Annotated in this window: 58 protein-coding genes (2 of these 58 running past the window's edge); 28 read left to right on the forward strand and 30 right to left on the reverse strand. The window is 66.9% G+C overall.

The genetic code is table 11. The features are described from left to right. Together QRN16_RS19525 and QRN16_RS19530 are read right to left on the reverse strand one after the other, a co-directional pair. Nucleotides 1-368 carry the 5' portion of an ABC transporter permease gene (locus QRN16_RS19525; protein WP_285189226.1) on the reverse strand. It extends 598 nt beyond the left edge of the window, so 368 of the gene's 966 nt are visible here — the first part of the coding sequence; it begins with the start codon at nt 366-368; its stop codon lies beyond the left edge, outside the window. Continuing rightward, nucleotides 358-1,317, reverse strand: coding sequence for a siderophore ABC transporter substrate-binding protein (locus tag QRN16_RS19530; RefSeq protein ID WP_285189227.1), 960 nt, complete (start codon nt 1,315-1,317; stop codon nt 358-360). The genes QRN16_RS19525 and QRN16_RS19530 overlap by 11 nt, the downstream gene beginning before the upstream one ends. Nucleotides 1,318-1,733: 416 nt before the next feature. Here QRN16_RS19530 and QRN16_RS19535 point away from each other — a divergent pair, with 416 nt between their 5' ends. Next, nucleotides 1,734-2,621, forward strand: coding sequence for a sugar phosphate isomerase/epimerase family protein (locus QRN16_RS19535; protein ID WP_285189228.1), 888 nt, complete (start codon nt 1,734-1,736; stop codon nt 2,619-2,621). A gap of 27 nt (nt 2,622-2,648) precedes the next feature. Here QRN16_RS19535 and QRN16_RS19540 read toward each other — a convergent pair whose 3' ends face one another. From QRN16_RS19540 to QRN16_RS19550, 3 genes are read right to left on the reverse strand one after another with little or no spacing between them, the layout of a single operon-like run. Beyond that, a complete protein-coding gene (locus QRN16_RS19540) occupies nt 2,649-3,368 on the reverse strand; it encodes a dihydrofolate reductase family protein (protein ID WP_285189229.1) in 720 nt (239 codons plus the stop codon). A gap of 24 nt (nt 3,369-3,392) precedes the next feature. Beyond that, entirely contained in the window at nt 3,393-4,958 is a 1,566-nt protein-coding gene (locus QRN16_RS19545; protein ID WP_285189330.1) for a carboxylesterase/lipase family protein, read from the reverse strand. Nucleotides 4,959-4,996: 38 nt separating this feature from the next. Continuing rightward, the gene (locus QRN16_RS19550) at nt 4,997-5,587 is read right to left on the reverse strand and encodes a TetR/AcrR family transcriptional regulator (RefSeq protein ID WP_222647842.1); all 591 of its coding nucleotides are present in this window, start codon (nt 5,585-5,587) and stop codon (nt 4,997-4,999) included. Between the two features lie 251 nt (nt 5,588-5,838). Between QRN16_RS19550 and QRN16_RS19555 the strand changes: the two genes are divergently transcribed. Further along, complete coding sequence (locus QRN16_RS19555) at nt 5,839-6,480, forward strand: GPP34 family phosphoprotein (RefSeq protein WP_285189232.1); 642 nt, start codon at nt 5,839-5,841, stop codon at nt 6,478-6,480. A 71-nt stretch (nt 6,481-6,551) separates the two neighbouring features. Beyond that, nucleotides 6,552-6,788 carry an ANTAR domain-containing protein gene (locus QRN16_RS19560; protein WP_285189234.1) on the forward strand — a complete coding sequence of 79 codons (237 nt, stop codon included), beginning with the start codon at nt 6,552-6,554 and terminating at the stop codon, nt 6,786-6,788. A 22-nt stretch (nt 6,789-6,810) separates the two neighbouring features. Here the strand turns inward: QRN16_RS19560 and QRN16_RS19565 are convergent, their stop codons facing one another. From QRN16_RS19565 to QRN16_RS19580, 4 genes are read right to left on the reverse strand one after another with little or no spacing between them, the layout of a single operon-like run. After that, complete coding sequence (locus QRN16_RS19565) at nt 6,811-7,956, reverse strand: N(5)-(carboxyethyl)ornithine synthase (protein ID WP_222647845.1); 1,146 nt, start codon at nt 7,954-7,956, stop codon at nt 6,811-6,813. A 50-nt stretch (nt 7,957-8,006) separates the two neighbouring features. Continuing rightward, entirely contained in the window at nt 8,007-8,483 is a 477-nt protein-coding gene (locus QRN16_RS19570; RefSeq protein WP_285189236.1) for an ATP-binding protein, read from the reverse strand. A 17-nt stretch (nt 8,484-8,500) separates the two neighbouring features. Then, complete coding sequence (locus QRN16_RS19575) at nt 8,501-8,893, reverse strand: STAS domain-containing protein (protein WP_285189238.1); 393 nt, start codon at nt 8,891-8,893, stop codon at nt 8,501-8,503. Then, nucleotides 8,890-9,747 (reverse strand): GAF and ANTAR domain-containing protein, encoded by an 858-nt coding sequence (locus tag QRN16_RS19580; RefSeq protein WP_222650874.1) that lies wholly within the window; start codon nt 9,745-9,747, stop codon nt 8,890-8,892. Before QRN16_RS19580 ends, QRN16_RS19575 begins: the two co-directional genes overlap by 4 nt. 349 nt (nt 9,748-10,096) lie before the next feature. Here QRN16_RS19580 and QRN16_RS19585 point away from each other — a divergent pair, with 349 nt between their 5' ends. The 9 genes from QRN16_RS19585 to QRN16_RS19625 all read left to right on the forward strand — a co-directional run bounded on the left by QRN16_RS19585 (nt 10,097) and on the right by QRN16_RS19625 (nt 17,956). Continuing rightward, on the forward strand, nt 10,097-10,897 hold the full coding sequence (locus QRN16_RS19585; RefSeq protein WP_285189241.1) for an enoyl-CoA hydratase-related protein: 801 nt from the start codon (nt 10,097-10,099) through the stop codon (nt 10,895-10,897). Between the two features lie 282 nt (nt 10,898-11,179). Then, nucleotides 11,180-12,451 (forward strand): molybdopterin-dependent oxidoreductase, encoded by a 1,272-nt coding sequence (locus tag QRN16_RS19590; protein WP_502944024.1) that lies wholly within the window; start codon nt 11,180-11,182, stop codon nt 12,449-12,451. After that, nucleotides 12,448-12,942, forward strand: a complete 495-nt coding sequence (locus QRN16_RS19595) for a hypothetical protein (RefSeq protein WP_285189244.1) — start codon at nt 12,448-12,450, stop codon at nt 12,940-12,942. The genes QRN16_RS19590 and QRN16_RS19595 overlap by 4 nt, the downstream gene beginning before the upstream one ends. Nucleotides 12,943-13,038: 96 nt before the next feature. Next, the gene (locus QRN16_RS19600) at nt 13,039-13,740 is read left to right on the forward strand and encodes a methyltransferase domain-containing protein (RefSeq protein ID WP_285189246.1); all 702 of its coding nucleotides are present in this window, start codon (nt 13,039-13,041) and stop codon (nt 13,738-13,740) included. Next, the gene (locus QRN16_RS19605; RefSeq protein WP_502944025.1) at nt 13,737-15,116 is read left to right on the forward strand and encodes a hypothetical protein; all 1,380 of its coding nucleotides are present in this window, start codon (nt 13,737-13,739) and stop codon (nt 15,114-15,116) included. Before QRN16_RS19600 ends, QRN16_RS19605 begins: the two co-directional genes overlap by 4 nt. Nucleotides 15,117-15,154: 38 nt before the next feature. Continuing rightward, entirely contained in the window at nt 15,155-16,216 is a 1,062-nt protein-coding gene (locus QRN16_RS19610; RefSeq protein ID WP_285189248.1) for an NAD-dependent epimerase/dehydratase family protein, read from the forward strand. Nucleotides 16,217-16,218: 2 nt separating this feature from the next. Beyond that, the gene (locus tag QRN16_RS19615) at nt 16,219-16,875 is read left to right on the forward strand and encodes a glycosyltransferase family 2 protein (protein ID WP_285189249.1); all 657 of its coding nucleotides are present in this window, start codon (nt 16,219-16,221) and stop codon (nt 16,873-16,875) included. Beyond that, on the forward strand, nt 16,872-17,552 hold the full coding sequence (locus tag QRN16_RS19620) for a TIGR04282 family arsenosugar biosynthesis glycosyltransferase (protein ID WP_285189251.1): 681 nt from the start codon (nt 16,872-16,874) through the stop codon (nt 17,550-17,552). Before QRN16_RS19615 ends, QRN16_RS19620 begins: the two co-directional genes overlap by 4 nt. A 23-nt stretch (nt 17,553-17,575) precedes the next feature. Continuing rightward, on the forward strand, nt 17,576-17,956 hold the full coding sequence (locus QRN16_RS19625) for a GtrA family protein (RefSeq protein WP_285189253.1): 381 nt from the start codon (nt 17,576-17,578) through the stop codon (nt 17,954-17,956). 18 nt (nt 17,957-17,974) lie between these two features. Here QRN16_RS19625 and QRN16_RS19630 read toward each other — a convergent pair whose 3' ends face one another. Continuing rightward, the gene (locus QRN16_RS19630; RefSeq protein WP_285189255.1) at nt 17,975-19,000 is read right to left on the reverse strand and encodes a YncE family protein; all 1,026 of its coding nucleotides are present in this window, start codon (nt 18,998-19,000) and stop codon (nt 17,975-17,977) included. A 192-nt stretch (nt 19,001-19,192) separates the two neighbouring features. On the opposite strand from QRN16_RS19630, the gene QRN16_RS19635 reads away from it, so the two are divergent. Both QRN16_RS19635 and QRN16_RS19640 read left to right on the forward strand, forming a co-directional pair. Next, complete coding sequence (locus QRN16_RS19635; protein ID WP_285189256.1) at nt 19,193-20,134, forward strand: alpha/beta hydrolase; 942 nt, start codon at nt 19,193-19,195, stop codon at nt 20,132-20,134. Between the two features lie 145 nt (nt 20,135-20,279). After that, nucleotides 20,280-21,083 carry an alpha/beta fold hydrolase gene (locus QRN16_RS19640; RefSeq protein ID WP_285189258.1) on the forward strand — a complete coding sequence of 268 codons (804 nt, stop codon included), beginning with the start codon at nt 20,280-20,282 and terminating at the stop codon, nt 21,081-21,083. A gap of 34 nt (nt 21,084-21,117) precedes the next feature. Here the strand turns inward: QRN16_RS19640 and QRN16_RS19645 are convergent, their stop codons facing one another. Further along, nucleotides 21,118-21,981 (reverse strand): NmrA family NAD(P)-binding protein, encoded by an 864-nt coding sequence (locus QRN16_RS19645; protein ID WP_285189260.1) that lies wholly within the window; start codon nt 21,979-21,981, stop codon nt 21,118-21,120. 40 nt (nt 21,982-22,021) lie between these two features. Between QRN16_RS19645 and QRN16_RS19650 the strand changes: the two genes are divergently transcribed. After that, nucleotides 22,022-22,984 carry an AraC family transcriptional regulator gene (locus QRN16_RS19650; protein ID WP_285189262.1) on the forward strand — a complete coding sequence of 321 codons (963 nt, stop codon included), beginning with the start codon at nt 22,022-22,024 and terminating at the stop codon, nt 22,982-22,984. Between the two features lie 358 nt (nt 22,985-23,342). On the opposite strand, the gene QRN16_RS19655 is transcribed toward QRN16_RS19650, so the two are convergent. After that, nucleotides 23,343-24,191 carry an NAD(P)H-binding protein gene (locus QRN16_RS19655; protein ID WP_222650886.1) on the reverse strand — a complete coding sequence of 283 codons (849 nt, stop codon included), beginning with the start codon at nt 24,189-24,191 and terminating at the stop codon, nt 23,343-23,345. Between the two features lie 80 nt (nt 24,192-24,271). Between QRN16_RS19655 and QRN16_RS19660 the strand changes: the two genes are divergently transcribed. From QRN16_RS19660 to QRN16_RS19670, 3 genes are all read left to right on the forward strand, one after another. Further along, nucleotides 24,272-24,988, forward strand: coding sequence for a TetR/AcrR family transcriptional regulator (locus tag QRN16_RS19660; protein ID WP_285189264.1), 717 nt, complete (start codon nt 24,272-24,274; stop codon nt 24,986-24,988). A gap of 155 nt (nt 24,989-25,143) precedes the next feature. Further along, entirely contained in the window at nt 25,144-25,713 is a 570-nt protein-coding gene (locus QRN16_RS19665) for a hypothetical protein (RefSeq protein ID WP_285189265.1), read from the forward strand. Further along, nucleotides 25,710-26,903 (forward strand): PrsW family intramembrane metalloprotease, encoded by a 1,194-nt coding sequence (locus tag QRN16_RS19670; protein ID WP_285189267.1) that lies wholly within the window; start codon nt 25,710-25,712, stop codon nt 26,901-26,903. Before QRN16_RS19665 ends, QRN16_RS19670 begins: the two co-directional genes overlap by 4 nt. Before the next feature lie 42 nt (nt 26,904-26,945). On the opposite strand, the gene QRN16_RS19675 is transcribed toward QRN16_RS19670, so the two are convergent. Genes QRN16_RS19675 through QRN16_RS19700 form a run of 6 tightly spaced genes read right to left on the reverse strand, consistent with a single transcriptional unit; the run spans nt 26,946 to nt 34,002 of the window. Further along, on the reverse strand, nt 26,946-27,722 hold the full coding sequence (locus QRN16_RS19675; RefSeq protein ID WP_285189269.1) for a hypothetical protein: 777 nt from the start codon (nt 27,720-27,722) through the stop codon (nt 26,946-26,948). A gap of 26 nt (nt 27,723-27,748) precedes the next feature. Beyond that, a complete protein-coding gene (locus QRN16_RS19680; RefSeq protein WP_056449353.1) occupies nt 27,749-28,819 on the reverse strand; it encodes a lipocalin-like domain-containing protein in 1,071 nt (356 codons plus the stop codon). Continuing rightward, a complete protein-coding gene (locus QRN16_RS19685) occupies nt 28,816-30,297 on the reverse strand; it encodes an aldehyde dehydrogenase family protein (protein WP_285189273.1) in 1,482 nt (493 codons plus the stop codon). Before QRN16_RS19685 ends, QRN16_RS19680 begins: the two co-directional genes overlap by 4 nt. Further along, complete coding sequence (gene hmgA, locus QRN16_RS19690) at nt 30,294-31,607, reverse strand: homogentisate 1,2-dioxygenase (RefSeq protein ID WP_027504468.1); 1,314 nt, start codon at nt 31,605-31,607, stop codon at nt 30,294-30,296. Before hmgA ends, QRN16_RS19685 begins: the two co-directional genes overlap by 4 nt. Next, complete coding sequence (locus QRN16_RS19695; RefSeq protein ID WP_056449504.1) at nt 31,604-32,848, reverse strand: oxygenase MpaB family protein; 1,245 nt, start codon at nt 32,846-32,848, stop codon at nt 31,604-31,606. The genes hmgA and QRN16_RS19695 overlap by 4 nt, the downstream gene beginning before the upstream one ends. Further along, a complete protein-coding gene (locus QRN16_RS19700; RefSeq protein ID WP_285189276.1) occupies nt 32,845-34,002 on the reverse strand; it encodes an alpha/beta hydrolase family protein in 1,158 nt (385 codons plus the stop codon). The genes QRN16_RS19695 and QRN16_RS19700 overlap by 4 nt, the downstream gene beginning before the upstream one ends. Before the next feature lie 184 nt (nt 34,003-34,186). Here QRN16_RS19700 and QRN16_RS19705 point away from each other — a divergent pair, with 184 nt between their 5' ends. Together QRN16_RS19705 and QRN16_RS19710 are read left to right on the forward strand one after the other, a co-directional pair. Then, nucleotides 34,187-34,675: an Rv1363c family protein gene (locus QRN16_RS19705; RefSeq protein WP_285189278.1), complete on the forward strand. Its 489-nt coding sequence runs from the start codon at nt 34,187-34,189 to the stop codon at nt 34,673-34,675. Then, nucleotides 34,672-35,250 carry a hypothetical protein gene (locus QRN16_RS19710; protein ID WP_285189281.1) on the forward strand — a complete coding sequence of 193 codons (579 nt, stop codon included), beginning with the start codon at nt 34,672-34,674 and terminating at the stop codon, nt 35,248-35,250. The genes QRN16_RS19705 and QRN16_RS19710 overlap by 4 nt, the downstream gene beginning before the upstream one ends. Before the next feature lie 9 nt (nt 35,251-35,259). Here QRN16_RS19710 and QRN16_RS19715 read toward each other — a convergent pair whose 3' ends face one another. The 8 genes from QRN16_RS19715 to QRN16_RS19750 are packed head-to-tail and all read right to left on the reverse strand — an operon-like array spanning nt 35,260 to nt 43,693. Continuing rightward, nucleotides 35,260-36,546: an MCE family protein gene (locus tag QRN16_RS19715; RefSeq protein WP_285189282.1), complete on the reverse strand. Its 1,287-nt coding sequence runs from the start codon at nt 36,544-36,546 to the stop codon at nt 35,260-35,262. Continuing rightward, nucleotides 36,543-37,685 carry an MCE family protein gene (locus tag QRN16_RS19720; protein WP_285189284.1) on the reverse strand — a complete coding sequence of 381 codons (1,143 nt, stop codon included), beginning with the start codon at nt 37,683-37,685 and terminating at the stop codon, nt 36,543-36,545. Before QRN16_RS19720 ends, QRN16_RS19715 begins: the two co-directional genes overlap by 4 nt. After that, nucleotides 37,682-38,839 carry an MCE family protein gene (locus QRN16_RS19725; RefSeq protein ID WP_285189286.1) on the reverse strand — a complete coding sequence of 386 codons (1,158 nt, stop codon included), beginning with the start codon at nt 38,837-38,839 and terminating at the stop codon, nt 37,682-37,684. Before QRN16_RS19725 ends, QRN16_RS19720 begins: the two co-directional genes overlap by 4 nt. Then, complete coding sequence (locus tag QRN16_RS19730) at nt 38,836-39,891, reverse strand: MCE family protein (RefSeq protein ID WP_285189287.1); 1,056 nt, start codon at nt 39,889-39,891, stop codon at nt 38,836-38,838. Before QRN16_RS19730 ends, QRN16_RS19725 begins: the two co-directional genes overlap by 4 nt. Further along, nucleotides 39,888-40,910, reverse strand: a complete 1,023-nt coding sequence (locus tag QRN16_RS19735) for an MCE family protein (protein WP_285189288.1) — start codon at nt 40,908-40,910, stop codon at nt 39,888-39,890. Before QRN16_RS19735 ends, QRN16_RS19730 begins: the two co-directional genes overlap by 4 nt. Further along, entirely contained in the window at nt 40,907-42,100 is a 1,194-nt protein-coding gene (locus tag QRN16_RS19740) for an MCE family protein (RefSeq protein ID WP_285189292.1), read from the reverse strand. Before QRN16_RS19740 ends, QRN16_RS19735 begins: the two co-directional genes overlap by 4 nt. Before the next feature lies 1 nt (nt 42,101). Then, the gene (locus QRN16_RS19745) at nt 42,102-42,941 is read right to left on the reverse strand and encodes an ABC transporter permease (RefSeq protein ID WP_056449510.1); all 840 of its coding nucleotides are present in this window, start codon (nt 42,939-42,941) and stop codon (nt 42,102-42,104) included. Nucleotides 42,942-42,952: 11 nt separating this feature from the next. After that, nucleotides 42,953-43,693 carry an MlaE family ABC transporter permease gene (locus tag QRN16_RS19750; protein ID WP_052493233.1) on the reverse strand — a complete coding sequence of 247 codons (741 nt, stop codon included), beginning with the start codon at nt 43,691-43,693 and terminating at the stop codon, nt 42,953-42,955. A 196-nt stretch (nt 43,694-43,889) separates the two neighbouring features. Here QRN16_RS19750 and QRN16_RS19755 point away from each other — a divergent pair, with 196 nt between their 5' ends. From QRN16_RS19755 to QRN16_RS19765, 3 genes are all read left to right on the forward strand, one after another. Then, nucleotides 43,890-44,705, forward strand: a complete 816-nt coding sequence (locus tag QRN16_RS19755; protein ID WP_285189296.1) for an esterase/lipase family protein — start codon at nt 43,890-43,892, stop codon at nt 44,703-44,705. 60 nt (nt 44,706-44,765) lie between these two features. Further along, nucleotides 44,766-45,404 (forward strand): TetR/AcrR family transcriptional regulator, encoded by a 639-nt coding sequence (locus QRN16_RS19760; protein WP_285189298.1) that lies wholly within the window; start codon nt 44,766-44,768, stop codon nt 45,402-45,404. 129 nt (nt 45,405-45,533) lie between these two features. Continuing rightward, on the forward strand, nt 45,534-47,321 hold the full coding sequence (locus QRN16_RS19765) for a multicopper oxidase family protein (RefSeq protein WP_285189333.1): 1,788 nt from the start codon (nt 45,534-45,536) through the stop codon (nt 47,319-47,321). Between the two features lie 28 nt (nt 47,322-47,349). On the opposite strand, the gene QRN16_RS19770 is transcribed toward QRN16_RS19765, so the two are convergent. From QRN16_RS19770 to QRN16_RS19780, 3 genes are read right to left on the reverse strand one after another with little or no spacing between them, the layout of a single operon-like run. Beyond that, on the reverse strand, nt 47,350-48,075 hold the full coding sequence (locus QRN16_RS19770) for a TetR family transcriptional regulator (RefSeq protein WP_027504455.1): 726 nt from the start codon (nt 48,073-48,075) through the stop codon (nt 47,350-47,352). A 52-nt stretch (nt 48,076-48,127) separates the two neighbouring features. Next, nucleotides 48,128-48,913 carry an SDR family NAD(P)-dependent oxidoreductase gene (locus QRN16_RS19775; RefSeq protein WP_285189301.1) on the reverse strand — a complete coding sequence of 262 codons (786 nt, stop codon included), beginning with the start codon at nt 48,911-48,913 and terminating at the stop codon, nt 48,128-48,130. Beyond that, nucleotides 48,910-49,902, reverse strand: coding sequence for an SDR family oxidoreductase (locus QRN16_RS19780; RefSeq protein ID WP_285189303.1), 993 nt, complete (start codon nt 49,900-49,902; stop codon nt 48,910-48,912). The genes QRN16_RS19775 and QRN16_RS19780 overlap by 4 nt, the downstream gene beginning before the upstream one ends. 153 nt (nt 49,903-50,055) lie before the next feature. Here QRN16_RS19780 and QRN16_RS19785 point away from each other — a divergent pair, with 153 nt between their 5' ends. From QRN16_RS19785 to QRN16_RS19805, 5 genes are all read left to right on the forward strand, one after another. Continuing rightward, a complete protein-coding gene (locus QRN16_RS19785; RefSeq protein WP_285189305.1) occupies nt 50,056-50,670 on the forward strand; it encodes a GntR family transcriptional regulator in 615 nt (204 codons plus the stop codon). A 186-nt stretch (nt 50,671-50,856) separates the two neighbouring features. Then, nucleotides 50,857-52,296, forward strand: coding sequence for an MFS transporter (locus QRN16_RS19790; protein ID WP_285189307.1), 1,440 nt, complete (start codon nt 50,857-50,859; stop codon nt 52,294-52,296). Nucleotides 52,297-52,338: 42 nt separating this feature from the next. Next, a complete protein-coding gene (locus QRN16_RS19795; RefSeq protein ID WP_285189308.1) occupies nt 52,339-53,259 on the forward strand; it encodes an ABC transporter substrate-binding protein in 921 nt (306 codons plus the stop codon). A gap of 3 nt (nt 53,260-53,262) precedes the next feature. Continuing rightward, complete coding sequence (locus tag QRN16_RS19800; RefSeq protein ID WP_285189310.1) at nt 53,263-54,246, forward strand: ornithine cyclodeaminase family protein; 984 nt, start codon at nt 53,263-53,265, stop codon at nt 54,244-54,246. Nucleotides 54,247-54,709: 463 nt separating this feature from the next. After that, nucleotides 54,710-55,957, forward strand: coding sequence for a GGDEF domain-containing protein (locus QRN16_RS19805; protein ID WP_285189312.1), 1,248 nt, complete (start codon nt 54,710-54,712; stop codon nt 55,955-55,957). A 77-nt stretch (nt 55,958-56,034) separates the two neighbouring features. On the opposite strand, the gene QRN16_RS19810 is transcribed toward QRN16_RS19805, so the two are convergent. After that, nucleotides 56,035-56,651, reverse strand: the 3' portion of a protein-coding gene (locus QRN16_RS19810) for a GAF and ANTAR domain-containing protein (protein WP_285189315.1). Its footprint extends 118 nt past the window's final position; the window shows 617 of its 735 coding nt (coding positions 119-735); its start codon lies off the right edge, out of view; it ends in the stop codon at nt 56,035-56,037.

The following is a 56,651-nucleotide window of genomic DNA, read 5'->3' on the forward strand; positions in this document are numbered from 1 at the left end:
AACAACATGGTGCCGACGAAGGCGAACGCGGTAGCTATCAGCATCTTCGGCATCGGCCCGAGATTCGGCGCCAGCAACAGGGCCGCGAGAATGCCCAGCCCCGCCCACTGGCTCGTGCCGGCGGTAGTGGGCTCGACGAACTTGTTCTGAGTGATCATCTGCATGACCACACCGGACACCGCCATCGCGACGCCGGCGAAGATCAATGAGAGGGTCCGCGGGACGCGGGAGATGAGGAACATCTCCCGCGCCACCGGGTCGGTGAGCAGTGTGCCGAGCGAGATGTCGAACTCGCCGACGAGCAGCGACGCCGCGACCAGGGCGGCGGTGACCACCGCCGAGCCCAGAAGTGCTGTCCTACGATGCATTCGAGAAGGCGTCCGCGAGCTGCTCGTACGTCTCGGCGTACGCCTGGATGCTCTCGCGCGTGTAGAAGTACGGATCGAGGTAGACGATCTGGTCCTCGGACGCGAACGTCGTGCGGGCGAACGCTTCCTGCGCATCGATCACCGACTTCGCCGGAGCTGCACCGGGTTCGCCGGCCGCGGCGTCGCGGTCCAGCACGATCATCCACTCCGGGTTCGCCGCGGCGACGGCCTCCGGCGCGAGGCCGGAGTCGCCGTGCACGTCGCCGGCCGCACCGGCGAAGACGTCGCGCAGGTTCAGTGGTTCGATGATCCGACCGATCCGTCCGGCACCGTTGTCGATCTTGCCGCCCGAGACGACGGACAGGAACACCGACTGGCCGGTGGTCCGCTCCGCCGCGTTGTCTTCGGCGGCGTCGAGAGCCGCGATGATCTCGGCCGCCTGCTCCTCGCGGTCGAAAACGACGCCGAGAGAGGCGGTCTGGCGCTTCAGCGACTCGACGTAACCACCCTCGGCATCGTCGGATGGCGCGATGTCCAGCGTGGGGGCGATGCGACCGAGGTCGTCGGTGTACTCCGAGAAGCGGTAGCCGCCGATGATGAGATCGGGTTCCGCTTCGTTCACGATCTCCAGGTTCGGCTCCCGGTGCGTCCCCACGTCGAGGATGGCGTCGTCGTCGATCCAGTCCTCGAACCCTTCGTACGGCATGATCGGCTTGGGCAGCGCCACCGGTTCGACGCCGAACGCGCGCAGGGTCTCCAGCGAGGTGTTGTCGAGGGCGACGACACGCTGCGGGTTCTGGGGGACCTCGACAGGTCCGGTGGCGGTGTCGATGGAGACGGTGGTGGCGGAGTCCGCGGACGTGGTGTCGTCGGTGCTGCAACTCGCGAGCGCGCTCACCGTGATCACGGTGGCGAGGAGGGCGAGGATCGGGGTTTTCGGGGTCTTCACGAGGCTCCAGAGGGTGTGATGTCTTGACCGAACCTTTACTCGCTGGAGCGTAGCGACTTAGGTAAGGCTATGCAAAAGTTCAGACTGCGCGGCGACGACGGCCACTGCTTCCAACTCCGTGATCGCGCTGACGACGATCACTGCGTGGCTCCAGCCGTTTTTAACATTGCCGCAGAAGTTCGGTCGTACCCACTCGGCGTGACTCGATCATCGGGCGACGACCGGGACCGGGGCGGCGCCGGCTCACCTCGGCGAGGGGTTTTTGATGGGTACACCTGCTTGATCCGACGGTATCGGAATCGGCACACTGCAGAGGAACCACTCGCCCGCGGTGCCACCTCCTGCATCCGGACCACGTTGCACCAGTCCTCATCGCGGTGGCCGCGAGGTACCCCGACGCAGACAGGATCCTGACCATGACCCGAGGAGCGGACCGACGCATCGCACCGATGGCGCCGGAACTGATCGCAGCGTGTTGGACGTCGGCGGGTGATGTCCGCCCCGACGCGCCACACCCTGTGAGTCCGATTCCGATCGCGGACCGGATCACGGCGGTATCCGATGCCGGGTTCGCCGGCATGGGGATCGTCGCCGCGGACCTCGCGGCCATTCGCGACGACATCGGACTACCGGCCCTGCGGAGCATGCTCGACGATTCGCCGTTGAGGTATGTCGAGATCGAACTGCTGGAACGGTGGTGGATCCCCAGAGGAGAGGACGGAAGCACCCACGACACTCGCGACCTGCTGCTGGAGGCCGCTGAGATCCTCCAGCCGACGCACATCAAGATCGGCTCGGAGAATGCGCCGCCTCGTGACCTGGCACCCGTGGTCGACGCGTTACGCGTGTTGACCCGCGAGGCCGCGGAGCGCGGCACCCGCATCGCCATCGAACCGATGCCGTTCTCGATCATCTCCACCATCCCGGACGGGGCCGACCTCGCCCGCGCCACAGGAGATCCCGCGTGCGGCGTGATCGTCGATGCCTGGCACGTCGTCCGGGCCGGCACCACCCTCGACGAACTGCGATCTTCCCTGACCGGCGACGTCGTGTTCGGTGTGGAACTCGATGACGCCGACGAGCACGTCGTCGGGTCGTTGTTCGACGACACGATGGACAACCGTCGACTGTGCGGTGAGGGAGTGTTCGACCTGAACGGACTGATCAGTGTTCTGCGCGAGGTCGGATACGACGGAACTTGGGGTGTGGAGATCTTGTCCGACGACTTCCGGCGCATGCCACTCGATCTCGCCCTCACCCGAGCGCACGAGAGCGCAGTCGCACTGGTGCATCCCCTGCCATGACGTCGGGTCGGCGAGGTCGATCCACTGTCAGATGATCGTGGGGAGTACACCGCCGTCGGCGCGAATGGCTGAGCCGTTGATGGCCGAGGAGCGAGGACTTTCCGGGAACGTGAGCAGGTCGGCTACCTCTCGCGCACCGGCTACGACGTCAGATCCTCCGACGGGACGCGCTGGGCGGCCGCGAGCCCCTCGCTCAGTGATCCGTTGCGTGTCGTATCGGGTGAGAACAGTCGCGGAAGGAAAGGCGCGGAACTCCCGCAGGACGAGGTGTCGTGGGGGAGTTCCGTCGAACAGTCGCCTTCCGTGTCCCCTCGCGAACGGGTGGACGAAGAGCCTGTACTCGTCGACGAGATCTGCGCCGATCAGGGCATGGCAGAGGTCGATACTTCCCGTGCAGACGATGTCGGAGCCGTCGAGTGCGGTGATTCGTCCGATCTCCTCGACGAGCGGACCCGACAACACTGTGGTGTTCGCCCACCCCGGATCCTGCAGCGTCGAGGACACCACGTACTTCGCGACGCGGTTCAGATGTTCCGCCACGCCGGTCGTGTCATCGGTTCGAGGTGCCCAGAAATCGCGCATGCCCTCGAACGTCTTCCGTCCCACGAGAAAGCCGTCGGATGCGTCGCGCTGAGCGGCCAACGCCCTGTCCATGTCGGGATCGTGACCGGCGCGCGCGAACCAGTCATCGGTAGCTTCGATCACCCCGTCGACCGTGATGTTCTGGGTCACGACAAGTCGTCGCACGACTCGATCCTTTCACGCGCGTGCTCAGCCACGGTCGACCGTGTCCCAGAACGCGCAGTGATGTTCGGCGCGGTGGTCGATCAGGTGTACCCCGGAGCCGGTGGCGGCATTGTCGAACTGCATGACAGTGGTCTCGATGCCGGTGGTGGCCGGCCACTCGGCACCGTCGGCAGGACCGGGTGTGCCGTTGTGGGCGAACGCAGCCCATGCCGCCACCATGGCGTCACCGAGCTCGCGTTGCCCTGGCCCCGTGAGGAGGTTCTCGCCGCCGAGATCGAACAGATACGGCAGGTCGGTGGCGTGCGCCGCGCCCTGCGGCATACCGGACGCCGACACTCCGCTGACATCGGGCGCACTGCGATCGGCGAATTCGTAGCTGTAGACCGGTGTCCCGTCGGCGGCGAGCTCACGGGCGCCACGGGAGGTCGTGCATGCCCAGGCGACGTCGGTGACCAGGGTCGCCCAGGCGACGGGCGCCGACTCGTAGTCCGCCAGCGGGTACTGCGCGCCGACGGATGCAGCGTCGGCGGGGAACGATGCTCGGATCAAGGACTGGTAGTTGTCCGCCGTGACCGCCGCGGGATCGGTCAGGAGCAGGCCGCCGATGAAGGAACGATGCTCGTCCCGGTTGCCGCCGGTCAGGACGGGCACGTGAAGCCAGTCTCCGGCCTCGACGGCGAGTACGGGTTCCTGTGGGAGCAGGTCGGTGCCGTAGGCCAACGGATTGCCGAACGACGCGGCTTGCCCGAGCAGGGCATCGACGGGTCGTTCTCGCAGGCAGCCCACCGGGTCGGGGTCGGTGCACCCGAGTGCAGTGGCGACCGCTACGCCCTGTGATTCACTGTCGGACAACGGGATCAGTGACGATGACGCGGGTAGTCCGGGGAACAGGGTGCCGGGGGGCCATGCGAGACGGCAGGAACCGGAGGAGAAGATGGCGCGGTCGATCAGTCCTTCGGCGGCCGGCGAGGTGAGCGCCGCGCAGGTGGAGGTTCCACCGGCCGACTCCCCGTAGAGCGTCACCGAATCCGGGTCTCCGCCGAAGGCCGCGGCATTGTCGTTGGCCCAGCGCAGGGCGGCCAGTTGATCGGCGAGACCGAAGTTGCCGGATCCTGCCAGGCTGGGCAGTCCAAGATATCCGAGCATCCCGAGTCGGTAGTTCGCCGAGACGACGATGACGTCACCCTGGTCGGCGAGCTTTTGCGCGTCGTACTGCGAGCCGGCTCCGCTGGTGAATCCGCCACCGTGCCACCACATCAGAATCGGACGGGGCTCGGCGCTCGCGCGTGCCGGGACGGTGACGTTCAGGAACAGGCAGTCCTCGTCGGTCGAGGAGACTGCCTGCGCGGTCTCGCCGGTCTGCGGACACGGTGAGCCCGCTCGCGTGGCGTCGAGGACCTCGTCGGTGTCGGGCACCGGCTCGGGAAGGGTCCATCTGCGGTCACCGGTGGGGGGTTGTGCATACCGCACGCCGAGATACTGGTGCGTGTTCCCGACTGCGACTCCCTGCAAGGTTCCGGTCGTGCTGTCCACCACCAGGTTCGACTCGGTGTCCGGTTCGGTCCCCGTCGAGGTGCACGCGGACACCATCAGAGTCGTGGCTGCAACGACGGCAGTGAGTGCGCGCCTCACGGGAGCGCCCGCGTGGCGGCGTCGAGGGTGTTCACGAGTTCGTCCGCGAGAACACCGGGGTCTGCTCCTGCTGCGGTGAGCCCGACCGCGGTGTCGAGAACGGCGCGGATGGTCAACGCCATGAGTGTCACATCGAAATCACGCATCTCGCCGGACACCTGACCTCGTCGGAGAAGATCGGCGACGGACATCATCTCGGTCGCGTGCTCGGGTCGCTCGTCCCGTCGCAGGCTGTCCTCGGTGCGGCTGGTGTAGATCGCCGTGAGAGCTCGAAGATGAATCGGGTGGCGGGCGTAGAAGGCGATGCTGCTCCGGACGAACGACGCCAGCCCGCGTCGCGGGGACGGGGCGGACTCGGTGTCGGGCTGCACTTCACGGCGGCCCAGATCGTAGATCTCGTCGACCGCGGCCTCGAACAGCTCTCGTCGCCCGCCCGGGAAGTGGTAGTTCACCACCCCACGGCTGACACCGGCGTGCTCGGCGATGCGTGAGAGTGATGCTCCTTCCACGCCCAGGTCGGCGAGTGAACGAATGGCAGCCTCGACGAGCTGCGCGCGTCGTGCCGAGCGGACGAACGTCTGAGTCATGATTCGAAATCTAGTAAGTGTGACCAGAATCTGACAGTACTGTCAGGAAAATTTGGACGGAAATGACTGCCGCAGCACATCTGTTCGACCATCGTGCGAACTCCTCCGCACCTACTCTGTGGTCGATCAACGTGGACATTGGGTTTTCCTAACAAAAACTATTGATAGGAGAACGTATCGTTGTTAGCGTGATGTGACACGCACTGGTTTCGCGGCCGTGAAACCGGTACCGATCCACGGAGAGGCACGACGTGACCAGCACCCGACCGACCCCTCGTGAGTTGACCGTCCCGGCAGCCCTGATGACGTTGTTGCACACCGCGGACGGGCGCCCGTATCAACGTTTCGGCCCCGCCAAGTGCACCGCGTTGGCCGAACTCGCCGAACTGTCCGTCAGCAAGGTCCTCGACATCGACGGGGACCTGATTCTCGGCGCGCGGGTCGCGGTGAGTGATCGCGGGTGGGTCTCCGCACTCGCCGACTCCCTGGGCCGAGCAACGGCGGCCCGGCCTGTCCAGATTCGGCACTGGCTGCGTCGGCGCTCCGGCGCCTACGCGGAGCATCGCGATCGTGCGATCGCGGACGGGGTGCTCGAACGCGGGCGGTCCCGAGTTCTCGGTGTGCCGTACCGCACCACGAGGGTGACCCCCGAGGTGCGCGACCGCGTGATCGCCGATCTCGTGAACCCGGTGTGCGACGACCCGAGAATCGGCGCCCTCGCGGCGATCGTCGTGGGTGCCGACATCGTCTCCGTGCTCAACTTGACAGCGGAGGAGCGCGAGCAGGTCGCCGTCAAGGCGTCCGCTGCCGACCGCCTCGGCGCGGTGGGATTGCCGGCGCCGATGGCGGCAGCCCTGGCGACCGTCGGCTACCTGTCGCTCACCGGGAGCTGAGCGACCGTGTCCGGTCGTCGCCGAATCGACGGGGAGCTCTGCCGGGGACCGTCGACGGTTACCTCGTTGCGATGCAGACCCGAGCGGCGATCGAGCAGTACAAAGGGATCATCCAGTTCGCTCTGGGGGTGTCGGAGGAGAAGGCATTCGACCTGCTGAAGTGGCGGTCGCAGGACAGCAACGTACCTGTGCGGGCGCTGTGTGAGCAGTCGCTCCGCGACAGTGCGGGCGTCGTGTGGACCGACGAGGCGGAGCGGGACAGGTTCGGGAGATTGCTCATGACCGTGCACACCCGCGTCGGTAACTGACGGACGTTTCCGCGGCAGGTGGTCACGCCGTCGTCCGGTGCGGGTAGTCCGCGTCGCGGTTCTGGAAGGCGAGAATCGCCGGGTTGCCTATCGTCCCGTCGCGGATCTCGATCGACCGGGCAATGGTGGGGGAGGAGTTCCACGAGGACGGGCCGTCCATGACGGTGCGCAGGTAAGGCAGCAGGGCTTCGCTGATCTCCCACGTGGCGGAGTCCCACAGGTACGACGGGCTGTGGTCGACGGCGTAGTACCGGACGTTGTCGCCGACGAGGAACATCGGAGCGTCGAACGACGTGGGCCGAGCCCACTCGAATCCCATTCCCTCGTCGCAGGAGACGTCGATGACGAGTGTCCCAGGCGCCAGGGCCCGAAGGTCGTCCGTGGACAGGAACGTGAGCGGTGACGCGGTGTCCTGGAGAACGCAGTTGACGATGATGTCGTGGTCGGCGAGGAACCCGGGCAGGGGCACTCGGCCGGTGTCGGTGAGGGCGCGGTTCTCGTGCGGGTCGTGCTCGTCGACGTCGAAGTTGACGATACGCGCGGAGTGGATGGGCGAGCTGACGGCCGAGGCGCCACGCTGGGTCAGGACATCGACGTCGTGAATGCCATGGGCGTTGAGCGCCGTCACTGCGCCGCGTGCGGTGCTGCCGAATCCGATGACGGCGGCGCGGAGTCGTCGACCGTAGTCACCCGTCGATCCGGCCAGTTGGAGAGCGTGCAGCACGGAGCAGTAGCCGGCGAGTTCGTTGTTCTTGTGGAACACGTGCAGCTTGAACGACCCGCTGCTGGACCAGTGGTTCATGGCCTCGAACGCGATGAGGGTGAGTCGGCGGTCGATGGCTGTCTGGGTGACTTTCTCGTCCTGAACGCAATGCGGCCATCCCCACAGTGTCTGCCCGACGCGCATTCCCGCGAGGTCGGAGACCTGCGGCTTGGGAAGAAGGAGCACGTCGCATTCGGCCACGAGGTCGTCTCTCGATCGAAGTCCTGCGACCAGACCGGACAGATCGTCGTCCGAGACGCCGTACGGGGCCCCGTATCCCTTCTCGAGAAATATGCGCTCTCGCAGGTCCGTGTCGATGCGCTCGAGGTGCCGGGGGTGGATCGGGAGGCGACGTTCGCTGGGTTTGCTGGAGAGTGACGTGACGCCGAGGGTGAGCTGCTGCACGGGTGCCCTTCCGGTTGCAGTATTCGGTTGTCGGAGAACGAGACCGGATGTCAGTGGAAAACAGGCTCCGGGTGTGGAGGTGCCATCGAGGACCACGTCGCGCGGACGGTGGTCCCCGTTCCCGAGTGATCCACTGTCGACGAGGTGCTCAGTGCCATGATGAGTGGCAGACCATTACCGCGAAGAGCGTTGTGCACAGGTAGTTTCCACCGTCCGAGATCAGCGACGGTGACGTCCAGCGTGCCGAGGCCGACCGAGTAGGTGGCGCTGATCTGCATCGTGCCGACACCGTCGATGTCGAGGTAGGCGTGGTCGACGACGTTGGCCATCGCTTCGTACACCGCCAGCACCACATCGGCTCTGCGGGCGTCGTCGAACGGCAGGATGCGGAGCCAGGCGGCAAACGCTCTGCGTACGGCGCCGATGCACAGGGCGTCAGCGGGGACATCGGACATGACGAGGCCCGGGTTCCGGACGCTCGGACCGAGAGAGCTGTCTGCGACACCGTCATGGGTCGCGTCCAGCACGCCCGCCGTGCGACCGTTCAGGACGACACCGCGGCCAGTGCCGCGTCGAGGTCGGAGTGGAGCGAGAGCATCTCGTCCATTCCGACGAGCGTGAGTGGACGGGTGGTCGCGGGCCCGTTCGACACGACAGCGAGCGCGACGAGTGCGCCGAGCGCGCCGAGTCGGCGGTGCGTGTCGATGAGGGCCGTCATGCCGGTGGAAGAGAGAAAATCGACGTCGGTCAGGTCGATGATCACCGCGGAGGGCACGTCGTCCGACAGTGCTCGGTCGAGACCTGCCGTCAGCATGGGCGTGGACTCGAGGTCCAGATCGCCGCGGACCGACACGATGAGTACAGACCCGTTGCGGGCAACGGTGACCTGGACGGATCGTCGGTCGACGTCCTGCTCGCGTGCGCGATCAAGGGTCACTGCGGTACCGCCACGACCGAGGTGACCGTGCGTTCCGCGAGTACCGACACGCGCACGTTCTCACGTTGCGATTGCTCGACCAGGGCGGCGAAGGCCGCATCCGCGGTGATACCTCGAACTGCCATGACGATGCCCTTCGCCTGTTCGATGCAGGCACGGGTCTCCATCGCTCGACGCAGGTTGCCTGATTCCTTCCGCGCGTCCGCGGTGTGCCGCGATTCCCACACCGCGACCTCAACGGCGGTCACCAGCACCGTGACCAGCACCTCGTCGATGTCGCTGAAGCCGTGATCGCCGAAGCTGTAGACGTTCAGCGATCCCGCATGTTCGGAATCGACGTCCAGGGGTGCCGACAGGAAGCTGCGCACACCGGCCTCGGACGCTGCCGCAGCGAAGAGCGGCCATCGCGCCGCAGCATCCTCGACGTGCACGCACACGATGCGCCCGGTCCGGGCGGCTTCGAGGCAGGGCCCCTCGTTCACGCGGTACTGATCGGCATCGATGTCGCTGACTCGGGAATCCGACCGCGCCGCGGTCTCCGGGTTCGCCGCGTCGTGATGCAGGAGGGTCACCCCGGCCATGTCCGCTCCGGGGATCGCGGCGACCGCCTGTTCGCACAAGCCCTGGAGGAGGATCTCGAACCGACTGTGCGACAGCAGGAGTCCACGAAAGGCATCCAATGCGTCGAAGGTGTCCGCGGCGAAGTACCGCATCGTGATCGCCGTGCGAACCCCGCCGGCCGTGCGGGACGACAACGCTCCTGCGATCTCGTCGTCGAAGGCGTTCGCGGCGGCCAGTGCGGCCGCCGTGCTGTGATCGTCCGGGGGCAGGCCGGACGTGACCGAATCCGTCATGCGGAGTCCTCTGTGGTGCAGTCATGACACCTGTCGACGTGCGCGGAGGACGCTGCGCGGTGATGACTTCACCGGATGCGCCCAAGCGTACGCCGCGGGTCAACCCCACACACGGTATGCCGCAACGCGCGACCCCCGTACGAACGGTCGATGCTCGTCGGACGCGGACTTACTAGTGACGTGTGGGTGCGCGGGAGGTGACACGGGGCAGGAATGCGCGGTCACGACCACGGGACAGTGCGGCCGGGTTGTGAGACCGCCAGACAATGGTTCGGCCGCGCTCTCGGTGGAAGGTCCGAATCTAAAATTTATGCATGGAGCACCCAGAAGTTCGCCGAAACGGCCTGTCATGACTGCCACAGTGGAGCAGAAAGGCTCTGTCTCCGTCGAGATCGACGGTGCGGTCGCATGGGCCGTGATCAGCAATCCGACCCGTCGCAACGCATTGAGCGCAGCGATGATGCGCGATCTGCACGCGCGACTGCAAGAGCTGGACAAACGCCCCGACGTCCGCGCCATCGTGCTGCGCGGGGAAGGTTCGGAGGCATTCGTCTCCGGAGCCGACATCTCGGAGTTCGAATCGCAGCACGGTTCCACCGATGCCAAGCAGGCCGCCGACGACGCCATTGCCGCGTTGTTCTTCGGACTCGCCGCCATGCACACGCCGACCATCGCGATGGTGCACGGCTTCTGCATGGGCGCCGGCGTCGCCGTCGCGCTCACCGCGGACATCCGCATCGCCGATGAGGCGTGCGCGTTCGCGATTCCCGCCGCACGTCTGGGAATCGCATACCCGGTTCCGCCGACGCGCGTGCTGCAACGCATGGTCGGCTCCGGTCACGCCGCCGAGATGCTGTACACCGGCGGTCGCGTCACGGCAGAGACCGCTCTCTCCATCGGTCTCGTGAATCGGGTGGTCCCGAAAGACCAGTTGCACGAGGCCGTGCGCACACTCGCGACGACCATCGCGGCCAATTCACCCATGTCGGTGCGGGCTGCGAAGGTGGCCCTCGCCAGCGACCTCTACCCGGAGATGCTCTCCGAAGCCGAGGCTTTCGTGGCCATGTGCGCCGGCTCGGACGATGCCGTGGAAGGTGGGCGCGCCTTCATGGAGAAGCGGCGACCCAAGTTCACAGGCGTCGTGTCCTGACGCAGTCCTGCAACCACGTTCGGGTTGCGAGAATCATGTGGGCCGGTCGCACCGACTGAACGCATCGGGTCGAGGCGGTGCTCGAGGTGCGTTCGGTGTTCGCGTTCGCGCTGGCTGCCGGGGAGTCGACCACCGGTTCACTGGAGTTGTACCGCCAACGCCGACCGACGAGGAAGCAGGGCTCGAACACGCCGCTGTGGAGGAGTTTTCGCGCACGGAGGTGCACACGGCCATCGGGATGCTCGCTGCCCAGTTCGCTCGCACGGCGAGCGTCGACGTGCCATGGTGGTGAGCATCAGTCGTCGGGGTAGTCGAAGGGTCGTGCCGTTGCCTCCTCTGCCCCAGTTCCAGAGTGCGATCCGCGGTCCGTGGTTGACGTCGGTGTTCGGTGCCGTCCTTCTCGTGTCGCTGCCGGTGATCACCGTGACCGGTCTGCTGTCCTACATCGCGTACGGGCCGCAGTTCGGGCAGGCCCGCCCGGGGGACGTGGGGTGGTTGAGGTTGCCCCAGTTCCACTGGCCGACCGATCCGTCCTGGATCTATCGGCTGAACCAGGGCCTGCACGTCACGCTCGGCCTCGTCGTGATTCCGCTGGTTCTCGCGAAGCTGTGGTCGGTGATGCCGAAGCTGGTGCAATGGCCGCCGGTCCGATCCCCGGCGCAGGCGCTCGAGCGGCTCAGTCTGCTGATGCTCGTCGGTGGTGTGCTGTTCGAGATCGTCACCGGTGTGCTGAACATCCAGTACGACTACGTCTTCGGTTTCGACTTCTACACGGCCCACTACTTCGGGGCGTGGGTGTTCATCGCCGGGTTCCTCGCGCACGTGGCCATCAAGGTTCCGGTCATGTGGAGGACGCTGCGGACGACGTCGCTGTCCGACGTGCTCCGGGACCGCAACGATGCGCCCGGCGCGGAACCGGAGCAAGGGGAGAAAGCGACGCAGGGCATCTCCCGGCGCGGCGCCCTCGCACTCGTGGCGAGTGGAAGTGGTCTCCTGGCAGTCCTCTCCATCGGGCAGACCATCGACGGGCCCCTGCGGTCGACCGCACTGCTGCTGCCCCGGGGCCGTTCCTACGGCGACGGGCCCAACGACTTCCAGGTGAATCGCACCGCCGTCGCAGCGGGGATCGATCCGGTGTCCACCGGGGAGTCGTGGCGAGTGGAGCTGTCGGGGACGACGCGCGTGGTTCTCGACCGAGCGGCACTGGAGGCGATGAAGCAGCACATTGCGGTCCTACCGATTGCGTGCGTCGAGGGGTGGTCGACTAAGCAGGAGTGGACCGGGGTACGGCTGCGAGACCTCGCCGGCCTCACCGGCGTGTCCGACGGAGCCGCCACAGTCAGCTCACTGGAACGAGGTGGCGCGTTCGCTCAGGCGACGTTGGCGCAGAACCAGGTGTGGCATCCGGACTCGCTTCTCGCGTTGACCGTCAACGGTGAGGCGCTGTCGCTCGACCACGGCTATCCGGCGCGTGTGATCGTTCCCGGCCTCCCCGGTGTCCACAACACCAAGTGGGTGTCGCGTATCGACTTCGCCGGCGAGGCCGGTCGATGAGGCGGCTGTACGGGGCGGGTGCTGCTCACGCGGCCGTGCTGGTCGCGTCCTTCGTCCTCGCAGGTGCCGCTGTTCTGACTCTCGGGGCGGACGCACTGTGGAACCCGGACAGGTGGTGGCAGTCGATCGCGGTGTGGTTCGTCGGTTCGGCGGTCCTGCACGATCTGGTCCTGTATCCGCTGTACTCGCTGGCGGATCGAACGACGCGCCCGACACGACACTGGACAGTCCGGCAGGTCTCGATGCGTCCGCACATACGGGTGCCGGCTCTCGGCGCCGCGCTGACGCTGCTGGTGTTCTTCCCGGGCATCCTGAACACCGACGACACGGCCATCGTCGCGGCGACGGGCATGAACCGTGACCCCTACCTGGAGCGGTGGCTGTGGGTCGTGGCAGCGATGGTCGCGACGAGCATCGGGGTGTTCCTGGTGCGGGTCCTGCTGTCCGGAGGCATTCCCCGCGCAGGTCGGACCGAGTCCGGACAGCGTTGAGGCGCAATCCTCCGGTCCCACGGGAGCGAATGCCTGGAGTACGGACACCGGCCGACGGGTCGAGGGGGCGGGTGCGACGATCCAGGAAGGTCACGTGTGACAGCGAGTTCGACGGGTGAAGCACCCGACAGTTTCGATGCTCTGTTCACCACCGCGATACCCAGCACGACGTGGTGGGTACGTCACCGTCACGGTCCCCGCCACCCGTTGCCGGTCGGACGATGGCTCGGCGGCGAGCACGCAGACGCCGATGACCGTGCAGTGGACGAGACGTTGCTCGCCCTCTGCCGGGGCCGCACGATCGATCTCGCGTGCGGGCCGGGCCGCCTGGTCGAGGAACTGCGCCGACGGGGAGTGTCGGCCATGGGCGTGGACACGTCCCCGGCAGCTGTCGCGCTGGTCCGTGAACGCGGCGCCAAGGCCGAGCTGGCCGACATCTTCGACATCGTTCCACACGAAGGGCATTGGGACACCGTGCTTCTCGTCGACGGGAACATCGGCATCGGCGGGGATCCCGGCCGTGTCATCGGTCGCGCGCACGACATCGCCTGTGAGAGCGGAACGGTGCACGTCGAAGTGGCAGCCCCCGGAACGGGATTCGTCGCAGAACGCCTGCGTATCGAGAGTGACGAGACTGCGGGGCCGTGGTACGACTGGGCGCGAATCGATGCGGACACGCTGGCACCACTCGCCGCGGCACGAGGGCTGGTACCGGTCAGTGTGACCGCGATCGCCGGTCGGCACTTCGCTCACTTCGTCAAACCCCCGTACAGTTCGGCCCCCGAGACTTCCGAGTGAGCGGCCCGACTGCGGTCGATCGGCGGCGCGGGTGGGTTCCTCGAGTTCCGGAACTGATCGGCGCACTCCTCGCGGCCGCACTGGTCGTCGCGGCAGTGGTCGTGGCGCGGCGGGAGAACGCCGTCGTCACTCCGCTGATCGACGGCATGGGCTTCGACTTCGACGATTTCGCGTCGCTCGCGCCGCTGTTCGGGTGGGTGGGCGCTCATGTGGGCCCGGGTACCCCGGTCGCGGTGATCATCGGCGTCCTGGTGGTGATCCTCGGCCCGTCCGTGGCGGCACGCATGTCGTGGCGGCTCCTGCTCCTCGTGACCTGGGCGACGACCCTTGTCTGGACCGTCGGACTGGCTGCGGTCGACGGCTGGCAGAGAGGGTTCGTCGACAAGTTGACGTCCCGCGACGAGTATCTGTCCGAAGTCGGCGGGATCGACGACATCGGGGCCACGCTGCGTGGGTTTTCCGACCGGATCGTCGACGGCCAGGCGGACTCGTGGGCCACGCACGTCTCCGGCCATCCCCCCGGCGCCATCCTGACGTTCGTGTGGTTGGACCGCATCGGACTCGGTGGAGGCGCGGCGGCCGCATGGTTGTGTGTGATCGTCGGGTCGTCTGCCGCCGTGGCCACGGTTGTCGCTGTGGCGGCGCTCGTCGACCGCGACACGGCTCGACGGTTGATCCCGTTCGCCGTGATCGCTCCCAGCGCGATCTGGATCGGTGTCTCCGCGGACGGATTCTTCACCGGTGTGTCTGCCTGGGGCATCGCCCTCCTGGCCGTCGCTGCAGCCGGGCGACGAGCGCGACACGACGTCGCGGCCTTCGCGGCGGGTCTCCTGCTGGGGTTCTCGGTCTATCTCAACTACGGACTCGCTCTGATGGGCCTGGTTGCTCTGGCGGTCCTCATCGCCTCTCGCCGCGTGCGGCCATTGCTACCGGCGATCGGTGGCGCCCTCGTCGTTGCCGGACTCTTCACCGCGTCGGGCTTCTGGTGGTTCGACGGGTACGTCGCGGTCCAGGAACGATATTGGCAGGGCATCGCGTCAGCGCGCCCGTTCCAGTACTGGAGTTGGGGCAACATCGCGGCTCTGGTGTGTGCGGTGGGACTCGCGGTGCCCGCTGCCCTGTCCCGCGTGGTGTCACTGCCGCGTGTGCGACGTGCCGAGCCTGTGACTCTGCTCGTGGTGGCCGCTCTGCTGGCGGTGGCGTTCGCGGACCTGAGCAGGCTGAGCAAGGCGGAGACGGAGCGCATCTGGCTGCCGTTCCAAGTGTGGATGACGGTTGCCACTGTCGCGATCGGGGATCGCTCGGTGCGCTTCTGGCTGGCAGCGCAAGTCGTGCTGGCACTCGCGATCAACCATCTGACGTACACGAACTGGTGAGCGACCCGCCCCCTCGGTCGACACGACAAGGAGAAACGATGCACGTGTTACTCACCGGCGCGGCCGGTTTCATCGGCGAACACATTCACGAAGCACTACTGGGGGCCGACCACGACGTGACGGCTGTCGACGCGTTCCTGCCTTCCGCGCACGGCCCGACGCCGCGGCACGCGCCGAACGTGACGGCTGTCGACGTTCGCGACCCCGGCGCTCTGGACGACGTCATGGTGGGGGTGGACGTGGTGTGCCACCAGGCTGCTGTCGTCGGAGCCGGCGTCAGCACCGCGGATGCACCCGCCTACGCCAGCCACAACGATCTGGGTACTGCCGAAGTACTTGCCGCGATGGCCCGAGCCGAGTGTCGGAAGCTGGTTCTCGCGTCGTCGATGGTCGTCTACGGCGAAGGTCGCTACCGCTGCCCCGTGCACGGTGTCATCCGTCCGCGCCCTCGAAACCCGTCGGATCTGCGGAACGGTGTCTTCGATGCGAAGTGCCCGGAGGGTGACGAGCCGGTGACGTGGGAGACGGTGGACGAGGACGCTCCGCTCGAGCCTCGGAGTCTCTATGCGGCAAGCAAACTCGCGCAGGAGAACTATGCACTCGCGTGGTCGCTGGCGACGGGCGGATCGGTCACGGCGCTGCGGTACCACAACGTCTACGGCGATCGAATGCCCCGTGACACACCGTATTCGGGTGTCGCGGCGATGTTCCGCTCATCGCTGGAGTCTGGTGAGCCGCCGACGGTGTACGAGGACGGCGGGCAGATGCGAGACTTCGTCGACGTCCGGGACGTCGCCGCCGCGAACCTTGCCGCCGTCGAGCACGACGGAGCGGGGTTCGTGGCCTGCAACGTCTGTTCGGGACACCCGATCTCGATCGGTGACGTGGCCCGCATTCTGTGTCGTGCACACGGCGGCGGCATCGAACCGGCGGTGACGGGTCAGTTCCGTCCCGGCGACGTGCGGCACATCGTTGCCGGTGCCGATCGGGCCGACGAGATTCTCGGATTCCGAGCTGCCGTCGGTCCGGACGAGGGGCTCACGCGGTTTGCGTCGGCACCGCTACGGGCGGCATCCGACGGCTCGGCCCCGGTGGTGTGACGATGATCGATCCTTCCGATGTCACCGTCGTACTCCCGTGCCGCAACGAGGCGCAGTCTCTTCCCGATGTTCTCGACTCCGTGCCCGACGGCTATCACCGCCTGGTCGTCGACAACGGCTCCACCGACGGCACCGCGGACGTGGCCCGTGCGCACGGGGCGGAGGTGGTCATCGAGGCGATACCCGGATACGGCTCAGCCGTGCACGCCGGAATCACCGCTGCTCGAACGACCGTCGTGGCTGTCATGGACGGGGACGGGTCGATGGACCCTCGCGAACTGCCCGGGCTCGTCGCAGCGCTGGACTCCGCCCAACTCGTCGTCGGTCGGCGCCGCCCGGTGCACCGCAGTGGCTCGCCGTGGCACGCCCGCCTCGGCAACACGGCCATCGCCTGGCGTCTACGCAGACGACTGAAGATCGACGTCCACGACATCGGCGCTCTTCGGGTGGCCCGCCGCGACGATCTGCTCTCGCTCGACGTCCCGGACCGACGCTCCGGCTACCCGCTGCAGCTGTTGGTTCTCGCCGCTCGGGCAGGGTGGACAGTGGTCGAGCACGACATCTCGTACCGCCCGCGGACCGGGGGAGTGTCGAAGGTGTCGGGGTCGGTTCGCGGCACGGTGGTGGCCGTCTGGGATTTTGCGAAGGTGATTCCATGATCGATGCGACGCTGCTCGTCATCGCGAAAGCGCCGGTACCCGGCTTTGCCAAGACTCGACTGATGGCCGCCATGACCGCCGAGGACGCCGCGTCGGTGGCGGCCGCGGCGCTGCTCGACACACTCGCCGCGGCGAGGCAGGCTCCTTTCGCCCGGCGGGTGGTCGCGATGACCGGCGACCTGGCCGAGGCGATGCGCAGCGACGACATTCAGAGGTCACTGGCTGACTTCGACGTCATCGATCAGCGCGGCGACGGCTTCTCGGAACGGTTGATCCACGCGCATCGCGACGCCGCCGGATGCGCTCCCGTCGTGCAGATCGGCATGGACACACCGCAGGTCGATCCCGCGATGCTCACCGACATCGGTGAGGCTCTGGCACCCTCGTCGGCGATCCTGGGCCGTGCCGAGGACGGAGGGTGGTGGGTGCTCGGACTGCACGACGCATCCGATGCGCAGGCCCTGCGAGCAGTGGAGATGTCCACCGACCGCACCGGGGACGACACCCGGGACGCCCTGCAGCGCTGCGGCCTCGTCGTCGGTGCAGCACCGACTCTGCGTGACGCCGACGAACTCGTCGATCTCGACCCGATCGCACGACAGTGCCACCCGGACAGCGAGTTCGCTCGATGCGTGGCTGCACTCCCTGTTTCGAGGCCGACGGGGGAGACACTCTGACCGCGACCTCCGGCACCCGGAGTGTGCTGTTCCGCTTCTATCTGGTCGGCGGTGCGAGCGCCGCCGCGTACGTTCTGTTGTTTCTGGTGTTCCGAGTCGTCATGTCGTCCCAGGCCGCGAACGTGCTCGCGCTCCTGGTCTCTGCGCTCGCCAACACCGCGATCAACCGCCGGTTCACCTTCGGAATCCGTGGAACCGATGCGATCGTTCGCCAGTACGTGCAAGGGCTCGTCGTCTTCGCCCTCGGGCTGGCGGTCACCAGCGGCTCGTTGGTACTCCTCCACAGGTGGGTACCCGATGCATCGCGAGCAGTCGAGGTGTCCGTCCTGGTGGCCGCGAACCTCGTGGCCACGGTCGTGCGCTTCGTCGGGTTGCGCCGGGTGTTCACCGAACACCGATCGTGAACGTCGCGCAGGCACGTGTCACGACGCGTCGACACTGTCGGCCGGGATGATCTGCAGGCTCGAGTCCGCGCCGGGGTCACTGCCTGTCACCAACACGTTTTCCGTTCGTGGATCCACGGCAACGGAATTGGCCTGACGAACCGTCGGCAAGTCAACCACGATCCGCGGCGATGCCGGCTCGGCCACATCGACGACACGAAGGATGTTGCTCTCGGTCAGCGTGATCAGAAGGAGCTTCCGATCGGCGTCGTAGGCGAGCCCGTAAGGATTGCCGGGTGCGTCGATGCGAGCGACCTCGCTGATGTCGGGAGTGATGCGTTCGAGGTATACCGCGCCACCGTCGGTGTCGGCGAAGGCAGCGAGGTCGGGGCCGAGCGATGTCGCATGCGTCAGTTTGGTCCCCAACGGTCCCTGCGCGACGAGCTTCTGGTCCGGCCCGCTATAGATCCAGATCCCGTTGCCCTGCACGTCTGCGACAGCTGCGTAATTGCCGACGGCTGCAACGCCGCCCGGTTGCACGGGACCGGCGGGGAGAGATGCGGTCACGACACCGTTGCGGACGAAGACGACTCCGCCGCCCATCTCGTTGGTCACGACGGTCGCGCCGTCGGCGGTCACCACGGCATCGTGCGGTTGCCGTCCGACGCCCCGGATGGTGGAGAGCGTCGCTCCGTTCGCCGGATCGACCAGGAGCAGTTCGTCACTGGACTCGAGGGGCGCGAGTACCGGTCCGTCCGGGCCGGCGAGGGAGAGGTGTCGCGGCGCACCGACCGTCGGCACGAACGATCGCTCGACTCCGGTCGCCGCGTCGAGCAGCCTCAGGCCATCGGGTTCACGCACTGCGGCGACAGCGATGCCGGACGACGTGACGACGATTCCCTCGGGTGCGCCCGGAAGCGGAATGACGGTGCCGATCGGATCCTGCGCTGCGGGCGCCCTAGCCGGTTCGGCGGCGGGCGTCTGCGTCGGCGCAGGTGCAGTGTCGTCGGTGGAACAGCCGGCGACGAGAGCCAGTACCGACAAGGCGACGACGATGCGTTTCACGGTGAACCACCGAACTTCTCTAGTGCGTCCAGGCACGTTCGTCGTATACGTACCCAGCTCGTTCACGCGGGAAACCCGAGCCGAGCTCCCACGAGCACAGCCGAGCTCGAGTCTGTCGGAATCGGTGCACGGAGCCGGGCTGATAGCGTCGATCGTCTCCACGCTTCATCGCACGAGGGGAACGACGAGACGATGACGGGCACACTCACCTGGCACGACGACATCAGTCCGCAAGCACGCGTTCTGTCGGCGGCGATGAAGGCGGTCCTCAAGCCGACCCTGAGTATGTGGCCGCTCACCGACGGCGGCATCAAGGCCATCGGGCACCTCGATCGCGTCGTCGACCGACTGCCGAAACCGCCTCGCGTCACGATCGACCAGGTGGTACTCGGTGGTGTGCCCTGCGAGAAGACGACACATCCTCGGACGGCCACTGGCACTCTGGCCGGTGCGACGGTTCTCTACTTTCACGGCGGCGGCTTCGTCTTCTGCGGACTGGCGACCCACCGCGGTGCGTGTGCCATGATCGCCGCCCGTGCGGGTGTTCCGGTGTACTCCGTGGAGTACCGGCAGATTCCGTACGGCGGCATCGGTACGTCGATCTTCGATGCCATGGCCGCCTACCGCGCCGCGTCGGCGACGGTGGCCGATCCGTCGAAGATCATCGTGGCGGGAGACTCGGCCGGCGGTTACCTCGCGATGAAGGTCGCCGAACTGGCTGTGCTGGAAGGGTTGACACCACCCGCGGCCGTTCTGGGATTCTCGCCGTTGCTCAATCTGGACCTGAGGAGCCATTCCCGTGCGTTCATGAAGCGGGACGCGTATCTGCCGATGAAACAGGTTCTCGCTCTGGAGGATCGTTGGATGAACGGGCCGGACGCCATCCCGGGCGCAGCGTCTCCGATCGATGCCGATCCGTCGGTGTTTCCGCCGGTCTTCCTGTCCTCGGCGCAGTACGAGTTGATGCGCCCGGACGTGGAGGCGATGACGCGCAAGCTCGAGGACGCCGGCCGGATCGTCGAGACCCATGTGTGGCGCGGTCAGGTGCACGCATTTCCCGTGTTGGCAGGCGTACTTCCGGAAGGCCGCGAGACGCTGCGGAGCGCGGTGGACTTCGCTGCGCGCCACCTCTGAGCCGTTCAGACGACTCCACCCGAGCTGGTCGTCGCTCCCGCGTGACCGCACGCGCACGGCTCGGTTGTCGAATGTCCCGACCCATCGCACGGATACTGGCCACACTCCACATCGGTGGTGCCCGTCTCGGACCGATACTTGTCCCGTGACCGACATCGATGTCTCCGCACTGCCTCGCTACAGCAGGACCGGCCGGGGAGCCCCCATGCTCCTGATTCACGGGATCGGGCATCGACATCAGATGTGGGACCCCGTGATTCCGACACTGGCTGATCACTTCGACACCGTCGCGATCGATCTCCCGGGCTTCGGAGAGAGCGATCCCCTCGGCGACGGTGACGCACCCACGCCGGCGCGACTGGCTGACCGGGTGAAGCTGGTGATGGACGAACTGGGCTGGGACAGTGCGCACCTCGTGGGCAATTCGCTCGGCGGGTGGCTCTCGTTGGAGATCGCGCGCCGTGGTCGGGCGACGTCCGTGTGTGCGCTCATGCCCGCCGGGCTGTGGCGCTCGACGGGCGGCACAGCCCGTGTGCGTCGGCAGGTGCTCTTCTCCGTGTGGGTGCACGGGTCTCGCGTTCCGGGTGCGGGGTTCCTCCTGCGCCGGCCACTGCTGCGGACCGTCGCCTTGTTCGGGCTGTTCGGCCGTCCGTGGCGCATCCCGTCGGTGGTGGCAGCCGACGATGCACGCAACCTCGCCACGTGCGACTTCGACCGCACGATGTCAGCCCTCGAAGGCACTCGCTTCGGCGGCGGAGCCGAGATCGATGTCCCGATCACTGTGGTGTACGGGGGCAGAGACCCGCTCATCCGTGCAGCGGAGACGGACCTCGACGGGCTGCCGTCCCTCGCCGCCGTCCTCGTCCACGAGCATCTGGGGCACGTTCCCACGTGGGACGACCCTGATCTCGTGGCAGCTGTGATCAGGGGCTCGACCACGGCGTCGTGAGCACACGTGGGAACGCCACGCTTTCGGTAGACGCTCACGCCCGCGACGCCAGGTAGTCGTCCACCGTCGTCGGGGCGCGGGGGTCGTCCCCCGCCGCGGCGACGCGTCCTGCAGAGAACGCGTGGTGCATCTCGACCTGCAATCTCGCTGCATCGTCGGAGAATCCGACCTGGAGTAGCTGGGTGATCGTCTCCTCGTCGGGGAGCTGCTGGTAGGGGAGATGGCCGATGCCCTGTGCTCGGCCGACCGCGGCGGCGACGTCCATCAGGGTGAGATCGACTGCGGTCCTGATCTCGCGGATGGTGGTGCCCTGGTGCTCGGGTTCCTCGACTGCGTCGGCCGCGGCTGCGCCGACGTCTCCGGCCGCCACCATCGGCAGGGGCACGTCGGGGGCGATGGAGTCCTGGAGTGCCCCGATGTGGCGAAGGTGGGGCAGGACGGGGTCGAGATTGTCGAAGAAGTAGCCGGGTCGGAGAAGGACGAGATCGGTCTCGAGGGCGGTGAGTCGCTGCTCCTGAGCGTGCAGTGCGGTGAGGAATCCGGTCCCGTGCTCGAGTTCGGCGCCCAGGGAACTGAGTGCGACGACGCGTGGCACCCGTGCTCGTCGGAGTGCGTCGGTGATGGAGGACCCGATGTCGTTCATGTGTGCTCGGACGTCGGGTGCCGTGGGGTCGAATGGGACGAGGACGTAGGCCGCGTCCACGCCGGTGAACGCGGTGGTGAGGAAGTCGGTGTCGGTCAGGTCGCCCGTGTGCGTGGTGGCAGCCGGGTGTGCGTGGGGCCGTGCGGTGCGCGCGACACGGCGTACTTTCCATCCGCGGCCGAGGAGCGTGTCGGTGAGGCGTCGTCCGGTTCGGCCGGTGGCGCCGAGAACAGTGATGGTTCGTTGTGTGGTCACGATGTTCACGGTGCCGGGTTCGTGGTGGACAATGAATACCGTGGAGTCCACCGTTGATGATCGATCGTCCAGGATGTGGCGCGGTGACGATGCGCTCGGCGACGCCCTGCACTCGCTGCGGATGCGTGGGGTGTTCTACGTTCGATCGGAACTGACGGCTCCCTGGGGTCTCGACATCCCCGCGATGGAGGACTGCCTGTGGTTTCACGCACCGGTGGTGGGATCGTGCCTGCTCGACCTGCCGGGGACGGACCCTCGGCTGGTGGGCGAGGGTGAGTGCGTGCTGGTCCCGCACGGTCGAGGCCACCGAGTGGTGGACGATCCGTCATCCCTGTCGGTGTCGATGTACGACCCGGAGCCCGAGTGGATCTCGGACCGCTTCATCGTTCTCGAGCACGGCGGCGGGGGCGAGCGGGCCGTGTTGATCTGTGGCGCCGTGAAGTTCGATCATCCGACTGCTCGCTCACTCCTCGACGTGCTGCCCGACGTGCTGGTGGGTGATCGCGGGTCTGCGGTCTCGGCCGCGGTACTGGAACTGCTCGCGAACGAGGCCGCTGCCCGCCGGCCGGGTGGGGAGGCAGTGGTGACGCGGCTGGCCGACATCCTGATCATCGATCTCGTCCGAGCGTGGCTCCGAGAGGAGGGCGCTGAGATCGGCGGCTGGCTGGGGGCGTTGCGCGACAGACAGATCGGTGCCGCGGTCATCGCGATGCATCGGCATCCGGAGCGGCCGTGGACGGTGGCGGATCTGGCTCGGACGGCGGCGATGTCTCGATCCGCCTTCGCCGCGCGCTTCACCGCGCTGGTGGGTGAGGCCCCGCTGGTCCACCTGACCCGTCGGCGCATGCAGCTCGCGGCGGCGGAGCTCATGAGATCGAACGCCACCATCTCCTCGGTCGCGGCCTCGTTCGGATACGGGTCCGACGCGGCGTTCTCGCGAGCGTTCACCCGCACGATGGGTCGGTCCCCGTCGTCGATGCGGCACTCAGGGTCGGCGTCGTAGGGGCATCCTGTTGTCCGACAACCCCTCACATCGGACGAAGACTCGGAGCGGCACGAACGGAGGCTATGCCTCAGCCTTCCGCGCTGCCACACGGTGGGCGGCATCCTGGACGAACCAGTAGGCCACCAGGCCGACGTACACGCCGACGAGCCCGCCGGTCACCCGTACGCCGCGCCGACGAGACAGAGACTCCCACGACACAGACATCGCACACCCTCTCACCGAACACGTCACCGATCCGGTGATTGTCCTCCGAACATGCCGATCAGCACAACGGCTGCGAGTGACGGCGGAACGATCGGCCTGAGTCTCGCTGTCCTGGAGTGCCACCCTCGGGCTCTGACGGGCGCCGTGGAGGCTACGCGAGAGTCAGCGCGTCGCGCACGGTCGCAGGCGACCTGCCGAGCAACTGGCCCAGCAGTGGATCGACGCCGGCGAACCAACCGCCGGCTGCAGCGTCGAACATCCCGAGTGTGAAGCGAGCCGCGAATTCCGGCTGCCCCGAGGCGACCCGGGCTGCGATCCAGTCCTCGGGGTCCATCAGGACTCGCCGTACCGTCCGCCCTGCCACGTCGGAGGCGATCGCCGCCACCTCCTCGAAGGTGGGTGCAGACTCGGCGGTCACCGTGACCGGTCCGTCGTACGCGCCGTTCGATGCGATGATCGCCGCCGCAGCCTCCGCCGAATCCGCTCGGGACGTCCACGACACCGGACCGTCGGCCGGAACGGTGATGACACCGGACTCGCGCCAGGGGCCCGTCGACCAGGCCAGGCTGTGGGCGTAGAAGCCGTTGCGCAGCGAGGTCCACGGCAGGCCGGAACCCGCCAGCAGCCGCTCCGTCGCCGCGTGGTCTCGACCCGGACCGAATGGCGTGTCGTCCGCGGCCCCCTGATGACTCGTGTACAGGATTCGCCCCACGCCCGCGGTGACGGCCGCGTCGATCGCGTTGCGGTGCAGGGAGACTGCGTCGGCCCTCGGATCACTGGACGAGACGAGCAGCAGCTGATCGGCATTCGCGAATGCGTCCGGCAGGGACGCCGGGTCTGCGTAGTCGCCGTGGCGCACCTCGATGCCGAGATCGGCGAAGCGTCGGGCCCTGGACGCGTCTCTGACCGCCACCGCGATCTCCGAAGCGGGGCGATGTCTGAGCAGGTGGTCGACAGTGGCGCCGTTCAGCGCGCCGGTGGCGCCGGTGATGACGATCATGAGTGCCTCAGTTTCGTTGGTATCGCATCGCTGTTATCAATGGAAACACAACGATATCACGAGACTGTTATCGTTGGAACGTGATCAAGCCGACCAGCACTCGAGACGACGTCCGGGCGCGGATCATCGAGGTCGCGGCCGCCCTGCTGCGCGATCACGGCGTGGCCGCGGTGACCACTCGTGGGGTTGCCGAGGGTGCCGACGTACAGCCCCCGACGATCTATCGACTGTTCGGTGACAAGGACGGTCTCCTGGAGTCCGTCGCAGAACATGTTCTGGCCGAGCATGTCTCGATGAAGAGACGCATCACCGAGACGGCCGCGTCGCAGGGCGTGGATCCCCTCGTGGACCTGCGCGACGGGTGGCTGACGCAGGTCGAGTTCGGCATCGCCAACCCGGAACTGTTCCGGATGATGAACGGCCCGCAGCACCTGACACGATCTCGCGCGGCGCAGGCCGGCATGGACGTCCTCCGGGCTCGAATACACAGGGTCGCCGAGACGGGCCGACTGCGGGTGAGCGAACAACGGGCGCTCGGACTCGTCCAAGCGGCGGGTGTGGGCGCGATCTCGGTGCTTCTCGCGACTCCGGCCGAGGACCGCGACGACGAGTTGGCCGACGCGATGTTCGATGCCGTCATGCGGCAGATCCTCACCGACCCGCCCGACCGCGAGCAGGACGACCAAGCCGCCGCCGCGGTCGCTTTTCGTGCGATCACGCCGGCGTTGGACACGTTGAGCGCCGCCGAGCGCGCGGTCATGGTCGAGTGGCTCGATCGGGTGATCGCCGGACTCTGACACTCGACTCGCCGTTCTCGTCGAGGTCGTTCACAGCGGACTGCACGGACCGCGTGGTTTGTGACAAAGTACGAACAACGACAAGTTCGAGGGGTATCCGTGACACCACTGTTGAACGCTCCTGCACATCGACATCGAGTACCGGTCGACCATCTGTGCTGGGTCTCGACCGTCGAACGTGGCCACCGGCGCTCATCGTGCTCGCTGTGTTCCTGGTCTTCACCGTGGTGGTTCCGCGCATCGACGCTGCCCTCGACTGGGACGACCCCGTTCTGGCAGGGCAGCAGCTTGCACTCACCGACACCCTCGTCTCCACCCTCGTCGCCGGTTACGACGTCGAGTCCGGCTTCCGTGTCGGAGACGGAGGCACGTTCGGCGATGCCACCATCGCCGGGGCCGGCATCACCTTCCAGGTGTCGACAGACTCGTACGACGGCACTCCCGATCAGCTGCTCGACCAGGTGCAGAAGGTCACGTCCCGGACGGACGACCCCACCTTCCGGGTCGACGGGAACAGGGCCACTCTCACCACGGCGGCCGGCGAGACCGGAGTCGCGCAGCCCTACAACAGCGTGCGAAGCGACGGGGTGATCGCGGCCTTCGTTCTCGGCGGCACAGGGGTCGACATCACTGCCTACGGGCCACCCACCCAGATGACCGCAGCCCTCGACGACGTCCGAGCGATGATCGCGAGCATCCGTACCGTGGATGGGGACGACGCATGAGCACTGTCGACCCCCGCACGTCTCCCGAGACGGTCGGCACGGAAGCTGGTCAGCGCCGAGCGAAAGCAGTCGAGATCTCCGGGTGGGGTGCGAGATTCCACTTCGTGCAGCCTCACAACCTCTCCTTCTGGGTCTACCTGGCGCTGACCGCCATAGGTGCGTTCCAGGCGTGGGCGTTCTTCGCACCCGACGCCGGGTTCTACGCCGAAGGGTTCGCGGTCGCAGCGGTGCTGTGCGGGTTGTGCGGACTCGCGTGGCTCGCCTGGTTCCATCACATCGACCGGTGGGAGCGGCAACCAGGCGGGCTCGTGGTCGCTGCCCTCGTGCGGGGCGCTGTCCCGGCAACGTTCGCTTTCGCGATGACCGTCAATACGGCGATGCTCGGCATCTACCCCAAGCTGTTCGATCAGGAATGGAGCGCGAACTGGGCGGCAGGTGCGACGGCACCGTTCACCGAGGAGGCGGTCAAACTCTGTGGTTTCCTGCTCCTGATGAGCCTTGCCCCGCGTCTCATCCGCACCGCGAACGACGGCCTCATCGTCGGAGCGTTCATCGGGCTCGGATTTGCCGTGTTCGAGGACTTCCTCTACGCGGCGAGTTCCACTGCTCGGGCATTCGGCACCGATCCCGTGGGCAACGCGGTGCACATGTCCGTCGTACGCATCGCCGTCAGTTTCGCCTCCCACCCTCTGTTCAGTGCCCTCGTCTGCACCGGAGCCGTCTATCTGATCGGGACGGCAGCGCAACCCCGGCGGGTCGGGCGTGGTGCGGCCTTCGTCGTCGCCGGCATGTTCCTCCACTTCACATGGGACGACGCCGGCGGTCTCGGTGGCGGCGGTCTGGGAAACTTCGTGGTGATCCTGGCGTCGGTCGTCATCGGGTTCACGGTGCTGACCATCGCGTTCCGCCGGGCCGCACCGCGTGAGTATCAGTTCGTCCGCGACATCCTCGACCCGGAAGTCGAGGCCGGTGTCGTCACCGATGCCGAGGTCGACGGTGTGCTGGACACGAAGGCCCGCAAGGCATTCGTGAAGTCCGCGCCCACTCGGAAGGCCCGACGAGCCCGCAAGCATCTGCGTCGCGCCGTTCTGGACCTGGCGCACGACGTCGCCCGCGAGAAGGGGGAGGACACCGAGTCCGTACGCCACTCTCGCAGCGAGGTCGAGCGGTTACGAGCAGTGGCCGGGTGATCGATAGCCGACCTTCTGGACCACGACTGTTCCCGGTGTGGGTCAGCGCACCACCTCCACCCGAGCATCGAAGTCGAACCTGTTGATCGCTCCGATTCCCGTTGCCGTCTCGGTGCCCATCAGGAACGCGATGGGTGAATTCGGTTCGGCGGTCACGTGCCCGAGCCCGGCCTGTGCCGTCGGCCGATGGACAGTCAGGCGTAGGGCTGTTCTGCTGCTCTCGGTGTCCTTCCAGATGCTGACCTCCCCGAGAGGGGACGGCACGCGAGGAACGGGCGCCTGGTCCACGATCCGCACGGGGCCGCCCTCCGAGACGCCTCCGAACGCGTCGGCAGTGGCACCGACTCCCGGCACCAATGCGATGTCGAATCCGACCTCCCGCATCAAGTCGTAGATCTGCTGGTTGTCTGTGACCTGCTCGACGGCGTAGAAGTGGTATCCCGGCCGAGCATCCTTGCGGTCGACGGAGAGGACGCGCTCACCGAAGGCGAAGGGACCGTCGAACGGTACGCCGTCGATGATCCCGCTCTGGCAGGTCTCGACACCCATCAGGAGCGATGAATTACCCGGAATGCCGGGGCCACCGGGCAATCCGATGAACGACGAGGAGGTGTAGCCGTCCGGCAGTGCGGCGGCTGCGCGCTCGGGTGGTACCGAGACGATGGCGGACACCTCGACGCAGTCCCGAGCCTGAAAGCTGCCGAGAACGTCGGTCGGTGCGGCAGAGGCGGACGGCGCGACCGCAGAGATCACCGCGAGCGCGAGTCCCGCAGTGAACGTGACGGCGGCGGGTCGCACGCCCTTCGAGTGTGTGTGCATCGGATGTCTCCCTGGAATCGAAGGCGTCAGTTCAAGGCGACGAGCTCGTGCAGCGTTCGCCCCGTCCGGGTCTCGGTCACCCCGTCGCGCACGACGGTCAGATCGAACGTCGAGTCGAAGCGGAAGTATCCGGGGTGACCGACGAGGCTGTAGAGCAACGGTCGGAACACGCGATGGCCGGCGACGGGAACGTCGTCCAGCAGGTCGTGGGCGTGCACGACGTTCTGGACGGTCAGCAGGAGGGACACCTGTCCCGGTACCTCGATGCGGAGCCACGCGGGGTACGACCGGTTCGCGATCTCGTTGAACACCATCGGTCCCTCGGTGACGTCCGCCTCGCCGGAGCTCAGGATGATCTCGCCCTTGTACGCCAACATCAGTGGGCGACTCTCGTGGGCGCCGAGCCGGGCCTGCGTCTTGACCAAGGCATAGAGCAAGGAGAAGTCGTCGTCGTACAGTCGGCCCCAGTGCCAGCGGTCGATGACGCGCTTCATGTCGCCCGCGCCCCAGTTGTGGTCCGCGTAGCCGCGCCCTGTGACGGCAGTGGTTCGTCCGGCGATGGTGATGGATCCCTCGACGCGCGCACGCGGCGCGGCGACGACCCAGCCGAAGACGTCGGTGCCTCCGAACAACGTCTCTCCCTCGCCGGGCATCCAGCTCGGAAGTTCGTTGTGGAAGCGGAGATCGAAGGTGACGTCCTCCTCGGAAAGGTAGAGATGATGGATGGGAAGCCCGTCTGCAGGGAACTCCGCCCATGCGTGGTTCGGCCCCACGACGACGTCGCAGGCGGCGATCGACGCGGTGGCGTCCTTCTTGGAGTGGCGGACGAAAATCTGTCGGCGTGAGCCGTCGGGTGCGTAGATCAGGATCTCCACGCTCGGTTTCGCGACCAGCGCAGGCTCTTCGGGCCGGCGCAGGTTGAGGAATCCGATGATGGTATGACCGTCGTCGAGGTGGGCGTCGAAGTACCAGTGCTCGAAGCCCGATCGGCTCCCCGGCACGGGATGAGCGGCATTGTGGCGCGGGTGGACGTCGGTCAGTCGCGCGTCGCGGCGGCCGGGGCCGTTCCAGGTCTCGACGATCTCCGGCGCGCTCATGCGGAGAATCCGATGTGAACGGTCTTCTCTTCGGTGTCTCCGTCGAGTCCGGTGCGACCGAGTTCGCGGCCGACCCCGCTCGCGCCGCGTCCGCCCCACGGCAGAGCCGGATCCGGCACACCCCACCCGTTCACCCACACGGTGCCCACGCGAAGTTGCTCGACGACGGAGTGCACTCGGGAGATGTTCTGCGAGTACACCATCGCATTCAGCCCGTACTGCGTGTCGTTGGCAATCGCGACGGCTTCCTCGGTGGACGAGAAGCTGATGACGGTGGCGACGGGACCGAAGATCTCCTCCCTGGCGATGGTGAGGTCGTTGTGTCCGCGGAAGACGGTGGGCTGCACGAACTGTCCCGGTCCCTCGATCCGCCGCCCACCGGTGATCAGCTCTGCACCCTCGGCGACACCGGAGTCGATGTATCGCATGATGCCGTCCAGTTGTCGTTCGTTGACGATGGTGCCCATCGTGCTGGCGTCGTCGAACGGGTCTCCGATCACGGCCGCGTCAGCCGCGGCAACCATCCCCTCGACGACGCGATCGACGACGGACTCGTGCGCGAGGACGCGGGTGCCCGCGGCACACACCTGCCCCTGGTGGTAGAAGTTGCCCATCGCGATCCACGGCATCGCCGCGTCGAGATCGACGTCTTCGAAGATCAGTTGCGGTGCCTTACCTCCGAGTTCGAGAACGATCTTGCGGAACGTGGTGCCCGCGAGCGACTGGATCTGCCGGCCGACACGGGGACTGCCGGTGAAGGACACCTTGTCCACACCGGGATGGCCGGCCAAGGCCGCACCGGCGGTCACGCCCAGACCGGTGACCACGTTGAGCACACCCGGCGGTAGACCGGCTTCGGCACACAGATCCGCGAGGTGCAGCGTGGACAGGGACGCGTCCTCCGCGGGCTTGATCACCACCGTGTTCCCTGCAGCGAGTGCGGGTGCCAACTTCCACGCGGCGATCAGCAGTGGGTTGTTCCACGGCGTGATCGCGGCGACGACACCGAGGGGCTGCCGAACGGTGTAGCCGAACCGGCGTTGCGGTCCGAAGTCCGGCAGCATGACGGTGGTTCCGGAGATCTTGTCCGCCCACCCAGCGAAGTGCCGGAACACCGCGGCAGCGGCCGGGATATCGCCGTTCACGGAGTCGCGGAACAACTTGCCCATCTCGACTGCTTCGAGTGCGGCGAGGGTCTCGCAGTCGCGATCGATCAGATCCGCGATCGTGAGAAGGATCCTCGTACGTTCCGGGCCGCTGACGCGCGACCAGTCACCGTCGAACTGCGCACGTGCAGCGCGCACGGCCCGGTCGACGTCGGCCTCGGCGCCGGCAGCGACGGAGGTGACGAGAGCACCCGTGGTCGGATCGATGCTGTCGTAGGTCTGCCCACCGGAGGCAGCCTGCGAGGCGCCGCCGATACGCAGCAGCGGATCGGGCAGGGCGACAGAGGGACGGGTGGGCGTGCTCGCGGTCATGGCTGCTCCGGGTTGCTGGGAGTGAGGGGAGACGTGAAATGGCGCTGCAGTCCGGCCCACGAGGAGTCGTAATCCGGCTGGCGATGCGGCGCGTCGTGGGCGAGTGGGGTGACGAGCAGGGGGAGCCGCGTCTCGAACATGAACGGCAACGATCCTTCGAGCTTCTGCGGTGCCAGGTCGGCCGCGGTGGCGAGGTCGAAGGTCTCCTGGTCCGGTCCGTGCGCACCCCACATGTTGTGCAGACTTGCACCCCCGGGCAGGAAGCCTTCCGCCTTGGAATCGTGTTGCCCCCGGACCAGTCCCATGAACTCGGTCATGACGTTGCGATGGAAGTGCGGGGGCCGGAACGTGTGCTCGGCGACGTTCCAGCGCGGCGGGAAGATGGCGAGATCCACATTCGCCTGTCCCGGCCGTTCGGAGGGCGACGTCAGGAGCGTGAAGATCGACGGGTCGGGGTGATCCCACCCGAGTGTCCCCATGACGTTGAAGTCGGCGGTGTCGTACTTGTACACACCGTGATTGCCGTGCCAGGCCACCACGTCGAGAGGCGAGTGGTCCAGCTCTGTCGAGAAGAGTCGGCCGCCGAACTTCTGGATCTTCTCGACGGGTCGGTCGTCGTCCTCGAATGCTGCGACGGTGTAGTGGAAGTCCCGCGCGTGGGCGAGACCGTTCGCGCCGATGGGTCCGAGTTCGGGGAGGGTGAAGTAGGACCCGTAGTTCTCGCACACATAGCCCGCGGCATCGTCGTCGAGCAGCACGACTCGGAACGTGATGGCCCGTCCGACGACGGCGATCTCGCCGGGAGCGACGTCGACGATTCCGACCTCGGTGTGTATCCGTAGACGGCCGGACTGGGGAACGATCAGCAATTCTCCGTCCAGGTCTGCAACGTAGCGGTCGGTCATCGATCGTGTCGCGTGGTACAGGTGGATCGCGATGCCGTCACGCTGCAGCACATCACCGTTCGCAGCGATGGTCGTGAGGCCGTCGAGAAAGTCGGCCGCATCGAAGGGTCGGGCCACGGGATTCCACCGAAGCCGGTTCACGTCGAGAACTCCGTCACTCAGCGGCGCGGATCGGAGCGTCGGGTGGTCGATGGGGTGATACCGCGGGTGCGCTGCGCTGGGGCGGATCCGGTACGTCCAGGTGCGTCGGTTGACCTCTCGCGGCTCGGTGAACGCCGTCGCGGACAGTTGCTCCGCGTAGAGGCCGTGGGGCGCTCGCTGCGGCGAGTTCTGACCTCGGGGGAGTGCACCGTCGAGGGCTTCGGACTGGTGTTGGTTGCCGAAGCCGGATAGATACTCGGTCATCGTCGCAGTGCTCCGTTCGCGTCGAATTCGGCCTCGCGGCCGTTCATCTGGTCCCGGTACCACCGGAGTCGTTGTGCCACAGCGACCTTCTCGACGACGGGCGCCACTCCGGGTAGGAATCGTCGGGAGAGCTCGATCGCTGTCAGGAGAGGGAAGCGCAGGAGGATGATCAGGACCCACGGGAACGCCCGAGGCATCGTGTAGTCCGACCGTGTCACCGGACTCATGAAGAGAGCGGTGTAAGCGCCGTGAATGCCGTAGTTGTACCGCGCGCGGAGACGCGCGAGGCCTCGCTGCTCGGGGCGCGGTGCGAACCCTGCAGGGAAGGACTCGATGAGTTCCTTGCCGTGTGGTCCGGCGTCGTAACTGCGGGCGGCCGACACCATCGCCGTCATGCGGAGTGAGTCGGCGATGGTGGTAGGGAAGTTCGACACGTCGACACCCAGCAGGTGGCCCATGTACTTCTGGAAATGGAGCAACGCCCGGATCTCGTCGGCGGTGGTCTGCAGACCCACCAGCCGCAAAGCCAGAGCAGGGACGGTGCTGCCACCGAGGAGGGTCAGCATCTGATACCCCTGGCTGATGGGGTAGCCCCACTTCTCGCGATCCCACTCCGGGTGTCCGTCGACCTTGCGGCGTACGGCGACGTGCATGACGCGGACCTTCATCGCGGTGGCTCGGCCTTCCGACCCGATGCGGGACAGGGCGCCCGGCTCGGAGGTGTCGATCCAGAATTTGCAGGTCTCGAGGAATCGGCGCATCGCGTTGTCGCCGGCGTACCCGCCTGCCAGTGAGAGCGGGGTGGCGACGGCAGCCTCGGTGTACATCTCGAGGGTGATGCCGCCGGCAACGGTAAACAGCATCGTGCCCCACCGTCGCCACACCGCGGCCCCGCGTTCCACCAGATCGATGTCGAGCCAGTCCGGTTCGGTCTCGAACTCGTCGAACAGGACGCGCATGCTCTCGGGGACGTCGGGAAGAGAATCGATCCCCTGAGCGAGTGCACGGTCGAGGAGCGCGCGTGTTCCGGTCGGGTCTGCCGCATACACCTCGTCGACGAAGTTCTCGGCGACAGTGTCGCCGAGGAACAGGCTCTCGCAGAACTCCCGCGCGACGTCATCGCTGGGGAACGGCGACGACCGGAACACTCGCTCGAACAATGCTTCGGCGCGTTGTATGCGGGGACTCTTCCGGTGTTCCCAGTAGGTGAACGCGGTGGGAGTGCGCGTAGCGCTGGTCATCTCGATGTCCTCTCCGACAGTGCGTCCGTCAGCCATGCCAGCGCTGCGGTGGTGACTCGGTCGACTCCGTCGGGTTGATCGACCAGGTAGTGGTTCAGGTGGGGCATCTCGACCACTGTCGCGTCACCGCGAGCTGCGGCCATCGCACGCGCATCGTCGGCGAAGGCGGCTTGGTCGCCGAGCAGAGGCATGACGAGGGTGGGGACCGTCACGGCGGTCAGGTTGCGCACGGCATCCGCGTTCGTGTGGTCCAGGCTCCATGTGCTGAGCCAGCTGCGGACCGAGACGAAGCGCGCGAGTCCGCCGGCGGCGGAATTGGCCGCGACCGGATTCCCGTACATGCTGCCCGGAACCCGATCGCTCGGGTCCAGCGTGATGTCGACGAAGCGTGGATCCGCGACGGTGCGGTGAACGACGAAGGCTCGGTCCGACGCCCCGCCCCGAGTGAGATCCTCCAGTTCTCTCCACGCCCACGTGTCGATCCTGCGCATGCGGGAGAGCTGCGCCGCCCGGTACTCCTCGACCCACGTGCGGTCGAGTGGCGTCGTACGTCCAGGTGCGTAGAGGTCGAGGTCGGGGGCGACCGAGGACGGGTCGGACTCGTCCACGACTGCTCCGTCGATCCAGTGGCGCAGGACGCGAGCGCGTCCGGAGTGCGCTCCGACGAGCATGAGGGCATCCGCAGGAACGAGCTCCGCCGACGCGAGATCGACAGTGTCTCCGGCGGGAGTCGTCGTGATCGTCGGAGTCTCGGCCTGCGACTGGTAGAACGCGGACAGCGAACCGCCGCCGCTGAATCCGAGGAGAACGACCTTCTCGAACCCGAGCTCGTCCTTCATCCACCGCACACCGGCGCCCACGTCCAGGGCCGCGCGTTCCATGATCAGTGCCGGCTCGTTGGAGGAGTAGCGGGTGTTGAGACCCATCGTGGGGATGCCGGCGGCGGCGAATCCGCGGAGCAGGAAGTGCGACAGGAAGTCGCTCGACGGGTGCGCCATCAGGATGCCGACGCGTCGATCAGGGTTGCCGCTGGGCGACACCAGATTCGCATGCAGCGTCGGGTAGTGCCGGGAGAGTCCGGAATGCATCTCCACGCGCCCGTCCCGCGCCGGTTCGTACGGTATTCGCTGGAACTCGTCGACTGTCTCCGGCACCTGCCCCCTGCTTTCGATCGGTGAAATCCGGTCGTTCGTGTGGAGCGAACGTACCGTACTACCGGGTATGGAGAAAGCGTTTCGGGCAACGAAATCTGTTCCGCTGTTTCGGAAACAGCATCCGTACTCTGTAGTACGGTCGGACTGAGGGCCGCGCTGGAGGTGGCCCGGGACAGGAGGGGCTGTGCGCACACGAACGCGGGTGATCGTCGGTGTACTCGCTGTCGCCGCGGTGGCCACCTCGGTCACTGTCTCGGCCACGACGTGGACGCGATCTCAGGAGGCTCGGGAGCGCACCACGCTCGAGCAGCAGTACCTGCAGGTCGCACGGCAGGGCGTCCTCGACCTCACGACCATCTCCGCAGACACGGTCGATGCGGACGTCGAGCGGGTGACGTCGGCGTCCACCGGTCGCTTCCGCGACGAGTTCTCCGAGCGCGCTGCGGATTTCGTGTCCGTCGTCCGGGATGCAGACGTCACTGCCACCGGAGCGGTGAGCGAGGCGGGAATCGAGTCGATGACCGATTCCGAAGCGCAGGTGCTCGTGGCTGCGACATCGACGGTCACCAATGCCTCGGGAGCCACGGACGAGCCGCGTGTCTGGCGCCTGCGCGTCTCGGTCGCACGCGACGGTGACCGCCTCGCGTTGTCCGACGTGCAGTTCGTGCCGTGAGCGACGACGTGGCGGTCGCGATCAACGCCGATGCTGACGACGAGGATGCGCTCGCGATCGACGACAACGCGGCGACCGACCGACGACGAGGCCTGCGCCGGAGGGGTGCGCAGATCTCGATCGTCGTCGGAATCGTTGCGCTGGTTGCTGTCCCGGTCGGGATCGAACTGACGGTCCCGGATCGGGCGGTATCCGATGCCGTCGAGTCGGACGTCGTCCGGGCGGCGACGGAGGGGACCGTCGCCGTCCTGTCCTACCGAGCCGACAGCGTGCAGTCCGACGTCGACGGCGCGAAGGCACGCCTCACCGGCGATTTCCTCACTTACTATTCCGGTTTCGCCGAGCAGTCCGTCGTTCCGGGAGCGATCGAGCGCGGGCTCACCTCCAGCGCGGTCGTGTCCGGTGCCGCGCTCGTCTCGATGGACGACGCCGACGCCGTCGCGCTGCTGTTCGTCAACCAGACTGTCACTGCGGCAGACACTCCCGATCCGCGTGCCACCTCGACGAGCCTCCGCGTGGAGATGGCGCAGGTGGACGGCCGATGGCTCGTCTCCGCGCTGGATCCTGTGCGGTAGGTCGCCGGGTCACTCGTCCGGCAGCATCATCTGTTCCACCGTTGCGGGCGGCGCGTCGGACAGCGTCGACTCGACCCAGCGCGACCCGTCATCGGTGATGTACGACCCGTTGTTCGGGTCGTAGGCACCCTGTCGGCACAACTGCACCGTCGCCGCCCGCCGGCCCGGGAACTCCTGGCACGGCAGGTTGCGTGCACCGCGGATCGCGCTCGGGTCGTCCGGCGCAACCTTGCAGTACAGGTCGGTCGGCGTCGGCACGGTGTCGACCTCGACGGGTGACCTGCGCTGGTCGGCGGGGAGGAAGCCCTCCGTGCACGGCGGCGGGTCGTTGAGTTGTGCGGCGAAGTAGGTGTTCTGGCCGGGGTCACCGGCATCGGCATTCGCTTTACCGGTGCCCTGCGTGGCGGCGATGAGAGGGGGATACAGAACCAGGATCTGTTCCAGCGCAGCGTTGTAGGTGACTGCCACCTGCTCGACGCTGATGAGGTTCGACAACAACAGGGGGAGCGTGGGGCGCAGGTCCTGGAACAGGCCGGACACCGCAGCGCCCAGGGATTCACCACCGTCGATGACGGATTGTAGGTTGCCGTCGCGCGCCGACACCTGACCGGTGACGGTGGCCAGCGACGCGGCCCACGACCGAATGGCGTCACTGCTCGCGGCGGTCGCACCGAGCACCGGGTCGAGATCGGTGACGAGGGCCGCGATCGGGTCGATGTTCTCGCGCGTCGCCGTGGTGACGGATCCGAGCGAGTCGAGCAGCTCGCCGAGGGTGTCACCGTCGGCGCCCAGTGCGAGAGAGCTGTCGTCGAGAACGCGGCCGAGAGTAACCGGGTCGACGGAGCGAAACGCGGCGTCGAGCCGGTCGATCGTCGGGGCCACCGCCGTGGGGATGGTGGTGCGGTCGATCGGGATGACCGACCCGTCTCCGAGGAACGGGCTGTCGTCCGTGTCGGGCAGGAGATCGATGAACTGTTCGCCGATGGCCGACATGCTGTGCACCTCGGCGCGTGTCGACGCAGGAACCGACACGTCCGAGGACAGGGACACGACGGCCGACGCACCGGTGGGAGTGACGCGCAGGGCACTGACCTTGCCGATCTCGCTGCCGCGGTACGTGACGTTGGCGTTGGTGTACAGGCCGGCGCCCCCCGCGAGCTCCACGGTCACGCTGTACCGGCCCAGCCCGAGCTCTTGCGGAATGCGTGCGTAGTGGACACCCGTGATCCCCACCGACAGCACTGCCACCACGGCGATGACCGTCAGCTGAACACGGAGTCGGACAGTCGGAGTCATGGTGCGCCGTTCTGTGGTTGAAGGTTCGGGGGCAGTAGTAGGTCGTTCACGGTGGGCAGCGTGGGCGTCGGTGTGGGTGCCATGGCGCCCACTGCTCCTTCGAGCCCGGCGAGCATCCCTTCGAACGGCGTGCCGAGAAGGAGAGCGTTGTCCAGCGTGGCCATCCGGAGATCGAGCGTCACCTCGCCATTGGCGTAGTCGCCGCGCACCGCGTTCTTGTAGACGTCGATGGGGAACGGATAGGTGAGGAGATACCGGAACGACTCGGTGAGTGATGTTCCCGAATCCGCGAGAGACTTCAAGACCGGGCCCAGATCGTCCAGTGCTGTGACGAGGTCGTCGCCGGTGTCGTTCACGATGGCCTCCGCCGTCGTGCCGAGGCGTCCGAGGGAGTCGAGGGCCGAGACCAGATCCCCCCGGCGATCCGACAACACGGTCAGAGCCGGAGCCAGCGCGGTGACCGCGTCGCCCAGGACCGCGTCGTTCGCGGCGACCGTCCCGGCGAATCGGTCCAGATCCACGATGGCGTTCTGGATGTCGCTCTTCTGATCGTCGAGTCCGACGAGCAGTGTCTCCAGACCCGCGAGGACCGAGCGCAGCGACTCCTCGTTGCCGTCCAGTGCCGCGTCCACCTCGGTCGTGATGTCGTTGATGCGCGCGAGCCCACCCCCGTTCAGTACCAGGGACAACGACGACAACGTCTGCTCTGTCGTGGGGTACGCGCCCGCTCGGTCGAGGGGGATCACATCGCCATCGGAGAGTCGACCCTGTGCGTCTCCCGATGTCGAAGCGGCCAATTCGATGTGGGTCGATCCGAGGAGGCTCGTCTGCCCCACCGACGCGACGGCATCGGCCGGGAGTGTGGTGCTGCCGTCGAGACGCACCGTCACCTCGGCGTGTCCGTCGACGAGCGCCAGATCGGCCACACGTCCGACGGTGACGTCGCCGACGAGGACTCGCGCGTTGCGTTCGATCGTGGACACGTCGGGCATCTCGATGACCACCTCGTACGATCCGGGACCGTCGCCCGCCGTGCCCGGCAGCGGAAGCGAGTTCAGGCCCTGCCATCCGCACGCCGACAGCAGTGCCGACGAGCACAGAACGAGTGCTACCGACGTTGCGGCCCTCCGTGTCGTCATCGCCCACCCTCGCTGTCGACGATCTGGCCCGGCAGAGCGCCGACACCCGTGATGGGGTTCGCCTGCAGGGGCAGGTAGTCGAACGCGAGAGTCTTCAGCAACGGACCCAGGTACCGGACACACGACTCTGCTCCCTCCTGCGCTCCCACCTGCTCGGCGGCGGCGATGGCCGAACAGACGAAGTCCATCGGATTCGCGAAGTTGTTCGGCGCCAACGACGACACGATCGCGTTGTGCGCGGGCTGGTAGATGTTGTTCAGATTCGACAGCGCCGTGGGCGCGACGTGGAGGATCTGCGCGATGCCGTCCCGCTGGGACGCCAGCTCGGCCGTGAGCTCTTCCAGGCTGCCCAGCGTGGTTGCGACGCCCGTCCTGTTCTCGCGGACGAAGCGCTCCACGTCCGACACCGCGCCGTCCAATGATGCCAGCGCGCTGCCGATCTCGTCCTGATCGTCGGCCAGCACGGACGTGACCGAGGCCATCGTCTCGTTGAATGTCACGATCTGCTGATCACTCGCAGCGAGTGCCGACACGAAGACCTGGAGGTTGCGCACGAGGGAGTAGAGGTCGGTTCTGCCGTCCGAGAGCGTGCGCATCGCGTCGGACAGCTGGGTCAGCGTGGTGCGGATGTCCTGTCCCCGCCCGCCGATGTTGGTGTCCACCGCATCGACCAGCGCTCCGAGGGGCCTGGATGCATCGTCCGAGCCGAGTTCGGTGAGGCCCTGCGGCGCAAGAGTTTCGGATACACGGGCGAGTTGCTCGGTGATGCGGTCCCACTCGACGGGCACGGCGGTCCGGTCGAGCGGGATGGTGTCGGCGGATCGGAGGGTGTCGCCGCCGTCGTAAGCGGGAGCGAGTTGGACGAAGCGCGACGCGACCACACTCTGCGAGACGATGACCGCCTTCGCGTCGGCCGGAAGGGGATACGACGAGTCGTAGCGCAGTCCCACCTCCGCGTGGTCGCCGCGAGGCTCGATCGAGGTCACCGAGCCGATGGTCACTCCCATGAGGCGCACGTCGTCACCGACGTACAGACCGGTGGTGTTCGCGAACTCCGCCGTCACCGCAACCGAGGTGAATCGCGGCACGATCGCGTACGACGCGGTCGCAGAGACGACGAGGAACAGCACGACGCCGACGAGCCTCCTGGTCATCGGGGTGCTCCGTTCAACGCAGTCAGCGGATTGACGGAGGTGGAATCGGCCGGAGCCGGGCCCAGTCCGAGGGCAGCCCGGATGAACGGGCTGATGACCTGGCCGGGGATCAGGTTCTGGATGTACGAGTTGAAGAACGGTCCGCTGGACACCGCCTCGCCGAGTTGCGTCACGTACGGCCCCAGGTTCTCGATCGCGGCGGAGATGTCCGCCTTGTTGTCGGTCAGGACGGTGAGGACGGAGTCGAGCGAGGCCAGTGTCGGCGCAAGCTCGGCCTCGTTGTCGGCCACCAGTCCGCGCAGTTGGTCCGCCAACCGCGTCACGGTTCCGAAGAGTGTGTCCACGGCGCCGCGTCGTCGGTCGAGTTCGGCGAGAACCGTGGCCGCATCGACGATGAGCGTGTCGACCTGCGCACTGCGGTCTGCAAGGACGCCGGTGACCTTCTCGGCCGACGCCAGGAGGTCACGCAAGCTCTCGTCCCGCGACGCGACCGTCGCGGACAAACGACCCACCCCGTCGATGGCGCGGCCCAGGTCGTCCGGTGTGCGATCGAGCATCTCGGTGGTGGCGGCGAGTGAGTCGGTGAGCTGCTCGGTGTCGATACCGGCCGCGTCGTCGGTGAGGTCGCCCAGAGCGTCCGTGAGCTGATACGGGCTGGTGGTGCGGTCGAGTCCGACGGGTTCCGTCGTCGACAGGCGGCCGTCACCACGCGGATCCATCCGGAGGTTCTTGGTGCCGAGGACGGTCTCGGTGGCGATGGCGAGACGGGTATCGATGCCGGGCAGCACCTTTCCCTCGACCGAGAACGTCACCAGGACGGCCTGTCCTGCGACCGCGATGTCGGTGACCGTCCCTACCCGCACCCCCGCGACCTCCACGGCGGCGCCTGTCTCGAGTCCTCCGGTGTCGAGGAACAATCCGCTGTACGACGTTCCGGCGGAGACGATCGGCAGTGCGGCCGCGTTCATCGCTGCTACTGCAGCGATCACCACGAGGAAGGTGCCGACGATGCCGGTGCGGACGGTGTCGACCGTGCGGAAGCGTTCCATCATGCTGGGGCACACCTTCCCGTGTTCTGACCGATGAGCGGTGTCGTCAGGCCCCGCCCGTCGGGCGTGTCGATCTTCAACCTGATGCCGCACAGGTAGTAGTTGAAGAAGTTCCCGTACGCGCCGAGGCGGCTGAGGGAGGCGTACGTGTCCGGCAGGCGAGTGGTGATGCTCGCGATGGTGTCCTTGCCGGCATCGAGTTGTGCTGCCGTGCGCTGCAACTGGTCGACGGTGGTGTCCAACGGCGGACGTGCGTCGACGAGCAGGTCGCCGATCGTGGCGGCCGAACTGTCGATGCTCGTCAGTGCCTCACCCCAGGTCCGGGTGTCGGCAGCGAGGCCGGACACCAGCGTCCGAGCACTGTCTATCGCGAGGGACACGTCGTCCTGGCGCCCTGCGAGTGTCGCCAGGGTGGTCCGCAGATTCGTGATCAGCTGTCCGATCACCTCGTCACGGTCTGCCAACGACGACGTCAGACTCGCGAGCCGCGCCAGCACCGAGGCGACGGTGCCGCCCTGCCCCTGGAAGACGTCGACGAGTTCGCCGGTCACCCTGTTCACGGTGCCGGGGTCGAGGCCGGAGAATAGCGGTTGGAACCCTCCCAGTAGTCGGTCCAGATCCAGTGCAGGAGAGGTCCGGTCGACCGGGATGGTGGCGCCGGCGGCCAGAGGAGCTGCGTCACCGGCAGTGTCGGCCAGTTCGAGGTAACGATCACCGACCAGGTTCTGGTAGCGGATCGTGGCCGTGGTGGACTCGGTCACGGTGTACGCATCGGTCACGTCGAACTCCACCACGGCGTGGTCGTTGTCGACGACGTCCACCGCGCCCACCGATCCGACCTCCACACCCGCCACTCGGACGAATTCACCACTGCGCAAACCGGACGCGCTGGTGAAGAGCGCCCGGTGGGTGGTGGTCGAGTCGAAGCGGACCTGGCCGAAGACGACCACCAGAGCGGCGAGCACCAGGGTCATGGCGACGACGAAGCTCGTGAGCCGAACAAGGTTGCCCCGGTGACTCATCGAGTCGTGCTCGGTGCTGCGAGACCGCCGGGGAGGAAGTCGATGATGGACGTCGGGTCGAGGACGGGGGCGGTCGTACCGGCGCGGAAGGGGTTCGAGCCGGTGTCGGCGCGGACGTAAGGAGCCGGAATGTCGCCGTCGGACAGCAGCGGCAGCGCACCGCACCGGGGCCCGCCGGTGGCAGCGACCTTCGGTAGGTCGGTGGCGTACTCGTACGCCGGCACCCCGAACAGCACGGTGCTGTTCAGCAACATCGTGCGGCCGTTGCCGCCGGAGACCTTCTCCGCGGCCTGCCGTGCGATGTCGGCGCCCTGAAGGAAGCACGTGAACTCGGGGGAGTACTCCCGCAGCAACCCGGTCGTCGGGACGAGATCGGCCACCGTGGCTGTCACTCCGTCGGCATTCTCCGCGAGAACGGTGCGAGCGTCGGTCGCCGCTGCCGTCAGCGACGTCAGGGCGGGGCCCAGCGCATCGGTGCTGTCGGTGATCGTGCGCGCGGTCGTGGTCAGCGAGGCCAGGGTGCTGACCAGATCCGGTGCGCTGTCGCCGAGCGCGCCGGACGTGACTGCTGCGGAACGGAGATCGCGTCGGAGCGTGGGGACGAGCGGAGTGACCGCCCCGAGCACGGTGTCCAGGTCCTCGATCGTCGCGCCCAATGCGCGGCCGCGACCGTTCAGGGCGGTCGAGAGCGCTCCCAGGGTGGTGTTCAGCTTCTCGGGTTGCGACGCGACGAGAACGGACGTCAGCGATTCGAACACGGAGTTCACCTCCACGGTGACGGAGGAGGCGGCGATGACGGCGCCGTCGGCGATGGGTACGGCGGACGGTGCCGGGGGAGCGGTGAGAGTGACCATCTTCGATCCGAAGATGGTGGTGGCGGCAATGGTTGCCCCGACATCGGAGGGCACCGAACGCGCGATGTCGCCGCGGAGGCGGAGGTCGATCACGGCGCCGCGGGTCGACGGGCGGACCTGCGAGACGGTGCCGATCTCGACGCCGTTCATCTTGACCAGGGCGCCCCGCTGCATCACCAGCCCGGCGCGATCGGACTGCACCGACACGGTGACCGACGGCATGATCGCTTCCCTGACGGTGCCCCGATAAGCGAGGTAGGCCGCCGCGACGACTCCGACGATCAGCAGAATCGACAGGAGCGCAGCGCCTTTGAGGCGTGCGGAGGATTGCGTCATGTCACCCTGCCAGGTGCACGGATCGTGCGCTGCCGTACAGCGCGAGCGAGATCAGCAGCGTGACGCTGACGACAGTGATGAGGGACAGTCGCACGGCGCGTCCGGTGGCGGTGCCGACGCCCGCGGGACCCCCGGAGGCGGTGTAGCCGTAGTAGGTGTGGATGACCATGACCGCAACAGCCATGACGATGACTTGGACGAACGACCACAGAACATCCGTGGGTACGAGAAACGTGGAGAAGTAGTGGTCGTAGACCCCGCCGGACTGGCCCAGCACCACGACTGTCGCGACCCGGCTCGCGAGGAACGACGTGATCAGTGACAACGCGTAGAGCGGAACCACGGCAACGATGCCCGCGACGATGCGGGTGCCGACGAGGTACGGCAGCGACTTGATCGCCATGACCTCGAGCGCGTCGATCTCCTCGCTGATCCGCATGGCGCCGAGCGCTGCCGTGGTCCCGGCGCCGATGGTCGCGGCAAGGCCCACTCCCGCGGTGACCGGTGCGACGACCCGTACGTTGACGTAGGCGGCCAGGAACCCGGTCAGCGCGTCGACCCCGATACTTCCGAGCGAGTCGAAACCCTGCACCGCGACGGTGGCACCGGCGAACAGGGTGAGGAAGCCGAGAATGACGATGCTGCCGCCGATCGCGGCGAGAACACCGGTGCCGAGCGAGATCTCGGCGATGACGCGCATCGTCTCCCCGCGGTACGACCGGGCGGCTCGGCCGGTGGACGCAAGTGCACGCGTGAAGAAGATCGCGCGTTCACCGAGTACATCGACCGCTCCGGAGGCAGCGTTCGTCCGGCGTCGCATCGCAGCAGCGATGTCGCTCATCTCGAGAACCATCAGCGGCCGCTCACGGCGAGGCCCACGGAGGTGAGGACCAGGTTGGCCAGGAACAGGGCGACGAACGAGAACACCACGGTCTCGTTGACCGCCTCCCCGACGCTCTTCGGCCCACCTCGCACGGACAGTCCCCGGTAACAGGCGACCAGCGCGGCGAGGAGACCGAACAATGCTGCCTTCACCTCGGAGAGCAGCAGTTCCGGAAGTCCCACCAGCAGCGTGACTCCTGCGGCATAAGCACCCGGCGTGACGTCCTGGAGGTACACGGAGAAGAAGAACCCGCCCACCAGTCCGATGGTGCACACGGCGCCGTTCAGGAGAGCCGCGACGAGGGTGCAGGCGAGAACGCGAGGCAGGACGAGGCGGTGCACCGGATCGATGCCCAGCACCTCCATGGCGTCCACCTCCTCGCGGATGGTGCGCGATCCGAGATCTGCGGCGATCGCAGTCGCGGCAGCGCCGGCCACGACGAGCACGGTGACCAGCGGCCCGATCTGGGTGACGGCGCCCAGGCCTGCGCCCGCTCCGCTCAGATCGGATGCACCGATCTCGATGAGCAACGAGTTCAGAGTGAAGACGACCAGCACCGTGAAGGGGACCGACATCAGGATGGTCGGAAGTAGAGAGACCCGGGCGATGAACCAGCTCTGATCGACGAACTCCCGCCACTGGAACGGCCGCTTCGCGACGGCTCGGGCGGTGTCGAGTGTCAAGGCGTAGAACTCCCCTAGAGACGACACCGCGCCGCGTGCCGCGGACGTGACTGCTCGCGAGGTGGAGACGCTCACCGGCCTACCCGACCGGGTTGTGTCCGTTCGTGGTCCATGCGACCTGTCCTTCCGGCAATCCTCGGCACAGCGTCTGTGATTCAATTCACCATACCGCACTGTATGGTGTGTTCTGACGGTTTCGACTATCCGATCTCGGGAGACATGAATGTCGTTGTGCAGCAGGCTCACGTCCGTCGTGTTCATCGCGATCGGAGTCCAGGCGTGTGTTGTGGCTCCGTCCACGGCCGGCCCGGCGGATCCGTGTGTCGACACTGTTCTCCTGGTTCACGATCTGGGTTCCTCCGCGGCGGAGTGGGACGGGTGGACCGACGACCTGACGAGTCGGGGGTGGTGTCCTGTCGCGTTGACCTACGGCGAATCCGCTCTCACGGAGGCGCTCCGGCCGGTCGCCACGGTCGCCGGTCTGGCTGCACTCGAGGACTCAGCGTCGCAGATACGGTCCGCGATCGACGGGATCCTGTCCCGCACCGGGGAATCGCGGATCCGCGTCGTGGCGCGCGGCGCAGGAGCGTTGGCCGTGCAGTCTGCACTGACCCACCCCGTGGACGACGGACTTGCCCCCGTGTCCACACTGGTCACGCTCGGACCGCTCTGGCGCGGAACGAACCTCGCCGAGGCCGGCACGATCGCCGCGTTCAACCGCGGTATCGGAATCTACGACGAGCTGGCCCGTCTGGAGAAGCCACTGGTGGGTCCATGGTGCGGGGCGTGCGGTGAGATCGTCACGGGTTCGTCGTTTCTCACGACTCCGCCCGTCGATGTACCGGTCGCCGGGGTGCGGTACGCCGACGTCGTCACGGCGACCGACGGACTCGTGACCGATCCGTTCACGAGTGCGATGCCGGGCGGCGAGGCGATCGTCGTGCAGTCCGTCGATCCGACGAGCACGGTCGACCACGCCGGGCTCTCGGGCGACGAGCAGGTCCGGCGACTCGCGCTGGACGCCCTCGGTCGGGTCTGACCCGGCGAGGTGATCGTACGATCGACGGATCAGCCGAGCATCACGACACGAAGGAGAGCGATGGCACCCGAAGCCGCGTCCGGCGATGCCCGCACCCGGAGTGGCGCCCCCGCGCGTCGACGGCGTGGCGGTGAGAAGAAGTCGGCGCCCGCGCCACGGGCTCCGCGGCTCACCGTCGACGATTGGATCGACGCCGCCTTCGCACTGCTGGTGAGCGAGGGCGTGTCGGAAGTGAAGATCACGACGCTGTGCGAGCGGCTGAAGGTGACCAAGGGCAGCTTCTACTGGCACTTCGCCGACATCGACGAGCTGATGACCGCCATCGCCGACAAGTGGTGCGACGAGCAGAACGACACGCTTCGCGGACTGGCTCAGGTGGACACCGTGCCCGTGGACGCGAGACTGCAGGTGATGGCGGAACTGCTTCTGCAGGAACGTACCTGGGCTGTCGAGGCGGCAGTGCGGGACTGGGCTCGGACCTACGACAAGATTGCCGTGGTCGTCCGGGAGCTCGATCAACGCATCTTCGACGTGGTCCAGAACTCGATGCGCGAACTGGGGTTCGACGAGGCCGAGGCACGGTTGCGAGCAGGCTTTCTCGTGTACGCGGGCATCGGTTTCGTGCATGCCCGCGACAACCTCCCCACGCCGACCCCGGACGAGGTGCGGGCGATGTTCGCCCTGCTGACCGCGCGGTAGCTGCCCGTCACTCCGCCGAAACGGGCCTGACACACCATACGGTGCGGTACGGTCAGCCCCGGCGCACTCGCGCCGCGGGCATGGGGGTGCGAAGTGGCGGAGGAGTTCTCGGTCGGTCGTGACGGTGCGATGGCGCGCCGGCGGTTCCTGCGCAATCTGGGCTTGGCGGTGGCAGTGGGTGCGACGGGGGGTGTTGTCACCCGCGCTCAGGCTCAGCCGACTCTTTCGAGTCCGCTGCTGTTCCACTCGCCGACACTGACGCCGTACATCGACGAGGTGGCTCCGCTACCCATTGTGCGCGGGGCCGACCACGTCGTCCGAACTGTGTCCACGATGCATCGATATCACTCGGGAGTGTCTGCGGCGCCCGCGATGGCGTACGAGGTGGACGGGGTGGCGACCACGGTGCTCGGCCCCACCCTCGAAGCGGAGTCCGGCCAACGGATGTCGCTCACCCTCACCAACGACCTCGGCCCGCATCCGTTCGCGCGCGATCTCGACACGAGTCTCCACGGAGTCTCACCACTCTTCCGGACCAGTCCGCCGACGGTGCTGCATCTGCACGGCGGGCTGACCCCGCCGGACAGCGACGGGCACGCCGAGCAACTCGTGCACTACGGTCGCACCCTTCGCTACGAGTTCCCGTTCCGCCAGGAAGCGGCCCACTTCTGGTACCACGACCACGCCATGGGAATCACCCGCGCGAACGTGTACGGCGGGCTCGCCGGGAACGTTCTGCTTCGCGACCGCTTCGACACCGGCGAAGCGGGCAATCCGCTGGGTCTGCCCGCAGGTGAGTTCGAGATGCCGCTCGTACTGCAGGAGAAGATCCTGACTCCTGATGGCAGAGCGAGTCTGCGATCCACCCCCGTGGTGCCCGAAGGGTCCTGGGAAGGCGGGGCCGTCGGCGATCTCGGAGTGGTGAACGGTGCTGTGTGGCCGCGTATTCCGGTCGCTCGCGGGGTGTATCGCTTTCGCATGATCAACGCCGGCTCGTACAGCGTCTGGAATCTCTACCTGGACCACGAGATCCCGTTTCTGGTCATCGGTAACGACGGCGGACTGCTCGACGCGCCGGTGGAGACGCGGCACCTCCGGGTCGCGCCGGGCGAGCGCTACGACATGCTCGTGGACTTCGGCACAGTCGAACCCGGAACCGCGGTGCGACTTCTCAACGACGAGGCACCACCGTTCCAGGCCGCGCAATTGGGCGCCGTCGCCATGACGCACTTCTGCCGCTTCGACGTCACCGCAGCTCGCGGCCACACGGGCGCGATTCCGAACCGTCTGCGCGACGGCGGATCACGACCGGAACCCCTACCGCCGATCGCGACTCCCGACCGCCACCGTGTCGTCACCGTCAGTCAGCCGTACGCGCTTCGGCTTCCGCCGGCGTACATGGCTCTCAACAACCTCCGCTACACCGACGGGGACATCGAATCTCCCCGCGCCGGAACCACCGAGCGGTGGGACATCGTGAACATCACCGCGGATCCGCACCCGATCCATCTGCACCTGGTGCACTTCCGCATTCTCGAGCGCGTCCCGCTGCGCACCGTCGAGCTCCAACTCGCTCATCCGCAACCCGCCGTCGGCACGAAGTGGACGCCGTCACCGGAACCCTTCCTCGCCGGTCCGGGTCTCCCTCCCGCGCCATGGGAGAGCGGGTGGAAAGACACGGTGCGGCTCGATCCCGGCACCGTGACTCGCATCGTCGTGCGATTTCCCACCGCCGAGGAACTCGACTTCGATCCCGACGCCGTGTTCCCCCGGCCGCCCGAACCGGGTGCTCTGGCGTCCTACGACCATGCAGCTCACAGCGCACCGGCCGGAGATCTGCAGGGCTACATGTGGCACTGCCACATCCTCGACCACGAGGATCACGAGATGATGTTGCGGTACCGCGTGATCGGGTGAGGTGCGGGGTGCCTCGACGCTGCGAATCTCACGTTCGACGGGGGCCGGGTATCAGCAGGGGAACGCGGTCCACCAGGTCGAGTGCGACATCGGGAGAGGCGCCGTCGAACACGGCGGTGTGGATCCCGCGCATGGCGCCGGTCACGAGTTGCGCTGCCGCGGCCACGTCGGTGTGGCGTTCGATCTGACCGGCATCGGCCGCTCTGTGCAGCAGTTGTTCGATCGCGACGACGAAGTCGGTGTGCCACCCCTCGGCGGTTCCTTCGCTGCGGGGAACACCGATGTTGCGGAACAGCACGTGGGTCGCCGGAGTGTCGTAGATGGTGGCCGCGGCGATGTGCAGGAACGATCGCAGCTGTCCCAGAGGATCGTCCGGCCACGTCGCCTGCTCGGAACGCGTTGCCATGCGGTCGATCAGCGTGGTGGCGGCATCGTTGACGGCTGCGTGGAACAGGTCGCGTTTGGTGGGGAAGTGGTGGAATGCGGTCCGGGCCGCGAGTCCGCAGTGCTGCGCCACGGCCTCCACGGTGATGTCGCCGTAGTCGGAGTGTTCGAGCAGCGTCTGGGTGGCGTGGACGAGCCGAGTCGGCGCCGGCCCCGGGTCGTCCGCCGTGTCGGACGCGGCCCACCGATAGAGAGTGGTCGGGTGGACACCCAGATCAGATGCGACGGCGGTGGGACTCTCTGTTCCCTCGAAGGCACGCTCCACAGCGGCGCGACGGTCGGCCGCAGTGAACTTCGAGGCCCTGGCCATGATCGTGACACTACAGTCCGAGTCGGCCGAGCGGGGACGGCAACTCGGGAGATCAGCGCAGCAGCCGCGCCACCGCCGGAAGCAGTACCCGAGGTGGCGTCAGCGCTGCCGTGGCGGCCGCGATGGTGTTCCTCCGTCCTGAGATGACGTGTGGACGTGAGGTTCTGGCGTCGAGGGCGCGCATCGCGGTGGCGACGACCTCGGCGGGTGACTGGTACGAGCCGGTCGTCGCGGCGGACTCGCCGATGACATCGAAGAACTCGGTGCGCGTCGGACCCGGGGCGAGTGCGAACACTCGGACACCGTGGCGCCTGGACTCGTACCACAGCGACTGCGTGAAGCTCAGGACGAACGCCTTGGCTGCGGCGTAGACGGCGAGGGTGGGAACGGGTTGGAACGCCGTCGTGCTGGCGACGTTGACGACGGATCCGGTGCCGCGGGAGATCATGTCGGGGAGGAAGGCAGAGCAGATGTCCACCACGGCAGCGACATCGACCGCCAGGAGCCGCGCGAGGTCGTCGGCATCGTTGTCGACGAACGGGCCCTGTACTGCGAAGCCGGCATTGTTGACGACGAGGTCCAGTCTCTCGGGAACCAGGGTCCGCAGTCGACGTCCGGCTGCGGGTTCCGACAGATCATGGGAGACCGTACGGCAGTGGATGCCGTGTGCACGTTCGAGTTCGGCTGCGAGAGCGGTCAACCGGTCCTCCCGTCGTGCCACCAACACCAGGTCGGAGCCGCGCGCGGCCAGGGCTCGGGCGAACTCGGCCCCGATGCCGGAACTCGCTCCGGTCACCATGGACCGCGCCGGTCGGAATGGATGCTGCGAGCGACTCATCCTCGGGAGTCCTTCGACCGATGCCCACGCTCGGAGGCGGACCGGCGGGCGAAATCCTCGTAGGAGGTGGGTTCGCGTCCGAGCAGTGCGGGAAGCACGGTCAGATCACCGGCGGGAAGTCCGTGCCGGTCGTAATGCGACATCATCGTGCGGTACGCCTCGCGCGCATCGTGCGGCCAGTCGTTCATGCCGCGGGGATTGGCGGCCGCGCCGACTCCCCGCACGAGGTGGCTCGCGGAGTGCATTCCGGTCGCCCGGACGGCCTCGACGAGGATCGGTCCCAGCGCGGGCAGGGCGGCTGTCCTGTGTCTGAGCGATGACGGCGGGATGCGGAGAGCAGTCACGCGATGGCCCAACACCGTCGACCAGATCGCCGCCATCTGGTGGCGAGTCAGTTCGACGGTGGACAGGTCGTAGGTACGCCCGGTGTGTGGGTCCGGATCGAGTGCGATGGTGGCGGCCACCTCGGCGACATCGGCGAGGTCGACCACTCCCATGACGCTGTCCGGTGAGACCGGGTACGGCATGACGCCCGCGTGCAGAAGGTCCCACACCTCGAGGTAGTTCTGCATGTAGTGCGACGGTCTCAGGACGGTGGTGGGGATCGCGCTGTCGAGCAGCATCCCCTCCGCGATGTGCTTCTGCCGATGATGGGTCAGCTGGTGCAGTTCGGGGTGGATCACCGAGTGGAACACGATGTGCTGCAGACCATGTGATGGTCCTGAAGCGATGAGGTGATCGATGATGGGTCGCTCGTCGATGATCTGCGTCGGAGCCGCGTGGTACAGGACGGTCGTGCCGGCGAGGGCCGTGTCGAGTGTCTGCGGGGCTCTCAGATCGCCCACGACGACCTCGGTGGCCCCGTCCCGCCGAGTCGTACGGGCCTGGTCGTCGTTCTTCACCACCGCTCGTATCGGAACACCTCGTGATGCCAGCTGTCGGACGAGCAGCCGTCCGACACCGCCTGCGGCACTGGTCACCGTGATCATGGAATCCCCTCCGGTCTCCGCACCCGGCCCGCCCCGATGCTCAAGCGAATATTGCACTATGAATGCAAATAACGCAAGGCCGACAAGGCGTGATCGGCGGACGGGTCGTCACGATCCCGGCATCGAGAGGACCGGCCGACTAGACTTCTTCCCGTGGACGCGGGTCGAGAGAACGACAGGTCACCCGGCGACACCATCGCGGCACACTTGCGGGAGGAGATCCTCTCTGGTCGCCGTGTCGGCGGGGAGAGGCTGGTCGAGGAGACCATCGCCAAGGGTTTCGGTGTGTCCCGCGTGCCGGTTCGAGAGGCTCTGGCGCAGTTGGAAGCCGAAGGTTTCGTCACCACCGTGCGGTATCGCGGTGCGACGGTGTCGACCACTCTCCACAAGGACAATCGAGAGCTGCTCGAAGTTCGGCACGGGCTCGAAGTTCTCGCCGCCCAGCTCGCTGCGCGTAACCGGGGTGGTTCGGTGGCGGACGAGCTGGCGCGCGTCGTCGAACGGGCGCGGGAAAGCGGCGGGGGACCACCCGCGGACCGGAGCGGCGCCCGGTCGTTCCACGACCTCATCGCCATTGCCTCGGGCAACGACCAGCTCAGAGAGATGTTGGCGGGTGTCAATCGGCGCGTCGAGTGGGGTCTCGGTGACGATCCCGATGCCACCGTTCACGACCACGCGGCGCTTGCCTCGGCCATCCTCGGTGGCGCACCCGTCCAGGCGGGGTTCCTCATGGACGAGCACCTCCGGCGGGACGAAGCCGACACCTGAGTAGTCGGTCCGTCACTTCGTATACTATCTGAGGTGTACATCAGGGGATTAACACATCCGTAGCGCCGAGCAACGGGAATGACACATGGTTTGTATACAAATTAGGCAGTCGTTTCGGAGCACGTGGAGAGGCGACTCGCCGGCTGACATCCGTTCCCGGTGCCGTCCAGTCCCCTGGAGCACACCATGTCCACATCCACTCCGGCGTCGATCCCACCGGGCGTCGATCCCGTGCCGGCATCGGCACTGTCCAGCACCCTCGACCGCATCGGATTCACCCGCGTCCAGGGAGCTGTCGTCCTCCTCCTCATGGCGGGGTTGTTCTTCGACAGTCTCGAGCAGAACTCCACCGGCGCCATGGGCCCGCTCATCAAGGACTCTCTCGGAATCGGCAACGCGCAGTTGACATTCATCAACACCGCCACCGTGATCGGTGGACTCGTGGGCCGCCTCATCGGTGGCTACATCGCCGACCGGTGGGGCAGGCGGGTGGCGCTCAGCCTGAACCTGCTGGTCTACACCCTCGGCGGACTGATCAGTGCCGCGTCCGTCAGTTACGAGATGCTGCTGGCGAGCCGATTCATCGTGGGCATCGGTCTGGGCGGCGAGTTCACGGTCGGTTTGGCGATCCTCGCCGAACTGGTCGCGACCCGCCACCGCGGTTCTCTCCTCGCCACTCTCAACATCTCGTCCGGAGGCATCGGCAACATCGCATCGTTCGGCTTCTTCATGCTCGTGCTCGGTCCGCTCGGAGGCGTCCTGGGCGGCGACGACACGTCGTGGCGCTGGACTTACGTCATCCTCGCGGTTCCGGCACTGCTGGTCGTGTTCTTCCGGCGCTACCTTCCGGAATCGCCGCGTTTCCTGTTGTCCAAAGGGCGTGTCGACGAGGCCAATCGAAGTCTGACGCGGCTGGCCAGTGGCTCGATCTCGGGGCTTCGCGACCCGGGGCCGACGAAGCAGTTCGTGACCGATGCCGACATCCTTCCCACCACCTCGTCGACGTCGTACGCAGAGGTGTTCCGCGGGCAGAATCTGCGCCGCACCGCGGCGGTCGGAGCCGCCTCGTGGATGTCGTTCGGTGCCCAGGTCGCCCTCCTGTTCCTCATGCCCATCCTGTTGGTCTCGAGGGGCTACTCCCTCACGGACTCACTGCTGTTCACCATGATCATGAACGTCGGCAGTCTCTTCGGCGCCTGTGCCGCGTGCTATCTCGCCGGCCGAGTCCGCCGGCGGCCCACTGTGATGACCGCGGCGGTTCTCGGGTGCGTGTCCGCGGTGGCGTTCGCGACTCTCGCGAACAGCGTTGCCACCATCCTCGTTCTCGGCGCCGTCTTCCAGTTCTTCACGATGATGCTCAACACCATGCTGTCGGTGTGGACGCCGGAACTGTTCCCCACCTCGATCCGCGGAATGGGCACGTCCATCGTCAACGGAATCGGGAATGTCGCCGGCGCCGTCATGCCGTTCGCAGCCCTCTTCTTCTTCGACCGCGCGGGAGTGGCCGGAGTGTTCTTCATGATCGCGGCCATGTACGTCCTCCTGGTCGTCGTCGCTCGCTTCGGACCCGAGACGTTCGGACAGTCTCTGGAGGAAGTGAACGAGAAGGAACTCGTCGCAGCCTGACACTCGAATACAGTGCATCACAACAGAAAGGCAACATCCATCATGACCGAATCACTGTTCGTCTCCGCCACCGCGCACGGGCTGAACTACCTTCCGGAGTACTACGCCGATCACGCCGGCATGTTCGCCGAGCGCGGTCTGTCGGTGCACGCGAAGGCATGTGACCCGTGGACCGGCGTGCTCGACGATCTCGACAGCGGCGCTGCGGACATCGCTCTCGGCGGACTGTGGGTTCCCGGAATGTACTGGGGGACATCTCGTCAGCTCACCGTCTTCGCACAATTGAACCACCAGTTCCCCAAGGCGCTCGTCATGCGAGCACCGACACCGGACGGATTCGACTGGTCGATGCTGACCGGGAAAACCGTGTTGGCGCCGGGAATCGGTGGCAGCGCGCCGTATGCGATCACCGCGGGAATGATGCGGGAAGCGGGAATCGATTCCGCCGCAACGGCATTTCTCCGCGATCTGTCCACGCCGATGTTCGTCGAACTGTTCGAGGACGGACTCGGTGATGCGATCATCCTCGACATCACCACCGCTCAGTCGATGTCGGATCGCCACACCGGACACATCGTCGTCGAGTACGCAGACGTCGGCGGGCTCGGCCCGAACAGTGTGTACTACTGCCGCACCGACCGTGTCGAGGAACTGGAGGATCGGCTCGTCGCGTTCACCTCCGCCCTGGACGCTGCTATGGCAACGGTCAAGGCGACGCCCGTGAGTGAACTCGAACCGCTGCTGGCCGAGCACTGGCCCATGATGCCGCTGCCCACTCTCACCGCCGCGTGCACGAGAATCCAGCAATCCCGCACCTGGGACACGGTGCGCATCGATGGTGCTGCGAGCGACCGCTGGATGCGCATCCTCCACGAAGAGAAGATGGTCGGTCGGGCCCCCGCGTTCGAGGATCTGGTCACCTCGCGCATCGTCGACGCTGCGGAACTGACGACGGTCGGCTGAACGATGACACTGGTACTGCGCCACTCGGAGATCTCGGCGCTGCTGGACCGCACCACTGTCCTGGAAGCAGTCGAGCGGATGTTCGTGGAGCTGAGTGAGGGCAGCGCCCAGAACCCGGTGCCGCCCTCGATGAACGGCACCGAGGACGCCCGCATCATCCCCATGGTGGCCCAGTCCGGTGTCGCGGAACTGGCGGTGGCCAAGGTGCTCTGCGACGCCCCCGCGAACCGTGCACGCGGACTCCCTCGTCAGCGGTCGACGATGCTGGTCACCTCGACTCGCACCGGGGAATGTATCGCGATGCTGGACGGACGCGCGATCACCGCCATCAGAACCGCAGCCGCCAGTGCAGTCGCCACCCGGTACCTGGCGCGGCCGGGGCCGGCTGTGCTCGGCGTCGTCGGCGCCGGCGCGCTCGCGGTCGAGCATGTCCGCGCGATCCGCACCGTGCGGGACGTGACCAGCGTTCTCGTGTGGTCCAGATCGGAGAGCACGGTGGCGACATTCCGCACGGCCTTCGAGGGTGACGATCTCCCTATCCGGTCGGCAGCGTCGGTGGAAGAGATCGCCCGCTGCGCCGACATCGTCTGCACTCTCACCCCGTCGGTACAGCCGATCCTGAGAGGTGGATGGCTCACCGCTGGAACACATCTGAACGTCGTCGGCGCAGCGCCACGCCCCGACGAGCGTGAAGTGGACGGTGAGGCCATGGCACGGTCGCGGATCGTCGTGGACAGTCGAACCACCGCGCTGTCCAAATCGGGAGACGCCGTGCTCGCACTCGCCGAGGGTGCGGTGACGGAGGACGAACTGAGCACCGAAATCGGCGACGTCATCACCGGCCGGAGGATCGGTCGATCATCGGACGAGCAGATCACACTGTTCGACTCCACCGGCATCGGTGCGGAAGACCTCGCCGTCGCACGCCTCGTCATCACAGCAGCTCGTGAGCGAGGACTGGGAATCAGCGTCGATCTCAGCTCGTGAGGCGGCGGGGGAGAGTCGGGTGAACCCCACGGGGCGACAGGACGGTCTCGCTGGTGGCGACCACGGCCTTCCCGCCGGGGTGAGCGTGACACGTGTGTGACGCCGCTCGTCAGGGTGGAGCGGGTGCTCGACGGGCCGGTGCATCTCGAGACCGTCCACGATGTCGGGGCCGTCTCTCGAGCCGAGTGAATAGTGTCGCGCAACGCCGCCTGCACTGAACCGACAGCCTCGGCCAATTCCGCGCGTCGACCCTGGTTCTTCTCGAACTCGGACAGCAGTGTCCATACTGTCGGCTCGGTTCCGGTTCCCCGGTCATCGGGGAACCGTCCGGCTGTTCGGCTACCAGTGCCGCCCGGCGATGGGGCGAAACGGTCAGATCGCTGGGTGCGCCGGTGTAGAACGATATCCGGGGCGGGTGGCGAAGGATGTCCCCGACCGTGAGCACGAACAAGTGGGTGTCAGGGTGTCGGTACATCGTCTGCAGTGGTCGCCGGGGCAGCCGTCGGTGTCCGACGTCGAGGCGCGAGCGGCCACCATCGGTGTGATCCGCTACGACATCGCTGCCCGGCGCCTTGATCTCGACGACCGCGCGAGGGAGATCTTCTCGGCGCCCACGGACCGTCCCGCGATGGAGGTGTGGCACGAACGAGTGCATCCCGACGACGAGCGTGTCGTGCAGAAGCTGTTCGAGGATGCCCACACCTCGCTCGGGGCCGAATGCCTCTATCGGATCGTGCTTCCGGACCGGTCCCTGCGGTATGTCCTGACCCGGAGCATGACCATCGAATCGACGAACGACCCCGGCGCCGGAATCCTCACCGGCATCGTGCTCGCCGTGGATCCCGAACTCGGCGCAGACGCCGTCCTGACGCGGGTGCTGGATCGGGTCTCGCTCGGCTTCATGGTGTTGGGGGAGGACATGGTGGTCCGCTACATCAACACGGAGAGCGAACGGCATCTCGGGGTGCCTCGCGCGGAGATCCTGGGCCGACACATTCACGACGCGCTGCCTCGGACGCGGGACTCGTTCTTCGGTGACTTTCACCGCGAGGTCATCGCCACGCGTGGTGAGGTGACGCTACAGACAGCATCCCTGTACGTGCCCGGTCGCACCATCGAACTGACGGGCAGCTTCGTGGACGGGCACGTGGCGATCAATTTCCGCGACGTCACCGAGACCGTCGAAAGGACCGCTCGCCTGGTCGATGCCTACCAGTCGATTCTGGACCGGTCTCGTCACGACGACCTGACCGGTGTCCTGAATCGGTCGGCCCTGCTGGAGAGGCTCACCCGCCCGGACTGCGACCTCGCTGCTCCGACGGCGCTGCTGTTCGTGGACGTCGATTACTTCAAGGAGATCAACGACACTCACGGACACGCGGCGGGTGATCTCGTCCTGCGTACGCTCGCTCAGCGTCTGCGGTCCGAGTGCGGTTCGGAGGATGTGATCGGCAGAATCGGTGGCGACGAGTTCATCATTGCGTCGTTCGCCCCGACGGGCGCCGGCGGCGAGCAGGGTGCGGACCGGCTGGCCGCCCGACTAGGTGACAGGGTTCGCGAACCCATCGCGCTCGACGAGAGCGATGTCGAGGTGTCCGTCACCATCGGGATCGCGTACAACTCCGGAACCGTCCGGCTCGCCGACCTCCTCGCCCTCGCCGACACGGCCCTGTACAGCGCCAAACGCACCCGGCCTGCTCGACGCGGGTAGCCGCGAGACGTGGGGGACCTCGTTGCTCCGGTGGACGGTGGGCTCCACTGACAGGGGAGCGGGTGCGTCGCTGATGGTCAGAGATCGCCGGTCGGCGCGGCGGCGCTGACGGACTCGACGAACTCGGTGGCGATCTCGCGCACCTTGCGATTGAGATGTTGGGAGCGGGTCGACAGCACAGTGAAAGCCGCATCCTCGTCGATGCCACGCAGTGCCATCAGAATGCCCTTGGCCTGTTCGATGGGAGCCCTGTGCACCAGCGCGTCCCGTAGTCCGGCGATGGTTCCGTGTAGTTCGCGGCGACGTCGAGCCCTCTCGAGAGCATCCGCTGTCACTCCCGTGAGCAGCTCGACGAGGCGGTGATCGAGATCGTCGAAACCCTGTGGTGCACGGGCGAACAGGGTCAGCGATCCGACCGGCCGATCGTCGCAGACGATCGGCGCACACAGCATGGTGTTGATGCCGACGCGGTGAGCAGCGGGTCCGAGATGCGGCCATCGATCGTCGTCGACCGTGCAATCGACGACGATGGTGGCGGCCGTGCGAGCCGCGTGCAGACAGGGACCGTTGTCGGCGGAGTACTGCTGGTCGTTGATCGGCGCGATCTCCGTGCTCGAGGCTGCGGCGGTGAAGGTGACATCGCCGATCGACAGCGTGATGCCGCAGTGGTCGGCGGCATCGACGAGGGTGCAGG

Source organism: Rhodococcus sp. MEB041 (assembly GCF_030208955.1).
Classification (GTDB): Bacteria; Actinomycetota; Actinomycetes; order Mycobacteriales; family Mycobacteriaceae; genus Rhodococcoides.

Bases quoted from the DNA above. Each gene is read 5' to 3' on its own strand.
- QRN16_RS19535 (WP_285189228.1), top strand. From the start codon at position 1,734: ATGACCCGAGGAGCGGACCGACGCATCGCACCGATGGCGCCGGAACTG.
- QRN16_RS19545 (WP_285189330.1), bottom strand. From the start codon at position 4,958: ATGGTGTCCGCGTGCACCTCGACGGGGACCGAACCGGACACCGAGTCG.
- QRN16_RS19550 (WP_222647842.1), bottom strand. From the start codon at position 5,587: ATGACTCAGACGTTCGTCCGCTCGGCACGACGCGCGCAGCTCGTCGAG.
- QRN16_RS19560 (WP_285189234.1), top strand. From the start codon at position 6,552: ATGCAGACCCGAGCGGCGATCGAGCAGTACAAAGGGATCATCCAGTTC.
- QRN16_RS19580 (WP_222650874.1), bottom strand. From the start codon at position 9,747: ATGACGGATTCGGTCACGTCCGGCCTGCCCCCGGACGATCACAGCACG.
- QRN16_RS19585 (WP_285189241.1), top strand. From the start codon at position 10,097: ATGACTGCCACAGTGGAGCAGAAAGGCTCTGTCTCCGTCGAGATCGAC.
- QRN16_RS19590 (WP_502944024.1), top strand. From the start codon at position 11,180: ATGGTGGTGAGCATCAGTCGTCGGGGTAGTCGAAGGGTCGTGCCGTTG.
- QRN16_RS19595 (WP_285189244.1), top strand. From the start codon at position 12,448: ATGAGGCGGCTGTACGGGGCGGGTGCTGCTCACGCGGCCGTGCTGGTC.
- QRN16_RS19610 (WP_285189248.1), top strand. From the start codon at position 15,155: ATGCACGTGTTACTCACCGGCGCGGCCGGTTTCATCGGCGAACACATT.
- QRN16_RS19615 (WP_285189249.1), top strand. From the start codon at position 16,219: ATGATCGATCCTTCCGATGTCACCGTCGTACTCCCGTGCCGCAACGAG.
- QRN16_RS19620 (WP_285189251.1), top strand. From the start codon at position 16,872: ATGATCGATGCGACGCTGCTCGTCATCGCGAAAGCGCCGGTACCCGGC.
- QRN16_RS19635 (WP_285189256.1), top strand. From the start codon at position 19,193: ATGACGGGCACACTCACCTGGCACGACGACATCAGTCCGCAAGCACGC.
- QRN16_RS19655 (WP_222650886.1), bottom strand. From the start codon at position 24,191: ATGATCGTCATCACCGGCGCCACCGGCGCGCTGAACGGCGCCACTGTC.
- QRN16_RS19670 (WP_285189267.1), top strand. From the start codon at position 25,710: ATGAGCACTGTCGACCCCCGCACGTCTCCCGAGACGGTCGGCACGGAA.
- QRN16_RS19675 (WP_285189269.1), bottom strand. From the start codon at position 27,722: ATGCACACACACTCGAAGGGCGTGCGACCCGCCGCCGTCACGTTCACT.
- QRN16_RS19680 (WP_056449353.1), bottom strand. From the start codon at position 28,819: ATGAGCGCGCCGGAGATCGTCGAGACCTGGAACGGCCCCGGCCGCCGC.
- QRN16_RS19685 (WP_285189273.1), bottom strand. From the start codon at position 30,297: ATGACCGCGAGCACGCCCACCCGTCCCTCTGTCGCCCTGCCCGATCCG.
- hmgA (WP_027504468.1), bottom strand. From the start codon at position 31,607: ATGACCGAGTATCTATCCGGCTTCGGCAACCAACACCAGTCCGAAGCC.
- QRN16_RS19695 (WP_056449504.1), bottom strand. From the start codon at position 32,848: ATGACCAGCGCTACGCGCACTCCCACCGCGTTCACCTACTGGGAACAC.
- QRN16_RS19715 (WP_285189282.1), bottom strand. From the start codon at position 36,546: ATGACTCCGACTGTCCGACTCCGTGTTCAGCTGACGGTCATCGCCGTG.
- QRN16_RS19720 (WP_285189284.1), bottom strand. From the start codon at position 37,685: ATGACGACACGGAGGGCCGCAACGTCGGTAGCACTCGTTCTGTGCTCG.
- QRN16_RS19725 (WP_285189286.1), bottom strand. From the start codon at position 38,839: ATGACCAGGAGGCTCGTCGGCGTCGTGCTGTTCCTCGTCGTCTCTGCG.
- QRN16_RS19730 (WP_285189287.1), bottom strand. From the start codon at position 39,891: ATGATGGAACGCTTCCGCACGGTCGACACCGTCCGCACCGGCATCGTC.
- QRN16_RS19735 (WP_285189288.1), bottom strand. From the start codon at position 40,910: ATGAGTCACCGGGGCAACCTTGTTCGGCTCACGAGCTTCGTCGTCGCC.
- QRN16_RS19740 (WP_285189292.1), bottom strand. From the start codon at position 42,100: ATGACGCAATCCTCCGCACGCCTCAAAGGCGCTGCGCTCCTGTCGATT.
- QRN16_RS19745 (WP_056449510.1), bottom strand. From the start codon at position 42,941: ATGAGCGACATCGCTGCTGCGATGCGACGCCGGACGAACGCTGCCTCC.
- QRN16_RS19755 (WP_285189296.1), top strand. From the start codon at position 43,890: ATGTCGTTGTGCAGCAGGCTCACGTCCGTCGTGTTCATCGCGATCGGA.
- QRN16_RS19760 (WP_285189298.1), top strand. From the start codon at position 44,766: ATGGCACCCGAAGCCGCGTCCGGCGATGCCCGCACCCGGAGTGGCGCC.
- QRN16_RS19765 (WP_285189333.1), top strand. From the start codon at position 45,534: ATGGCGCGCCGGCGGTTCCTGCGCAATCTGGGCTTGGCGGTGGCAGTG.
- QRN16_RS19770 (WP_027504455.1), bottom strand. From the start codon at position 48,075: ATGGCCAGGGCCTCGAAGTTCACTGCGGCCGACCGTCGCGCCGCTGTG.
- QRN16_RS19775 (WP_285189301.1), bottom strand. From the start codon at position 48,913: ATGAGTCGCTCGCAGCATCCATTCCGACCGGCGCGGTCCATGGTGACC.
- QRN16_RS19780 (WP_285189303.1), bottom strand. From the start codon at position 49,902: ATGATCACGGTGACCAGTGCCGCAGGCGGTGTCGGACGGCTGCTCGTC.
- QRN16_RS19790 (WP_285189307.1), top strand. From the start codon at position 50,857: ATGTCCACATCCACTCCGGCGTCGATCCCACCGGGCGTCGATCCCGTG.
- QRN16_RS19795 (WP_285189308.1), top strand. From the start codon at position 52,339: ATGACCGAATCACTGTTCGTCTCCGCCACCGCGCACGGGCTGAACTAC.
- QRN16_RS19800 (WP_285189310.1), top strand. From the start codon at position 53,263: ATGACACTGGTACTGCGCCACTCGGAGATCTCGGCGCTGCTGGACCGC.